The sequence below is a fragment of the uncultured Veillonella sp. genome, from assembly GCF_963522475.1.
Classification (GTDB): Bacteria; Bacillota; Negativicutes; order Veillonellales; family Veillonellaceae; genus Veillonella.
Window position 1 is genome coordinate 115,344 of sequence record NZ_CAUQYW010000001.1, and the last position, 57,671, is coordinate 173,014.

Here is a 57,671-nt window from a genome sequence, read left to right on the forward strand (position 1 = left end):
CCTGTAGCGACTTCATCAACAATGAGGAATACATCATGTTTTGCAGTTAATTCACGAACACGTTTCAAGTATCCATGAGGCATTACTAGCATACCCGCTGCCGCTTGCACTAATGGTTCCATAACGAGAGCTGTGATTTCATCACCCTCTTCATTGAGGATACGTTCTAATTCAGCCAAAGACTCTTCAAAAGCTTTATCTCGATCTGCTACATCGCGATATACTCCGGGGCTTGGCAAGGTCAACGGTTTAAATAATAAATTATGGAATACTTGGTGGAACAATTGGATACCGCCTACAGATACAGTCCCTAATGTATCACCATGATAGCCTGCGTTGAGGGCAATGAACTTAGTTTTCTTTGTTTGTCCCACTAGTTGGCGGTATTGGTACGCCATCTTGATAGCCACCTCAATAGCTGTACTGCCATCATCGGATAAAAATACTTTATTTAAACCTTCTGGAGCGAGCTCTACCAATTCTTTACACAATTGAGCCGATGGTGGGCTTACAAGTCCCAGTAATGTACTATGAGCAATTTTATCCACTTGTTCTTTCAACGCTTGGTTTAATACAGGATGATTATGTCCATGAATGTTAACCCATAATGAGGATACGCCGTCATAATACTTTTTACCGTTCTCATCAATGAGGTATACACCCTCACCACGTTCGATTACTACTGGTTCTTGTGCTAACCAATCTTGCATTTGTGTAAATGGATGCCATACAAACTCATGGTCCCATTTTGCTGCTTGTGAAAGCTGTTTATCTGCCATTTTGTTACCTCATACTTACAAATTTTACAAACTATAATACTCTACTACTATAACAATCTATTGATATAAATGATTAGCCTAGATCAAATAACAATATCTAATTATTATATGCCTAGTACCGTATTCCATACCTTCTTAGAATCAATAAAGAATCGAACCCAATTAAGTTGAACCTTTTGAATATTTGGGCCTTGGTATGGAGGTACAACAGCCACTACAGGAATACCTGTGTATCGTTCCATATCCTCTACATTTGTTTTCAACAAGAATGGATCCACTGCAGTTGTATCGTTGACAATGATAGCTTTCACCTCAATACCATGCCTCTTCGCATATTCACAAGTTAAAATAGCACGGTTAATAGAGCCTAATCGTCCATCAGCTACAACGATGGCTGGCAATTTAATATCTTTCATCAAATCCGTAAAAGTTTTATCTCCTGAGAGAGGTGTTGTGATGCCACCAGCACCTTCTACAAATGTTAAATCATAGCGATTAACAACATCCAGTGTATGAGTTACCACATTATTATAATCAATCTCTATACCTGATAATTCTGCAGCCAAACGAGGAGAAAAATCACCTGCAATAGCATAAGGATTAACCTCATGGCGTCGAGATTCTGGAATTCCTGTAGCACGCATTAAATGAGTAGCATCCTTACTTTCAAGCTCTGCATTATAATTATCCTCATCCATCGTTACACATTCAGCAAAAGGCACTGCACTAGAGGACACTGGTTTAACCATCCCGACAGCGAATCCATCATCTACAGCCATGGCCCCTAATAGACCCGTTACAAATGTCTTGCCTACATCTGTATCTGTACCAATTATAGAAATACCTAACTGCTTCATTCTCGGCTCCTCTCAAGCGAATACTTAGCATCGCATAGGTTAACTAATTTATATGAATAGGTTTACAATCCAACTACAATATACAGCTAAAAGGAATATATAGTCAACCTATTATTACCATTCAAGTTTACATTGTTATAACTCTATGGGGCCCGGATACATCGCTACATTTTAATTAAAAAGCAGTGTTCCTAACCTCCGTGCTCCAAAGCGAGCTAAGTCGCGCTTCGCTTAGGAACACTGCTTTTTATAACATTATCACCGTACTAGTCCCATAGAGTTATACCCCGCCACTTTGAATACGATAATAATAGGTTGGCTATATGAAGAAAAAGAAAAGGGAATGGCTAAGCCATTCCCTTTCTTCCCCTCTTAGTACTGCGAAATTACGCTAACTCGTTAATGGCATTCAGATTTGATGGGACTAATTCATAGGTATAGCAGGAAAAAGGGCGATAACTTTTTCCTCTTACTTATTTGATACAGTGAATTTCGTTTTATTGATTTATGAATAGACTCGATGGGACTAGTTCATAAATACAGTTATAAAAAGAGTGATGACTAACCGATTAGCGACTTAGCTCGCTTTGGAGCGTAGAGGTTAGTCATCACTCTTTTTTACCTAAATGTAGTTATGTAGAGGGGCCCCATCGAGGCCACCACTAAATCTCAATATAACGGAATTCGCCTGTATCAGGATCCATCATGCCACCATAGAATCCCATTCCTTTTGGGAATAGAGGATGATGACGTAAAAAGTTAACCGTATAAATTACATTGTCTTCAGAGATATGGAAACGATCCATCCAATCAATAAGGCCTGGCTCAATCATACGAACCGCATCTTCGCTAATACCTTTTTCTTTCATAGATTCCATGAATGTTGTAGCAGAAAAGTCAATCATACCACAGTTTTCATGGCCAATGACTAATACGTCTTCAATACCCATACCATAAGTAGCAACAAGCAAGCTTTGTACGATGTTATCGATAGGTTGTGTTACACTATTACCCGCTGTTTTTATGACAATAATTTCACCTCGGTTAAAACCTAATGCATCTTCTAACATACATACTAAACGCGTATCCATACATGTTACGATACCTAGTTTTTTTGTAGGGTGGCTTGTTAATCCAGCCTTTGGTAATTCAGGATGATTTTTCACATATTCTTTATTAGTTTCAATTATTTTTTTAATATCAATCATGGGGTACCTCATTTACTTTTCTATCTACAAAATAGATTCTATTCATTATATACAATATATTCACTGCAAAACAAGTGATTTTTATCACTCATTAATATTAATTATAATCTTTTCTTTCATCAAGACCCTATAAATTTCATATTAACTCTATATTTATAATTAATATTCATTTACTCTATTAAAAATTATTAAATATTTACAAAGATGAATATATTGTATATTTGTCTTATATTACTAGTAGATTTTAATTCCCCTAATGTGGTACTATTAAAACCATAGAAAAGAAACGCCACATGATACCACATATGACGTGAACTGTATGTACAGTAAGGAGGTTTTTATAATGGGTATCAATCAAAAAACACTGCCAGGCATTTTGCTCTGTGCGGTCCTCGCTATTCCTTGTTGGCTATTAGGCCTTGAATTTCATCTAATCGGTAGTCCAATCTTTGCTATTATCTTAGGTATAATTATTGGCTCTGTATTCACATCTTGGAAGCGCGAAAAAACTGGCGCCGGCATTGGATTTACATCCAAGAAGATTTTACAATGGGCTGTTATTTTATTGGGCTTTGGCTTAAATATTACGCAAATTTTACATGTAGGTTGGATTTCATTACCTGTCATTATTTCAACCATCGCTACATCTTTAATCGTGTCCTATATTATTTATCGCCTTACTCATATGGACTCTAATACAGCCGTACTTATTGGCGTAGGCTCCTCCATCTGTGGTGGTTCTGCCATCGCTGCAGCTGCACCAGTTATCAAAGCTGAGGATCAAGATATTGCACAAGCTATCTCTGTTGTATTCTTCTTCAACGTCGTAGCTGCCTTTGTATTCCCTCCATTTGGCGACGCTATTGGCCTTTCCAATATGGGCTTTGGTCTATTTGCCGGTACTGCAGTAAATGACACATCCTCTGTAACAGCTACTGCTGCTGTATGGGATAGCATGAAAGGCACTGGTACACAAGTTCTAGAATATGCAACAATCGTTAAATTAACACGTACTCTTGCTATTATTCCTATCTGTTTAGGTTTAGCTAGTTACCAAGTATATAAAGCAAAACAAAATGCTGCTCAAACTGATGGTGGTAGTGTTAGCATCGCTAAAATTTTCCCTAAGTTTGTTTTATACTTTGTAATTTGTTCTTTAATTACTACTGCATTATCCTATGCAAATATAGATATTCAATTCTTAAGCGTGTTCAAAACGATTTCCAAATACTTTATCACCATGGCTATGGTTGCTATCGGTCTTAACACAAACATCGTAAAATTGATTAAATCTGGTGGCTCTGCTCTTGCATTAGGTGCTTGTTGTTGGATTGCTATCACTGCAGTCAGCCTTGTGACACAACATATGATTGGTTTATGGTAAGAAATATACACACCTATTTTATTATGATATAATTGTATATAGTTAGAATAATAATAACCCCTCCAGTAATGGAGGGGTTTCGTGCTACTATTCACCTTATTAGTACTTTATCATACCATAGTTAGGAGGGTTAACATGTACTTCTTACAAGGACTTATTGTCGGTCTCGCAACATTTGCCCCTGTTGGCATGCAAAACCTCTTTATTATTAATACAGCGTTAGTACAACCCATACGCCGTATTATATTGACTCTTATCATACTAGCTCTCTTTGATATGAGTCTCAGCACAGCTGCTTTCTTTGGTATTGGGGCTATTCTTGAAATATGGCCTATTACCAAGCTAATTGTACTTCTCTTTGGAGGCCTACTGATTGTGTACATGGGATTTAATATCTTTAGGACCGACCCTGATATGCACAATGTAAATACAAATATTCCAATTCGTAAAATCATTGTATCTGCTATTGCTGTATCTTGGGGAAATCCGCAAGCAGTCCTCGATGCTACTATGATGCTAGGTGCTTTTCAAGCTAATATTCCTAAGGAGAGCATATATTATTTCTTTATTGGGTTTCTTGCAATGACACCAATATGGTTTGGAGCCTTAGCCGCTACTATGCATTTACTAGCTAAAAAAATCAAAATTACCCATATGGCTTGGATTAACCGCTTTTGTGGTGCAGTGCTTGTCATTTATGGTATCAAATTATTCATCGATGGTATGAAGATGTTAAAGGATGTATTATATTAGAACTCTGCTAAAACTTGTTTAAACAGATCTCTAAAAGCCTCTACATAGGTATTACTTTGATTTCGTTGCGATACAAAATAATAGTTACGCTCCATAGATTTCCCATGATTTGTCAGTACTTTCCGTTCAATGCCAGGCATAGAATCAGTTAAATATTTAAAACGGTCTAATAATAACAACCCTTGCTGGCCTGCCACCAAATAGCGAGCCTCTTCTAATGTACGAGCATAAGCAAAGGCACCAGCATAACCAACAGCCTTACGATAATGTTCTTCCTCTGCCAAAGTATATTTACCACGACATACTAAAATGAGAGGTAAATCATCAATAGTTTTAATTTCAACACTACCTTCAGTTGTATAGCCTTGAGGCACTTCTATAACTGTAGTGGCCTTATCAATCAAATGGCTTTCATAGTCCTCAGATAAAACCTGCCACTGATCATTAAAAATCACATCCACTCTGTGATCCTCTAACATGCCATACAATTCTTCATGGCTACCACTATACATACGAATATCTAGGTTTTTATATCGTTTCGCCATACGAATAACAGTCTGCTGCATAACCATTCCACTATAACGATTTAAATAACCAATGCGTAAACTGACACGTGCATCTGTACCAATGCGAGTTGTTTCTACCTTAATATCGTGAAAACGTTCTAATAACTTTTTCCCAGACCGATATAGATATTGTCCGGCTGGTGTTAAGTAAAAGCTTCGCTTTTCCCTTACCATTAGCTCTACACCAAGACTCGTTTCAAGAGCTTTGATTTGTTGTGAAATAGCAGATTGAGACACATATTGTTCAGTCGCAGCTTGAGTAAAACTATTATTATCTACTACACATACAAAATACTCTAATTGTTTTAATAACATAATGGTACACTCTCATCTCTCTATAGTTAGTAGTCCTACTCCACTAATCTACTTCACAACATATACCAACCCCTCTCATTGGCATTTCCTACACACAATATTTACAATTATTACTTTTTTTAGTAAAAATAAAGTCTCTATGATGATCTACTTTCACGAGATATAACTAAATTCCGATATATAAACCAGGAAGCAACAAAGAATATAGCTGCTGTAGACCAAAATACAGTACCGTACCCAAAGGCACGCGCAATACCACCACTAATAACAGGTCCTAATACATTTCCCATCATAGCTACACTGGATATAGCCCCAAAAACAATACCTCGACGTTCAATCGGAACTGCCTTAGATATCAATGTATTTGCTATTGGCGTAATAAATCCCATAAAGAAACCTGCCATAGCACGAAATATACCAAGCCCCCATATACTAGGCATCATGTATTGCAAAATAAATAAAGATCCTACCGCCCAAGTAGCAGTAAAAATAATACGAGGCATAGTCAATCGTTGCGTTACTTTACCAATTGAGATTGATGCTAAAGCACTAAACAAGCCGGCGCCAAAAATAATAACACCAACAATGGTTGCAACAAATTCATCACCTACAGCCATATAGTTTTTAATATATAATGGCAAAATCGGCCCAATACCGGTAATACCAAAATTACATAAAAACTGCATCGCCACTAATAGACGAACTCGGGGTATCATTAAAAATGATTTAATCAAAGAAATCTGGGATTCTTGAGCATCAACTTTATGTTTAAATTGTAGATTAGGCATTAAAAAATAAATCCCTAACAAACAAATACCAGTCAAACCGGAAAATACAAAAAATGGCGCTCTATAGCCTAATAGATCCGCTGCTAATCCCCCCATGAGAGGACCAAAGACAAGCCCCATAACCATAGAAGCTTGGTACAACCCCATTGCCCATGGTACTTTTTCTTCAGGTGTTATAAGCACAATAATAGCTAATCCAATGGGTACATAGCCACCTACTACACCTTGTAAAATTCTTAAAACTAATAGCTGTGTAGGAGTTTGAGTAAATGCACAAGCCCCCACTGTAACCATTAAAGTAAACAAAATAAACATCATTACCTTACGTGGACCAAGTTGATTTGCCTTACGTGACCAATACGGTGCACTGAGTGCTACCATACACGGAGTAACTCCAGCTACAATACCTGCCCACATAGCAGCTTCGCCAGGATTACGTAGGCCTAGCTCTACGAGGAATAACGGAAGGAATGATAATACCCCTATAATTGTTATGCCCCCACCAATTTGTATAATACAAATCAGATAGATAATTCGTTTCCAAGAAGAATCCATAATGACCTTCTTTCTTTGCTTTATATAGTCTGTATATTGCAATACAATTACACATTAAACTAATACTATATAAGCTTATGAATTTTAAGGATACACAGTATAATAACCATATATAAACCATTAGATAAATTATGTAATAGTATATACTAGAATGAATTATTAGCATATACTTACACAAAACTATAGAATATATACTAATAATATTATTGTATCGTAAACAATGAAAAAAGACCATCTCTATGCATCTAAAGTATAGAGATGGTCTTCTTATGTCTATGATTATACGACTTTTATAATAACAAAAAGAATATATACAACATATTATTTTTGCTTGAACATCCAATAGATGTAGTAAATAACAAGTGCATATGTTAATACGTCAAAAACAACAATGAATGGCATCATTTTGGACAAACGGCCAAAGCCATGAACATGAATATTTGCTGCAATGATAGCAATAAGGTTCAAACGATGAATCCAGATTGCTTTTTTACAAGATACAGATTCTGCCATATTCCCTACCCAAGGCGTTAAGTACAATACGGCAAAGATAAGAGCAATAAACATGGCTCCAAGGGAGATATAACCGCCCCAGAATCCTAAGAAGGACTTCAATGCTTTCAAGAAGTATACATACCAATGTGCACATACAAGAACAACACTAACGATACCTACGATGCGATGAACTTCAAACATTTCTTTTGGATTATATCGTTTGATAAACCATTTTGGTCTTGTTGCAATATATGTTAATACAAGCCATGCAACATAAGGAATAAGACCTAAGTGAACCTTCCAGTTACCAAATGATTTACCTCCTGTTACATAACCATATTCTACCATTCCCATAAATATTAGGGATAAAACCGCAATCCATATTAAAATATGGTATTTACTCTTAAACTGTTTTTTTACTACTTCTGCCATAATAAACCTCACTATTTCTTATACAAACTACCAGTATATATCTAGTTGGCCTAATGTAGCATGCTAATACAATACTCTCACCTTATAGCATTCTACTTAGAACTAATTATATTAACATCCAAGTCAATGTTTTCAAATTAGAATTTGAAGTTAAGATCTGCACGATAGAAGTCATTTACACGGTTACCATCTTGTGTTTTAGCATTAAAACCATAGTATGCATTAATACCAATATTTTTCTCTGGCGCATAGGATGCACCTAATTCCCAAGCTTTATAACCTTCAAAACGCGTTGTTTTTTGTAAATCATTAGATTCATATTTTTGTGTTTTGAAGATCGGTGCATTTTTAGCTTGATCGTAGTAATCTAAACTTACTTCCCAGGAGTTCTTTTTATCAATTTTGTAGTTGCCCCATTTAGCACCTACATTCCAAACATCAGAATCACTTAAGCCAGATGCTTTTACCCATTCACCATGAACACCTAGTTTACCTACATTGTATTTTGCATTAAAACCATATACATTATCAAAGTCATTATTTTTCAAGCCATTCCCCATACGTACATTCGCCGTACCAATATGAGCAAGCATACCACCAAAACTAAAGTGTTCATTTACAGCTACATTAGCATTCACGATACCCACATCGCCATTATTTTCTTTAGAAAGCTTCGCAAAACGGCCAGCAGTCATGTAACCATATCCACCATTTAATGTCACTTTTTTGCCAAGTTTAGCTGTAGCGCCGACACCATCAAAGTTAGAGCTATAAATCAAGCCACCACCAAACTTTTGAGTATAACGACCAGCATCAACGACTACATTTTTACCAAATTTGTGCTCTACATATGCCAAATCCCAGTTAGCTTGAGCTTCTTTAGAGCTATCACCTAGTTCAATAGAGCCTGTTGTAATACGCGCTTTTACAGATGTATTTTTATTAACCTTTGCATCAAGGCCTAAACGCACGCGGGCTGTGATTTTATCCTCATAATCATAACCATCGATTCCCTCTTTGCCGATATAATTAATACGAGCGTCACCAGTAACTTTAACATTGCCTACACGATCTTCTAATTTAGCTACACGTACACCAAGTGAATGCAACTCATTGGAGAACTCATCTGCCAAGCGATTCAACATAGCTTGTTGTTCTGCATTAGCACGATCTTGATTAGCCATGCCTTTCGCAATCATTTGAGCCATTTCGTAACGAGTAATGTTATTTTGTCCTTTAAAAGTACCATCCGGATAACCATTGATAATACCAGCTGTAGCCAATTGATCTACCGCTTGGTATGCCCAGCTATCGGACGGAACATCAGAAAATGGGTTAACAGCAAAAGCTGTAGTCACACTCATTACAGCTGCTACTGCAAAAACACTAGTCATTTTACGTTTAATCATAATAAACCTCACACACGAATAATAACAAAAAATAAAATGAATAGATAATGAATATATGACTCTAATTATCATTATCATATCTAATATCAAAATAATATCAATTTTCATTATATGAGTAAATAGAGAATGTATATCAATCTCACAATCATTTATGCGTCAAACTGATAATATAGAATATATTATTTCCTAAAGAATAAAAATATAACTAAAAAATCCCTTCTGCACTATACAGAAGGGATTTTATAAATTCATATTATTTCTTTTTAAACATCAAATAGATGCAGTAAATCACAAGACCATATGTAACGATATCAAAGACTTGAAGGAATGGTACCATTTTGGAAATTCGTGTAAAGCCATGAATATGTATATCTGCAGCAACTAATGCGACAAGATTTAAGCGGTGAAGCCAAATACCTGTTATTCGACCAGATGCAGTTACCTTTCTCAACTTTGGTGTTAAGAATGCAAGGCCAGAAATAGTGGCAATACTAAAAGAAGTAAGAGCTACATAACCACCCCACCAACCAAGGATTGATTTAGCAGCTTTACCAAAATAGAGGTATAAATGGAATGCAATAACAGCCATAGTTGATATACCTAATGCACGATGTACCTTATACATATCATCTAAATTATAGCGGCTTGTAAACCATTTAGGGCGAGTCGCTAAATAGGTCATAACAATCCATATACACCATGGCACAAGGCCTGTATAGACCTTGTAGTTACCAAAAGCACGACCGCCTGCAATGTAACCCCACTCTAATAAACCAATCATAATTAAAGAAAAGACAGCAATCCATATAAAGATATGGTAAATACTTTTTTGCTGTTTTGTTGTAACTTGATCCATCATATACCTCTCGAAAACAACATTTAAAAATTAATCTATACGATATAGTTTATCATTTAAATCGAATTTTGTAGATTACTTATATTCGATAGATGGTATTTATTATAAGAATAATTCTAAATTAAAAGCCCCTTGCAGTAGTGAGCATAAGCTTTCACCAATACAAGGGGCTAAGGATTAATTTGTCATATCATGAAGGGCATACAAATCAATCATCATCCTAATTATTTTTCGTCTCGTTTACGATATACGATAAACGGACGTGTTAAGTAGTTGAGTGGAACACTCAAGCAGTGTACCAAACGGCTGAATGGGAAGATAATAGCTACTACCATCCACGCTAACATATGGAATTTAAACATGAATGGTACGCCTTCCATCAAGGATGGATCAGGCATAAAGGATAGTAAGCTACGGAACCAAGGGCCAATAGATACGCGGTAATCAAAGAAACCAGATGCATTAAGCAATGTACCAGCCATACCGCTGAAAATAGCTAATGTTAAGAACAAATATAACCATTTATCAAGACCAGATGTGTTAACTTTCATAGCAGGCACAGTAAAGCGGCGTTTCATCAAGAGCAAGAAGCCTACGATGAAGATAATGCCAGCTACAGCACCCATGTATAACGCACCATCATGGTACATATGGTCATTAATACCGATTGCAGCAGTCCAAGTTTTAGGGATTAACACACCTACTATGTGACCACCGATAACGCAAAGCAAGCCAAAGTGGAATAATGGATTAGCAATGCGCAATTGTTTTTTCTCTAAAAATTCACTCGATTTTGTAGTCCAGTTTCTTTCAAAGTAGAAGAAACGAACCAAAGTACCTACGATTAAGAAGGTGAAAGCGATGTAAGGCAATGCGCCCCAAAGGAATAGATTCATCGTGCACCGTCCTCCAATCCATTTGCAACAGACAAGATAATATCAAACAAGAATGCATAAGGCAATTTAGCCTCAATGAAGCGTTCTCTAATGTATTCCAATTTTGGCTTACAATAGTCGTAAATTTCTTTTGCTTTTTCATCACTGATAACGGCACATAATTCAAGAAGTGCTGGAATATAGTCTGGCATTTCTTTTGGCAAATCATAGTCGTTTTCCAGGAAGAAAGCTTTAAATTTAACGAGTTCTTCCGCTTGTTCCCCAGTACCTTGTAATTCATAGGTCGACAAATACATAGTTGTATTTTGACTAAAATCAAAGGTACGAACATATTGGTCTTCAAATTCTTTTTTATTAGATTCCTCTACATAGTCGAAGAATTCTAATAAACCTTGACGAAGTTGAGGATGCCCAACGGATTGGGCGTCCTCTCTCCATTCAGGTAATTCGTTATACCATTGTTCATCAGGATAGCGTAGAAGAAATGACGCAATAAGAGCGATTTTCTGAGCATCCTTCATTATTGACATCCCCCTGTAGGGCAAGCAAAACCGCGATTTTGTTGCATTTCTAGGCGACCTTCGCGAGATACTTTTACATCAGATGGAATAACAAAGCGATCATTGTATTTGGACAATGCCAACAATTTGTACATACCGTACATTTGATCCTCTGTTAACTCCACATTGTGATCGATAGGACCGTCACCTGTTTCACGACGACGCATGTATTCACGCATGTCGAGAACACGTTGCAATGTACGAGCTAAAATTTCTGTATTACCTGCTGTAAACAAGTTAGCAAGGTATTGTACAGGTACGCGCATTTCATGCGCATCTGGCAAGTATACATCAGATGTTACACGTTGCAAGATTGGGCTGAGTGGTGGCACATACCAAACCATTGGCAATGTACGGTACTCTGGATGCAATGGCAATGCCACGCCCCATTCTTTAACAAGTTTGTATACAGGAGATTTTTGAGCTGCTTTAATCCATGCTTCGGAGATGCCTTCAGCACGAGCCGCTTTGATAACCTCTGGATCATGAGGATCCAAAATCAAATCTAATGTATTTTCGTAAATATCTTGTTCATTTTTTGTAGCTGCCATAGCTTCTACTTTGTCCATATCGTAGAATACAACGCCAACATAGCGCATACGACCTACACAAGTTTCAGCACAGATTTGAGGCAAGCCATTTTCTAAGCGTGGGTAACAGAATACGCATTTTTCAGCTTTATTAGTTTCCCAGTTATAGAAGATTTTTTTGTATGGACATGATGGAACACAATGTCTCCAACCGCGGCATACATCTTGAGATACGAGAACTACACCATCTTCGTCGCGTTTATAAATCGCGCCGGATGGACATGCAGCTACACATGCAGGGTTCAAGCAGTGGTTACAAAGACGTGGCAAGTAGCGCATGAATACTTCTTCGTAATCAAATACGATATCTTGACCCATCTTAGTCAAGTTCACATCAGAGCGAGCATGTTGACCGCCAGCCAAATCGTCATCCCAGTTAGGGCCCCAAGTAACTTCCATTTTTTGTTTCGTTACAAGAGAACGAGGACGTGCAACTGGTTGGTTATTTTTACGACCACCATGAATCAATGTTTCATAGTCGTAAGTCCAAGGTTCAAAATAATCCTTCAACTCTGGTTGTTCAGGATGGAAGAATAATTTCATCAAACGATTTGTTTTAGACCCTGTAGAAAGAGCTAATTTACCGGAGTTATCTAGCGTCCAGCCGCCCTTCCATTTTTCTTGGTCTTCCCAATTACGTGGATAGCCTACACCTGGGCGAGTTTCCACGTTATTAAAGTACATATATTCCGCGCCTTCGCGGTTCGTCCATGTATTTTTACAAGTGATAGAGCATGTGTGACAACCCAAACACTTATCCAAATTTAGGACCATAGATACTTGAGCCTTAATCTTCAAGCCAATCTACCTCCTTCATTTTACGAGCCACAATTGTCATATCACGTTGGTTACCAGTTGGGCCATAGTAGTTAAAGCCATAGCTCAATTGACCATAACCGCCAATCATGTGTGTCGGTTTCATGTGAATATGAGTTGGTGCATTGTGTGTACCACCGCGACGGTCTTTCTTAACTTGCGTACCAGGAACGTTGATGTGACGATCTTGAGAGTGATGCATATAGGAAATGCCACGAGGAATACGTGGAGATACAACTGCACGAGCTGCAACTACACCATTTTTATTGAAAGCTTCTACCCAGTCATTATCTTTAACGCCGATTTCTGCTGCATCATCTTCGTTGAGCCAAATAGTTTGACCACCACGGAACAATGTCAACATTTGTTGGCTATCGAAATACATACTGTGTGTAGACCACTTATTATGTGGTGTTAAGTATTTCAATGTAATTTCTGGAATACCTTCTTGTTTGTAGTCACCTTGTACTGGTTTATAGGACAATACAGGTTTATACAACGCCATAGCTTCACCGTAATCACGCATCATTTCATGATCACAATAGAAAGATTGACGACCTGTTACGGTACGGAATGGTACTTTATCCTCTGTAGATGTTGTGAATGGAGAATAACGACGGTTTTTATCGTTCTTACCAGTACTTGTTACAGAACTAATGATAAAGCGTGGTTGGCGAACCATGTCATCAAAGGTAATTTTTTCTTGTTCACGACCTTTTGCGTTCTTTTCAAGACCAGAAAGACCAGTTTTTTCTTCCATTGCCTTCCAAGAACGAACAGCCAATTTACCATTTGTACAAGAAGACAATGTCAATACAGCATTACAAGCTTCTTTACATTCGTAAATACTTGGACGGCCATGAGAAATGAATTCTGGATTATCGATTGTACCATTTTGTGCGTACAATGTTTGATATTCATCAGATACATCCCAAGCCAAACCATGAGCACCCATTTTGTTTTCGATATTAGGTCCCAAAGCAATGAATTTTTCAAAGATTTGGCTATAGTCGCGTTTTACATGAACGAGGTTAGGCATTGTTTTACCTGGAATTGGTTCACATTCACCTTTGCTCCAGTCGAGAACCTTACCTTCTGGTTGAGCCACTTCACCTGGGCTGTCATGACCAAGAGGCAATGCTACGATATCTTCGTATTCTGTGAAACCAGACTCTTTTGCTACGCGAGATACTGTTTCTGCAAGGGTACGGAATGTATCCCAGTCAGATTTAGTTTCCCATGCGCAATCAACAGCTGCTTGGAATACGTGTACATATGGATGCATATCTGTAGAAGACAAGTCTTCTTTTTCATACCATGTAGCTGCAGGGAACACAATATCAGAGTACAAGCCTGTAGAAGCCATACGGAAGTCGATGTCGATTAAGAGATCGAGTTTACCTGCTCCATCTGCTTCACGCCATTTAATTTCTTCCGGACGTGTAGGTGCATCGTCATCTTCTAATACTGCATTTTTAGTACCTAATAAATGCTTCAAGAAGTATTCGTGGCCTTTAGAGGAGGAACCGATAAGGTTCGCACGCCATACAAATAAGTTGCGTGGATGGTTTTCTTTAGCCGCAGGATCTTCTACGCAGAATTGTAATTCTTTGTTTTTCAACGCTTGCGCCACATATTGGTTAATTTCTGCTTCTGTACCAGCACCAGCTGCACGAGCATCATTAATCAAGTCTTGGCTACCTTTATTGAAAGTAGGATAGGATGGCAACCAACCTAAACGAGCTGCTAATACGTTATAATCGCCAGGGTGACGATAACGAGGCTTAGCTAATTTAGATACGCGGTCTGCCAAGTCGATGCAATCAGAACGATATTGTTCTGTAGCAAAGTAGAACCAAGATGTACCATTTTGTAAACGAGGAGCTTTACTCCAGTCGTTAGCTGTCATGATACCGCCCCAGCCTTCAACAGGACGAAGTTTTTCTTGACCTACGTAGTGAGCCCAGCCGCCACCGTTAACACCTTCTGTACCGCAGAACATGATAAGGTTCAAGATGGTACGGTAAATCACGTCAGCATGGTACCAGTGGTTGATACCACCGCCCATGATAATCATGGAACGACCTTTAGTTTTTTCTGCATTATCTGCAAATTCACGAGCTGTAGCAATAGCGATATCTGCTTTCACGCCAGTAATTTTTTCTTGCCATGTAGGTGTGTAAGGAGTGTCATCTGTATAAGATGTTGCCACTTCACCACCGATACCACGGTCGATACCATAGTTAGCAAGAATAAGGTCATATACAGTAGTTACTTTTACAGGACCATCTACAGTTTGAACTGTAATTGTAGGAATGGCACGTTCAATTACGCCTTCGTGCTCTTCATCGCCAAAGTATGGCAACTTAACAACAGTCACATCTTCACGTTGATCAAACACGGATAAGCGAGGATCGATTTTAGCCCCTGTATCGCGGTTTTCAAGGCGTAAATTCCATTTTTGTGGATTTGTGTGACGTTCGCCCATTGTACCATTAGGAATAACGATTTCATTTGTTGTTTCATCGATCAATACCATTTGGAAGTCAGCGCCTTCTTCTTGGCGACCTAAGTCCTTAGCATTCAAGAAACGACCAGGTTGAACTGTACCGTTGATGTCTTCAACGCGTACAAGGAATGGCATATCTGTGAACTCTTTTGCATACTCTTTGAAGTATGGAGTTTCTTTATCGATGTAGTATTCTTTTAAGATTACGTGGCCCATTGCCATAGCAAGAGCCGCATCAGTACCGGCTTTTACATTGAGCCAAGCATCGGAAGAAGTTGTAGATTCCGCATAGTCAGGGGATACGGATACTACTTTAGTACCTTTGTAACGAACCTCTGTTAAGAAGTGAGCATCTGGCGTACGAGTCAATGGTACGTTAGAACCCCAAGTCATGATATACCCAGCATTGTACCAGTCACCAGATTCAGGTGTATCAGTTTGTTCACCCCAAACTTGAGGGCTAGAAGGTGGTAAATCGGCATACCAGTCATAGAAGGACAATGGTGTACCACCCATTAAGTTAAGGAAACGAGCACCTGCTGCATAGGACAACATGGACATCGCTGGAATTACAGAGAAGCCCGCATTGCGGTCAGGGCCGTATGTTTTTGCTGTATATAATAAGGATGCGGCAGTAATTTCTGTTGCTTCATCCCATGTGGAGCGCACAAAGCCACCCATACCACGGGCAGATTTGTATTTTTTCGCTTTTTCAGGATCTTCTACGATAGATTTCCAAGCTTCGATTGGGTTCTTAGCATGCTTTTTAGCTTCTCTCCAAAGCTCAGCCAATTCGCCGCGCACATATGGATATTTTACGCGCAATGGGCTATAGAGATACCAAGAGAATGTTGCACCACGAGGGCACCCACGTGGTTCGTAATCCGGCATATCATCTGGTGTTTCAGGATAATCAGTAGCCTGATTTTCCCACGCTACAACACCATTCTTAACGTAGATATTCCAGCTACAAGAACCAGTACAGTTTACGCCATGCGTTGTGCGGACAACTTTATCGTAAGACCAACGGTCACGATAAAAATTTTCCCACTCGCGACCGCCATCTTCAGTTATTTGATGGCCGCTTGGAGATACGTTCTTCTTGCGAAGAAACTTAAACTTTTGAGACAACAAGCTCATCTCATGTCCTCCTTCAAAACTACAAAAAAATCCCTTGTGTTAACTGAGCTAACACAAGGGAGAAAATCCTCTTATTCGATATTACTAATATTAGGGTCTATATTATCGACCTCTAAATCAAGCAATCCGATTAAAGCGTCAAAATCACAGATTACTAGATGATGTTTGTCATAGGCTACATAGCCCAACTTACGCAACTCACTTAACATGCGATTTAAACTTTCTCTTGATGTGGCAGCAAATTCAGCCAACTCTTGATTTGTTAGGGCGATATCGATAAAGATACCATCCTCGCGCTCTACACCATAACTATTGGCTAAGCGCAACAAGGTAGAATAAAATGCTCCCTTCTTGCCATATAGTAGCAAGTCTCGGTATTTTGCCTGTTGACGTCGCATATGTAATGTGTAGATTTTCATCATCGCAATAGCCAATGAATGATCTTTTGCAATAGCTGGCTCTAACACATCATAACGAACGGAATAAACAGCGCAATCCTCCCGAGCAATGGCGTTGAACACATATGTTCTTGTGTTCTCCTCATACAACGGAACCTCACCAATCACATTATTCGGTCCTACTAGACGAAGTGCAAATATATGCCCGCTAGCTTCAAACTTCTTAATGCTCATTCTGCCTTTTACGACTACGTAAAAGTGTTCTGCCTTGTCCCCCTCGTGGAAGAGAAAATCACCTTTTTTAAGATGGAGTTCCTCACCTGGCAAAGCAAGCAATTGGTTAATTAAATTTTTATCCATACCCTCACCACTCCATTGTACTTTTAAATAAATTCCATTAGTTATACTAATCCATTTATAGTAAAAGTACATGTATTATATACTTTTTTGTATATATAAGATTATTATAACTTATTAATTTCAGAATATGTGTGTTTTACGTCACATTCACAAAAATTTTTACACTATATAATATATTTGTGATATAAGACATTGAAAATTTACTCGATACAATAATTATAACGCAGTTCCATAAATAAATTGAGTATTTTCTATAAACTCCATATAATGGATTTAATATTTATATAGATGGGACCCAAATTGTATCTATTATGTCTTCATTGCATGTATAGTTTTTCAGTAAGGAGAAGTTCAAAATGAGCGAACTAAAAATGCCTCAAGTAGGGGCAAGCCGTAGCGAAATTGTGGCTAATTGGCAACCAGAAAATCCGGAGTTTTGGGAGAAGTTTGGTAAAAAAATTGCTAAACAAAATTTGGTTATATCCACAATCGCATTAACCCTTTCATTCTGTGTATGGTACTTGTGGGCAACCATTGCAGCGCAACTCAACGGCGCAGGCTTTAATTTCACAACCGATCAATTATTTACATTAGCCGCATTACCAGGTCTTGTAGGTGCTACATTACGTTTTGTATATACCTACATGCCAGCCTTAATCGGTGGTAAAAACTGGACATTTATTTCCACACTTATTCTATTAGTTCCTGTTGTATGGCTCGGCTTTGCCGTTCAAGATACAACAACTTCTTATACGACATTCATGATCTTAACTGCCCTCATCGGTTTAGCGGGTGGCAACTTCTCGTCCTCCATGGCGTACATTGGCAACTTCTTCCCTAAATCCGAAAAAGGTACTGCTCTTGGTATCAACGGCGGTGTTGGTAACCTTGGTATTTCTGTAATCTACTTCTTGGCTCCATTCGCTATGGGTTCTGCTGCATTAGGTAGCGTATTTGGTGTAACACCAGCTATCATCAAAGGTAACGCAGTATACCTTGCCAATGCGGCTTTCATGTGGATTGTACCACTTGTTGTTATCCTTGCACTTATGACACGTTTCATGGATAACTTACCACTAGAAAAACCAAATCCTAAAAATCTTGTACAAATCTTTGGGAACAAACACACTTGGGCACTTACATTGCTATACACTTGTTCCTTCGGTGCTTTCTCTGGTTATGCGGCAGCACTTGGCTTATTAGTAGGTAAAGAATTCCCTGAAGTTCCATTTGCGTCTATCGCATTTGTTGGTCCTCTTGTATCAGGTGCCCTTCGTCCTGTAGGCGGTTGGTTAGCAGATAAAATCAATAGCGGTACAAAAGTTACCTTTGTAAGCCTTCTCGGTCTATGTGCAACAACAGCGCTAATTGCAGTTGGCGTAGATATGCACAACTTCCCATTCTTCTTTGCTATGTCCGTGTTGACCTTCGTAAGCTGTGGTTTCGCAACAGGTGCAACATTCCGTATGATTCCACACGTATTTGGCAATCCGCTATTATCCTCTTTAATCACTGGCTTCGCAGCTGCCGTAGCTGCATACGGTGCCTTTATTACACCTAAAATCTTCGGCTTTGTATATTCCACATTTGGTAATATCCATCCAGCCTTTGCTGTATTATTAGCCTTCAACATCGTAACTGTAGCAGTATGCTACTGGTTCTATGTGCGTAAAAGCGCAAATATGAACGTATAGGATGTAACAGAAACTATAATTTACAACCCAATAAGGTAATAAAAGACTCCCTCAACAATCCTCCATGCGATTTGGTTCTGCGGCCATAGGCCTTGAACCCGCAAGTCGGATTTTATGAGGGAGTTCTTTTATTAAAAATTAGACGTGTATTAGCATTTTAGGGAATGTAAATTATAGTTTCTGTTATCTGAGCACGCAGGGAGAACCTCGTAAGTCGGATCGATGCGGGGTTTTCTTTTATTATCCAAAGATTTCTTCTAGTAGTGCATCATCGATGATGGTACCAACGTAGAAGTCGCTAAAGATGCCGTATTTTGCACTGGCTACTTCAAAGCGCATATCGTATACGATTTTTTTGAATTGAATATCGTCGTTACTGAAGATGGTAATGCCCCATTCCCAGTCATCTAGGCCACATCCACCTGTTGTAAATTCGGATAAAACGTCTAAGTATGTTTTACCAAGTTCACCGTGAGATTTCATCAACATACCGCGTTCTTGAGGTGGTAACATGAACCAGTTATCATCACCTTCACGTTTTTTAGACATATTGTAGAAACAGATATATTTATCGCGAGGCACATGAGGGTACAGTTTTTGGTTAACTTCTTCCGTATCAAGTTTAGCCTTAACGTAAGCACTTACTTCTGTTACAGATGTGTAGGAATAAGTTTGTACCAATACGCTTGCTATTGTTAGTCGGCGGAACTTGCGTTCTACTTGCGCCAGGTATTCAAGGGATGGACCAAGGATCCATAGGATTAAATCCCCTTTCGCACCATTACAATCATAGAATGCGTAGCTACCTTCTTTAGCTTGATGTCTCGCTTCAAGGTCTGCTAAAAATGCTTTTAATTCGTTGCGTGCTTCTGCTTTTTCTTCAGCTGTAAAGCAGTTCCATGCGCTGAAATCCATGGCAAACACCATGTGTTGGCTATGCCAACCTTCTACTGTAGGGATTGCTTTTCCCATCATTATCACTCCTATCTATGGTGATTATATTAAAATAATATATTTCTAATACTATAAGAATCGAAAAGACTCCATATACTATTATAGCATATGGAGTCTTTTCTTATAATTATTTATTAATATTAATTTTCATTACTATCCACAATAGACTGTACTAATTCTTTTGCTTGCTTCACACCATCAGGAATACCAATGCCATCAAATGGTGTACCAATGAGATGTAAATTTGGATAGTGTTTCGCCACATGTGCACGCACTGCTGTAATCCCTGCGCGATGGCCCACATTATATTGGGGCATGCAGTGAATGAGACGATTAATGCGCACCCATTCAGGTTGCTTGGAGAATCCTATAATGCGTTGAATTTCCTTTACTGCTAATTCTGAAAGTTCCTTATCATTGAGATGTTCTACCACATCATTGCCAGGTTTACCGATAAAAACGCGCAGTACAATCTTATCATTTGGCGTTGTTTGAGGCCACTTTTGATTGAGGATTGTACATGCAGTAAGCGGGGTATCTGTATTACGGGTAATTAAAAGTCCAGATCCTTTTAAGTCACCATCAAAGGTAGCTTTATCAAATGCCATAATAGCAATAGCACAGCTAGATTGTTCCATAGATCGCAAGAAATCAAAGCCTTCGTCATCCTTAAACCATTGATTATATGTTGCCGGTGGTGTACAGATAATAACTTGATCCGCATGAGTAGTGACCTCATCGCTAGCAACTCTGATATTAAGGCTTGCGCCTACATCAAAATTTTCACGGCTTATGGATTGAGCATTACAATTACAGCTATCTAAATGCTGTCTTACAATATCTAATACATATTGACCATCAGTATAACGAATATCAGATACTAATGCACTGGTATGAAGTGTTACATTACTAGGCATGGCTTCAACGATGGCAGTAATAACACTTTCAAGACCACCGGTCAATTGACGGAACATACCAGATTGAGCAGCTGTACCCTTCCGACTCGCCATATCTGCTTGAGATTTAGTAGTTTGTTGATGTAGGCTAGACTTTGCTTCATGACTTTCAAATTGACGGTCTGTCATAGTGCCTTTACCAGCACGCGGAACATCACCTTCAGCAATAGCAACTTTAGCCGCTTTAGTAACCCCCGCTTTAGAGTGGCCCATTTTAGCCGCCATCATGCCTTTTACCATGTTTCCATATTTTTGTTCTACTTGAATAAAATGCGGGAATGTAGACAACAAACTAATCTTATAGATATCACCACCATAAATCCCAGCTAAGAGTGGTTCAATAAGCTTATCCATCATTTCTTGTCCCAAATGGTATTTAAAGAAATGACCAATAGATACATCGCCATTTTTATCGAGTTGGAACGGCTTCTTGAAATAATCTAAACCAGCGCGCAATTTTCCAGGCCATGAAATGAGCGTAGCTTTCACGAAGGGCATCATTTCCGTAGGAATACCCATGATAGAGCCACCAGGAATAGGATGAATAGAACCCTTATCATACACAAAAGCTTGTCCTGTTTCATTTGATACAAGGGTATCCCCTAAACCAAGATCATAGATTAGGTCCGTCATTTCCGTTTTCCGACTTAAATAAGAGTCAGGCCCTAGTTCAACTACAAAATCATCAACTCGTTGTGTTTGTATTTTCCCACCAAATCGTGGTGCTTGTTCGTAAAGAGTGATGTTCCAGTCCGGCTTTGCATGGCCTAAATAATAAGCCGCTGTCAGTCCTGTTAGGCCACCGCCCACAATTGTTACATTCACGAATGAATCCTTTCTATTATTGCACTCGCCATAGCTTGTAAGAATGTTTCATTGCAATTCGGCATCTGTGCACGCATATATACAGCGCCGCCAGCATCAACGAGTTCTTTACACTCAACATCATTATCGTACAATACCTCGACATGATTGCTAACAAATCCAAATGGCACAAAGGCTATATGTATCGCACCGTTACGTAGAGCGTGATCAATAGCTTCTTCCACTGTAGGACCTAACCATTGACCATGTGGCGCTGCACTCTGCCAAGCCACAGACCACTGTTCTAATCCGCAACACTGGGCGATTTCTTTTGCACTTTCCTCTAAGGCCAAAGTATAGGAATCACCATTGTGGCTATTAATAAGCGGTATACTATGGGCACTAAAGATAACAAATACATCTTTAGTCTTATTAATGCAGTCTAACACTGCTTTCACCCAATATTCCATAAATGATGGTTGATCCCACCAAGAACGAATAAAATCAAATGTTACACCTTCATATTTACCGATCTCTGTTTGCACTTGTTTCTCATAAGCACCGGTCCCCAAAGATGTAAAAAATGGAGCCGTTACGATAGCGATAATATGCTCTACGCCTTGTTCCGCTAATACATCCACCGCATCAGCAATAGATGGTTTCATATGAAGATAGCCAATAGCTGATGGCATAGATGGCAGCAAAGTAAGAAGGGTTTCATATTGACGATCTGCCATTGTTTGTAAGTCCACATTGGACCATTGACCAATTGCATCATAGCGATGTGTAAGATTTGACACTTCCACATCAGTCGGTATACGACCATGACGAATACTTGTCATGTATGGTACTAAATCATCCTTACTTGAAGGACTCCCATAGGATAGAAATAACAATCCTTTTTTCTCAACATTCACTTACTTACACCTCTTGAGCCCATAGCTGACGACTACGTTCATGCACATAATCTGTAAGCCAATGAAGTTTCTTAGGATCCGCCTCCGGAAATACACCATGACCTAAGTTGAAGATATGACGACCATAACGAACACCCTCAAGTAAAATACGATCTACTTCGTGAGCTAATATTTTTTCATCGGCGAATAGATACGCTGGATCAAGATTACCTTGTACCGTTTGTGTTACGCCTCGTTCATTAGCCATAACGATGGAACTACGCCAATCAAGAGCGATTACATCCAACGGCAAATGAGACCAAATAGATACGAGATGATCGGTACCAACACCATTCATGGCCATAGGCAAGTGAGGGTATCGCTCCTTTACGGTCTTAATAATGCGTTCCATATGAGGATAAATACCTTGTTTATATTGGTCCGCATTCACTGCACCAACCCAAGAGTCGAAGATTTGTAATGCATTCGCACCGGCTTCGGCTTGCATAGACAAATATTCAATGGACATATCTGCTAACTTTGTCATCAATGCATTCCACACATCCGGTGCACCGATTAACATACCACGAGTTTTGTTGTAGTTCTTCGTTGGACCACCTTCGATAAGGTATGACGCAATCGTAAATGGTGCGCCACAGAACCCAATAAGAGGTACATCGAGCATGCCAGACGTTAACAGTGTAATTGTTTTGCTAATATAATCTACCTTTGTAGGATCAAAGGTATCTAATGTATCTACATCAGCCATGGAGCGAATCGGTGTATTAAACACAGGGCCCACACCAGCCTTGAGCTCTACTTTTACATTCATCCCCACCATAGGGCTCATAATATCCTTGTAAAGGATGGCTGCATCTACGCCGTATTCTTTTACAGGTAGCTCTGTAACACGAGCACACAACTCAGGCTCTTTTGTAATTTCAAAGAGCGTATATTTTTCTTTAATTTTGCGATATTCCGCTTGGCTACGACCAGCTTGGCGCATATACCACACAGGTGTTACACCAGGGTTCTTACCTTGGATCATATCTAAATATGCTGTATTCAAGTACTCAACCCCTTTCTTTCTAATCAATACTAACACACTATGATAACTAAAACAGTTACTTTAGTTACATCATTTGTAACGTTACTATTACTATTCCCTGTGAAAGTTATTTACCTTCACAGGGGTTACATTTAATTGCGACTTAATCTATGCCGATCAATACCTGTAACGGATTGAGCCATATCAAATACAGAGCGTTGGCATGTAAATAACCAAATTTGTTGGTTCTTGCCTATTTCTGCTAATAATTCTAAGGCACTACGTTGACGGTTTTCATCAAAGCGCACAAGAATATCGTCTAGGATAATTGGCAAGGATTCAACTTGGTAAGAGAATACCTTAGCTAATGCTAGGCGTAATGCCAAGTATACTTGATCGGCTAAGCCACTAGACCAGAACTTAAGTTCTAAGCGTTCTCCATTACCATTAACCAGTGCTACGCCTTCGTTGACCCCGAGGACATCAAAGGTATAGATACCGCCAGTCAAACGCTCTATATAAGAAGATGCAAGCTCTAACATATGAGGCTGTTTTTCTTGCTCATAGGACTGTTGAGCCTTATCCATGCAGTGGCTCATCAGCACTTGAGTAGCCCAATCTTCGAGAGCAGATTCTAATTCATTTTGCAACGCTTCCCGTTCTTGAAGCATTTGGTGTTGCTCTTGGTCAGAACCTAGGGCACGCATAGATTCTACAATTTGACCACGACGTTCATACAAGATAGCCAACTTATCTTCAATGGAAGCTATTTCTCGTTCAGAATGAGCTAGCTCATCTAACCAATTATCCTTATTGCCTTCACGCAAGCGGCGATAGAATAAATCTTTATTCTCCGCATCAGGAGCTAATAAATCTAACTGTACCTGACTTTGCTTGTAAATGGTTTGCCATTGCTTGTATTGGTCTTCATCAATAAGATGTTGACGATACTCGTTAGAGCTTTCCATGCCAGCCTTGTGCAATAATTCTTGTTGACGAAGTAGCAATTCTTTTTCTTTGCGGTGCCAATTATCGTATTCATTGCGGAAGCTTTTACGTTGTGCTTCTTTTTGTTCCCACACTATTTTATTTTGTTGGAAGTTTTTATATTGGTTATAAATACGTTTTAACTCTGTAGGAGATACAGGAGCCTCAACACCAAGGTTATACCACAAGGTCATGGCTTGGTCTTCAATAACACGTAGGCCTTCTTTGTGCTCTGCTAAGCGCTTTTCATAACCTTCAATAGTACGCATTTGTTCATGATATTGATCATATTCTTGTTTGAGTCCAAAGAAATCATCTTCATTAAGACTCTTCGCCGCACCTTGAGGCAACCAATTCTGCCAAGCAGCAAGAGCTTCATCATAAATAGCTTGCAACGTATGTCCTTCTTGAATCCAACGATCAAGATGTGCGGCGCCTTCTATGGATGGAATTGGGCTCACCACAGGTGTTGCGGCTTTCACAAGTATCTCTAGCTGATGTTCTACATCAGATTTACGAGATGACAAAATTTGTAACTCATAGTTTAGTTTAGATACATCAGAATGACCATTATGCCGTCTCCACGTAGCATACCAGAACAATGCCATAGATAGGATTAATAATATAAAGCCGCCAATCGTATAGAGTACAGACTCTAATACTAATAAGCCTGCTAATACGAGTAAAACGCCAATCACTGCAGCTACGCCACTAATGCGTTGCAACCACTTTGGCAAATTGCTCGGTTGTGCATCAGGACCATAGCTATCGCGTTTTTCTGTAACTCGATCAATATCCATCAGGATAAGCTCTAATTCACGCTCAAGATGTTCTTTTTTGGCTAAATCCGCTTCACTATAATTTGGCAAAGATGCGCCGTCTAGATTGGCTGTTGGTAAATCATCAGATGCTTCTGCAGGTTTGCGATCTTGCCAATGTAACAATTGATCTTTAGCAGTGCGTAAGCGGCTTGCTAAGCGCTCTCCTTCAAACCAATTCACATCGTCAGCCATCGGCTCATCATCACGCCATGCAGAATGCATAGAACGAGAAAACTCTAATTGTTCTCGTACCTTAAAAATATATGCATCCCCTTCTTCACACTCCCGGCGCAATTGCTCCCACTTGGCACCTTGTTGAATAAGGTCTTCAATATCTTGACCATAGGTACCAAACGGACTATCAGGACTAAAGTTAGCTGGCATCAACGATGCTTCTTTTTCCTGCCATAGTTGCATATTATCTCTAGCGCGTTTAATTTCCTCATCGATGCGAAGGAACTCATCACGACTCAAGGCAAGCTCACTATTATACTGCTGCATGTGCATACGCGCTTCTTCACTACGGCGATACGTATCCCAAGCACGCAATACAACATCTATGCCATCACGGTATTCCTTCCACTCTTGCAACTGACCTTGTAATTCGCCCTCAGTCTGCTCCGTACTGTGAAAGGCTTTTTGCAATTCTACATATTGCGTTTCATACTCTGCTAAATGACTTAATTTTTGTCGATTTTCTTTAAGCTCATCCATCAAAACATTAATGCGGCGTTTACCGTTGGAGGATGCTACTAATAAGTCAGTCGCACCTTTTTCAACATCTTTTACGACAGAGCCTAAATGCTCACCCCCTTCAGCACCGAAGAAGCGAGATCGAACCTCTACCTCTTGCAATACATCGAGGCCTTGTAAGTCATCGAGTGTTAGTCCAAATATGCGGTTATATGTCTTTTTATCGATACCATGCCACCAATGTTGAGCAGGCTCTTCATGAATGGCAGGATTCCCGGGACTGTAAAAGTCTAACTGTTTACCCTTACGACCAATGTAGTAGCTTTCACCATTACGATCTACATCGAGGGCACCAGTCATAGGACCATAAGCCTTATGAGTACCGCCAAATAAAAGTGTACGCATTCCTTCGAGTAAGGAAGTTTTGCCACTTTCATTAGGGCCATACATAAGCTGAACCCCATGGTTACCCGTAGTGAAAGACCAGTCGCGATATGGGCCAAATTCATCAAATCGTATGCGTTTAATGTTCATCGTTAGCCCCCATCAATACAGTAACACCTTCAATTTCACAGCGTTTCAAAGCGCGAAGCAATAATTCATCACTTAACAAATCGGAATATACACCCAATCGCTTAAACTCAGGCCGTTCTGCCAAAATTTGACGTACCGTCTGCATCGCATTGCCATCAACCATATCGTCATAGGCACGCAAATAATCACCTACCACATCAGATAACAATCTACGCTCTGCTAAATTAATGCTAGGCCGTGTATTGGAAATAATGCTATAAGGTATAACGAATATAGACTTACTCTTCTCTTCGCTTTGGGACTCTTGTAGCCATAACTTACGCACACCTTCTTGTGTACATAAGCGATGCAATGGACCTGTACCTACGAGAACAATAGAAAGCAAAATATTTTTCTTATATTGTTTACGCAGATTCTCTTTTTTATGACGTAAAATTGCTAAGAATTCTGCTTCAGTTTTCATGCCTGCAATATCAATTTTGATTTCTTCAAAACGAATAGCACTAGTCTCAACAAAACGAGGTTCACAATGACCATTATGAGATACAGAAACAAGATAGCATCCCTTAGGGCCTATTTCTTTGCGGTGCAAACCTTGTGGATTGCCAGCATATACAACGAGAGGTTCTTCACTAAGGACTTGAGATTTATGAATATGTCCTAACGCCCAATAATCCATAGCCGCTTCTGCAAGATCGGTTAAACTGCATGGACCTGTTACATTATGGTTTTCGGAGCCCACACTAGAGCCAACTGTACCATGCATAACAGCCAGAGAAAACTCATCTCGTTCAAAGGCACGATATTGGCACGCATAATTATCGCCTTCATTACCACGACCACAGCTAATGCCATAAACACCACCAATTTCGATGTTGTTAACAATCAATGGAAAACGTTGTACTTGTTCGCTAGAGAATACATGCACATTGTCAGGCATCTGTAATTGAGCCTTCCAACTTTCAGCAGGGTCATGATTACCTTGCACCATATAAACTGCAATGCGATGCTCCGCCAAGCGATACATGGCGCGCACAAAGCGCACCTGCGCCTCTAGATTATGGTCTTCGCTATTATAAATATCACCAGCTATGACAACAGCATGAACATGCTCATCAATAGCAGTATCAATAATTGTATCAAAGGCTACATAGGTAGCTTCACTCACGGCACGATCAACGGCGCGGCTAATACCTGTAGCATATTGGAAGGGTGCCCCTAAATGCAGGTCACCACAGTGTATAAATCGAAATGGCTGCATCTATATCCCTCCTTGTATTAGTACTTTTATTATAGTTATATATAGTAATTACAATATTTTATTATACTACAAAACCATAAAGTTGACTTAAAAATAAGTATCAATTAATTTTGTTAACCAACCAATACATTAAGTTGACAATTTATACATCAGCGTTTACAATCAAATTGTCAATATATTATCTGTTTATTAAGTTAACAATTAGGAGGCTAGTATGGCTTTACCTGCAGATCAACAACCATCCCAAGTGGGAACATACGAAAAAATTATTACTATAGCCAACCGAATTATGCATGGCGGTGAAATTACGAAAGAGGAAGCAATTGAGCTAATTCACACTTCTGATGATGATACGATGATTTTACTTGCTATGGCAGACAAAATTCGTCAGCATTTCAATGATAGTACAGTAGATATATGTGCCATTGTAAATGCACGATCTGGCAAATGTCCTGAAAACTGTAAATTCTGTGCTCAATCTGCACATCACGATACAGGCGTTCAAGAATATCCATTCATGGATGATGAAAGCATTCTTGATGCAGCTCGAAAAGCTAAAGAAGCAGGTGCTATTCGCTTTTCTATCGTAACGAGTGGTCGTAATACTAACAACCCAAACGAGTTTGATCAAATTATTCACGTATTGGATCGCATCAAAAATGAAACCGGCCTTGAAATTTGCTGTTCTCTTGGCTTATTAACTTATGAACAAGCCCTTAAATTGAAAGAAGTTGGTGTAACTCGATACCACTCTAATATCGAAACAGCACCTAGTCACTTCTCAGATATTTGTACAACCCATTCCTACGAAGATAAAATGTCTACTATCGACAATGCTCAAAAAGCCGGCATTCGTGTTTGCTCTGGTGGTATTATCGGTCTAAACGAAACATTAGAACAACGTGTAGAAATGGCATTCGAACTTAAACGCTTACATATTGACTCTGTACCAATCAATATTTTGAATCCTGTTAAAGGTACACCATTTGAAAACAATAAAGCATTACGTCCATTAGATATTTTACGTACCTTCGCTGTATTCCGTTTCATCTTGCCAAATGCATTGATTCGTACAGCTGGTGGCCGTGAAGTAAATCTTCGAGACTTACAAGCGTATGCATTAAAAGGTGGTCTTAACGGTATCATGGTTGGTGGCTACTTAACAACTGGTGGTCGTTCTCCACAAGATGATCTTCAAATGATTCAAGACTTGGAATTAGAACGCAACGCTGCCCAAGTTTAAATTTCTGTATATACCACTCTCTTTTGAGAGTGTCGTATATAAATAACACTCCTAAAATTTATAAATTTTTACACATATAAAAAAAGAACCATCTAGTTTGCTGTGCTAGATGGTTCTTTTAATGCCATAACAAATTATAAATGGCTTGACCATTTGTATTACCTTCAATAGGCTCAGGGTTTTCTGTGAATTCTACATTTTCATACGGTGTACCGTCTGCCATGTATGCATCAACCTTTAATGTTTCCATGGTACGATTATATCTACTTATATACACTTTATATCGCAATTCGTCGCCACCCAGTTCATTGACTCGCAGCCACAAAAGTGCATCATAATCACTTTTTTGAACACTGTCATTGTCAATAAATAATTGGTTCCCTGACGCATCTGGTCCAACATAGTACCAGTCCGTTGCGTTAGCAGTCCCCCCTATACTGAGTAGCCACAAAAGAGACAATATGGTTAATATTTTTCTCATATGACTGCTCCTCTCATGCTCTAGAGCTGTATACTTTATAAAAGTCTAATAGCTATTAAACCTTTATAAAATATACAACTTCTCCTTTATATATAATACCAAAATTGTCCTATATTTATCAACAATAATTAAACTTAATTATTATCTTTTTTAGAATTTCAAGAAATTAAAAGAAATTTCTTAAAAAAATTCATTTTTATCTCATTTATTACTCTTATAATAACAATGTCAAATGATAAATAGAGGTAACAATTCCCTGGTTACCATACGTGTATTTATCTCCCGACAAGTATTACTAACCCCAAACCTACTACTTGTTTAAATACATGGTTCATTTGATATTAATACTAACACTCCCCTTACATGAAAAAAGGACTCCATTTGGAGTCCTTTTTTCGTTGTCCAAAAACTTCATGGAATACTAACATAAGAGAGCGTGAATACTATTTACTTTGTAAACCACGATAAACGAGTTTAAAAATAACTTTCTGAGCTTCTAACCACTCATCACTCTGAGACCACTTATATTGTTTATTAACAGCATATAGACCGTGTACTAAAAATACAAAAACAGATACTCCAACATCAAACGAAACTCCAAGCGATTCTGCCATAACGAGTCCTTGTCGATCTTTTTCACGTCCTATAATGCGTTGTAATACATATTCTGAAATTTGTTCATCTAAAAATAAAGGTAAATACTTTTTATGTCGTATAATACGCTGACATAAAGGCAATCTATCAAAAATAGAATCATATGCTTCTCTCAATAAAACAGAATTAGAAGCAGCTGATAAGGTATTAGCTATAATTTGTAAATTGTTGCTATCTACCATTCCTGGCTTTGAATAAGCGATTGCATCATCCACTAAATCATCAACAATTTCCATGATATTACTATAATGTAAATAAAAAGTAGAACGAGTTATACCCGAAGCTTTACACAACGATGTTACTGTTACAGACTCAAAAGAATTGTTTGCTAAACAACTAAGCAAGCCTTCTTTTAACAACATACGTGTCATTTCTTTTCGAGTTATCATATAACCTCCAACATAGACACTTTTATACAATGTGTCTATTAATAAACATAGTGTTAATTATTGTTGAGACTAGTATAACAAAACAAGGTACACTAGTTCTAGAGATTACAAATAATAATCTATTCAATTAAATCGACAATAATTTAATTAAGGAGATAACTATGACACAATATACTCACATTCGAAATACCACAGGAAAATTAACAATAAAAAATACAACATTCCTTATTGATCCATTTTTAGCACCAAAAGATACTTATCCTGGCTTTGAAGGAACATTTAACTATCAACAAAGAATGCCTATGGTTGATTTACCTCTATCAATGGACAATCTATTAAGCAATGTAACTGCAGTGGTAGTCACACACACACATCTTGACCATTGGGATGATACGGCAATCAAATCTATTCCAAAATCACTTCCTATTTTTGTACAAAATACAGCGGACAAAGAACTGATTACTTCACAAGGCTTTAATGATGTACGCACCATTTTTGAGAGTCTGGACTTTAATGGTATCACATTAAGAAAAACAGGTGGCTCCCACGGTACGGTAGAAATGTATGCAAATCCAGTTCTCGCACCATTAGCAGGCGATGCGATGGGCGTTATTTTTGAAGCAGCAGACGAACCAACTGTGTACCTTGTAGGCGATACAGTTTGGACAAGTGATGTAGAGAAGGCCCTCCTTCGCTTCGACCCTAACGTTATTATTATGAACACTGGATATGCTCAAATTTTAGGCTTTGAAGATAGTATTATTATGGGTACAAAAGATATTGGCCGCATGGTGGTACGCAAACCAGAGGCTAAAATCATTGCGGTTCACATGGATACAGTTAATCATACTGCAACAAGTCGTAAGGATGTGCACAAATTTATCAAAGGCACCAACATTGAAAGCCATGTAGCAGTGCCTGAAGACGGAGAGACCATCGCACTTTAATAGCCCCAAAACAATTAGTATACTAGGCTACAACTAATACAACACTACAAAAAATCTATTTACCAATAATAAAAAACACCCTCTAAAGTCTAATAGTTATAATAACTACAAGATCTATAGAGGGTGTTTTTATACGTAACTACAAATTATAATCTATCAAAAGATAAACTATTTTACTTCAGCCCAACCTAAAGCAGCACGTTTAGCATCAATATCAGCTAAGATTTTTTCAGCTACTTTAGCAGGATCTGTATTGACATACATAACAGAACCTAAGATGTCCTTAGTGTCTTCTTTAAGCCATTTTGTAACAGCATCAGAACCTTGTGTAGGTGGCTCAACGCAGTGGTAAGAGTTGATACCCATCAAGCGGAAGCCAAGAGATGCATCGATACCTTTTTCGTTAGACCATTCAGGACTAGACATTGCAAATGGCATTTGTGGTAAGTTAAGACCTAATTCACCTGCAATACCAGCAAAGATACCGGAAGAACGAGCATTATCTACACATTCACCAACATGCCATACTGGTGGTTGATCATCGCCCAAGAATTCTTGCAATGCAGGACTACATTTCTTAATAGCATCAGTATTACAGTAACCAAGTTTCATCAATGGGAAGGATGCACAACCGTTTGTTAAGATAATACAGCCATTTTTGATAAGTGTATCAACGATATCTACAGTAGCTTTTTCATAGATAACGCGAGGGTTAGAACAACCTACTACGTTAACGATACCACGAACTTTACCAGATTTTAAAGCCTCTGCCAATGGTTTGAAGGAACCATAATGTTTAACAGTGGATTCTGGAGAGAAACCAACTTCTGCAGTGATTTCATATGGTGGAATGAATACAGGCATACCTTTACGCAATTCATGCGCTTCAAGAGCACGATCCAAGATTTTGCGAGCCAAGTCTTTTGTCTCAGACAAGTTAGTATGGTGATGATCGTAACCGATATGCTCAGCACCTGGCAAACGAGCTGCATCAGATGTAGTAATAACTTTTGTGTTGAAGCAACGTGCTACGTCCATGATAGCAGGATATACGTCTTGAACGTCAGCTACCCAGCAGTCAAGAGCGCCTGTACCAAGTACAAGTTCAGCACCGATAGCATTACACAATGGAATTACATTTTCATAACGGTACATACTGGATAAACCAGAGCAGCAAATACCATAGAATTGAATACCTTTAGCGCCGATAGCTTTTGCTTTTTCCAAATACTCTTCGGATGCACCGATTTTACAAATTTGAGAAACCAATGTTGGTAAGTGGCCATGAACAGCGATGTTAACATAACCTTTCTTCAAGGCACCGATGTTAACTTTGGATGTACGGCGACCACCTTGTCCGAACAATGCATCTGTAGCGATGTCTGCTGCCACTACGCCTGTGAATGTGAAAGCAAGACCACAACGCAAGAATTGTTTCATGTTGCTTTCCCAATCGCCATCTGTACCTACACATGTACGATGGTATGCATCGAATGCTTCATTGTACGCGGAAACAGGCAAGATATCCAAGTTTTTCCAAACTTCGCGACGTTCAGCAGGAGCCATTGCTGTAATTGTTTTATATTCGCCAGGCAATGCACGGCTCAAATCTTCTAATAGAACGTCCGCTAAATCATTAGCTACTTCTTTCAAAGAACGACCTTCTTCAGGGATGTTGAAAGCCTTACATACAGTACGGATTTTTTCTTCCCCTAAAATTGGAATATCCAATTGATCATTAGCGGCAGCTTTCAAAGAAATCAAAATTTCACGAGCATGTGCACCATGTTGAGTCAAGCCACCTGCAGCAGCACGTGTCATATTACGAGCTACAATAAGGTCAGCATCAGCACCACAGACACCACGAGGGCTCTTAGGTGTAATTTTACATGGACCCATGAAGCAGATACGACAACATACGCCTGCAATACCGAAAGTACATTGTGGTTGTTGTTTATCGAAACGGTCAAATACTGTATCACAACCAATTTGCTCCATGCGAAGAATCATTTCACGTACAGCTGGATCTGGTGTTTGTTCGATAACATCTTGTTTTGTAGGCCATGTTTTACGGTATTCTGCAACAGCTTTCATATAATCATTGACACCATGTTCATGAGGCACCCCTGGTTCATGAGTGTGTGGCACCCATTTATCCGTTGGTAATGCTTTGCCATGACTATGGTCATGGTCATGGTCGTGATGGTGACCACCACAATGGCAATGGTCATGGTCATGATGATGGTCATGATCATGATGGTGATGATGTTCGCCATGGTTATGTTCATGGGTATTTTTGTTTTCCACATCTTTACTCATAATAAACCTCCTATGGGCCTACGTAGGCCAACCAATACTAATAAGAAAACATATTCTATTTCTCAAGTTAATTCCACCACAATAACGGGTTTTAAATCCTATCTTCTAAATATGTTTTAAACTACTATAAGTATATTTTCTGAAAGGACATTTGTCAATTACATTTTGAGAAATTTTTGACCCATTTATACCTATAAATCATTATACTAACAACATTTATCAAATTCAGTGACTTCAGATTTCTTTCACAAAGCAAAAAGGGGTTAATCCCTATTTTTATAGGAATTAACCCCTCCAATCTATATATCAACATAACTATATATCTATATATTTTTAATTACATCAAGGTTTTTAGTACATCCAATACTTCTTGAGGTAATTCATTTTTATGACCAATAAGTTTTTCTACATAGTCATAGCGGAACTCAAAAGCTTTGTGTAATTGATGATGATATTCACGTACTTGGAATGGTGGTTCAAAACCAGGAACCTCAACATAAGAGAGGTTTTCATATTTATAGAATGGTTTGAAGTCCAATGTGCCTTCTACCAAACGTTCCAATAAATCAAGAGTTACCTCTTTAGGAATTTTATTTTCCAAGAAGAAACCTGTGTTCATGATGTAACATTGTACGCCACATTCAGAGAACAATTTTTTGTAGCTTTCATAGTCACGAACCAATGGATATGTACGGAATGGATTTGCATATGGTTCGATAACAAGTGCATTTGGATCAACGTGAGCATCCAGCTTTTCCGCAGTAGAACGACGTGTAGCTAGAGTAGCGCCCATGGTAGACGCCAATACAGGATTATTAATTTTGAGAATTGGTGGCAATGTTTTATCTTTCATTAGCCATACAATGGCATTAACTGGTTGATCTACGTAGTTTACACGATTATCTGTCCAGAATTGAGATTTAATAGCGCGACCATTATTATTACGCACATCTTCTGCCAACACAACCTTACGGCCATCCTCATCCATAGTTACGCCAACATTTTGTAATGTTAACAAGAATTCATTAGCAGGATGTTCCACAGGATAGTCTTGCATTTTGTCGAAATATGTAGGTTCAAGAGCAATAGAACTCAAATCATTAGTATTGATGATATACGCATCGTCATGCAAGATAGAAATATCATAACGACCATCATGCTTTTCATGAGTTAATGTAGATTTACCAGAACCGGACAAGCCAAATACACCGATTGTGTACGTTTTACCACCTTCAAGATTATAACGTTTCATACCGCCATGGCATGCCACATAGTCGAAGCGGTTCGCCAAGGACCATGCCAATGTAAGGGTACCTTTTTTGTGCTCACCAAAGTAGCGCATACCAAGAATCATAGCGCAGTTATGAGCTGGATCAAAAATAGCTAACCCACCTGGATGACCTGGCACAACATAGTCAGGATCAGAATAGATATAAATATCGCCTTCTGGAATATCTACACTATCATTGTAAAATTCTTTTACTGCTGCATCAAAGAACTTAAAGTTCATGATCCAAGAATACAAAATAGATGCGTGATCTTTTGGAATCATCAAATGAGCACGAGCAGTAAATTTTTTATCTAAACCAACAATAGCTTGAGCAGCAATCCACTCTTTATCGCGGCTATCATAGACTGCATCACGAGCAATATTAGCAAGTTCCACTTCGTCAATGCCTTCATCGCCAATAATACGACGAGCTTTTGCATAACGACCTGTAGTCTTACCATCATTAGTAACAAGTACTTTTGCATCCGCAGGCAAGCCTTGTTCTAATGGTTTATATACAGGCATATCGAGGACGATAACACCAGGTTCTTCAGTGGCAAACTGATATGCTTGTGCCACAGATGTTATTGGTGTTACATTGTTTCCATAAAATGCAGTTTCAATAGTACTGCGCATCTTAGAAAATAATGGGTTTGTTTTAATTTCACTTTGCTTCCAAACGCGTCTTGTCGACATAGTATCTAGATCCTCACCTTTAATATGTACATAATTTCTCTTGTAAAAGTAGTTTAAGATACGAAAATACTGCCTCGGCAAATACTTTCATTATTTTCTATTTTACCTTTTTCAAACAAATTTGTATACACAAAATAGACGAATTATAAGAAATTAATGCATGCTTATCTGGAATTAGTGCAACATATTTATTTTCTAGCTTTATTAATGAAGGCATCGATTTTGCCGACTAGCTCATCTACATTAAAATCACCGCGCTCTGCAATCATCTTTATAGTAGCTACCTTTGCCATCACTTTTACCATCGGCGTTTTCAATTTCTCAAATTTAGGATTTAAGGAAATCAAATAATCTACCACTTCAGGGCTCTGTTTAATCAAGTTAGATAGAGTTGTCTTTGCATCAATATGGAAACGACCGTCAGCATCGGTAGTAAGTGGTTCCTCATCGACCTCTTCTGCGGCCTCTTGAGCTAGGGATTTATCATTACTATTACTATTGTCTGTGTTTCCTACAAAATCAGTCTTATCCCAAGTCAACAATGTACGAGAGCCTTCAAGTTCACGAATATGAGTACAATCTTGCATCATTTCCAAGACACCGCGGAATTTACCATTTTCATCACGTACTGCTGTATAAATAACGTAGATAAACAATCCCGGTTTATTAATCCAGAATTCAGCTTGGCTTTGCTCACCAGAACGGAATTTCTCTACGATTTCCTCTACAACGTGAACGGACTTCGCAGGGTGACAATTCTTTACCTCACGGCCAATGACATTGGCACTGCGAGGGAAAATTCGATGTGGCGTATCGCTGTAAAATTTAACAAGTTCATTTTCGTCAACATAAGACAAATCTACAGGAAGATGTCGGAACAATAAATTAAGTTGATCTAATGTCAATTTGCCAGTTGCCACGTCGAGGACCGTATCCTTACCAACTTGACCGCCACCTATAGGGCCTACATATTTAGATAACAACCCAGCTAAATCATTAAGGAATTCATTAGATACACCGCCACCTTGAGTTGAATTGTTAACATTCAATTGTGCTGCAGAATCATTAATACCTGGTACAACGTATAATCCTGGTTGATTAATAATAGCATAACCAATTTCATGATCATTTTTACTCATGCGCACAAACTCTTCATCGCTTAATAATTTGTACGATGTAGGTAATAATACTTCTAGCTCTTTAGAGTTCAAATCGCGTAATTTCTCTAGCGTTTCTGGTACAGATGCTATGAATTCTTCGTATTTATCCTCCCGTAACAATGCATAGGATGCAGAAATAGCATCGCGTACGCCGTCATCAAAGGTCCACATAATGCGTGTAGGACGGTCAAAACCATGATCCTCTAGCATTGGATACAATTGATTTTGCTTACGAGATAGATGGATACGCCATTCTGCTAAGAAATCAAATACGCCGAGCCAAGGATTTTTAATAAACTTATCTTGTTTTAACAATTCATCCGCTTCAAGGGCTACCTTTTCAACTGCATTGATTTCTTCTAAATAGGCCCACAACGGATGATTTTCAGGGTATTTATTTTCAGCACGTACTAATACACCATCAAATAGATTTAAAAGATCATCCATCTTATCTAGAATTTCTTCATCCTTATAGACGCCTTTTAAACTTTGCTCTGCATAGGCAAACTCATCAGGTGTGCACGTACCTAATTTTTCTTTCAAAATACGATTACCCTCTTCTAAAGACAATTTGCCATCTAAATAGTCCTCTTTAACGGATACAATAATTCTGTATCGGTCATTATTAATATCTAGCTTTTGCTGTAATGGATTCATAAGCTTATACCTCCAAGGGGCACATACTATTACTCTGTGCAATAAATGTTTACAATATACAATAATTATTTACTATGTTAACTATATTGTTATTGTATTATTTTTGAAAATAATTTTCAGTTGCTATAGTCACAATTTTACATTTTATTATCAAATTAATAGTCTGACCATTACACAGCTTTCAGCACAGAAAAAGGCACCCATACAATGCATGAGTGCCTTTCATTAGTTTCCAAAATTAATATATTCAGTTTTAGAAGATGCAACAGGATTACCATTAGAATCTGTAGCAGGATTAAATCGCCATGTAGAGATTTTTTCAACAAGTGCTTCATCAAGAGCACTAACACCACTGGACTTTACGACTTCTATATCTCCTACGGAGCCATCTTCATTAATAGTAAAACGTACATCAGCACTATGAGCTGCACCACCATAACTAGCAATATTAATTTGATCTAAGGACGGTGTAGATATCGCTACAGGAAGTTGAAACGGAGCCGCCAATACAGAGGCTACCATACTAATTACAAACAACGCACTCAACAAAGTACAACGCAACACTTTATTCATCATATTCTCCTTATTTAGCTGTTACAGCATTTTTAGGTAGAGTAATTGTCATCCCAATAATAGATTCATGAGCTTTTTGATCCACCCCAATAGCAGGTGTAAATTTCCATTTAAGAATTGCTTTCTTCACAGCTTCATCAACTGGAGCATAACCAGAGGAACGTTCCACAAATACATTTTTAACATTCCCTTTTTTATCAATCAAAAAGCGTACGCGCATATTAGGCGCTACCGTAGCTGTTTGAGGAACCTTAGGTAACTCAGGTTTTACAATTTCTACTTCTCGTGGAGATTCTAAAAACTTAGCCGCATCAGCCGTATAATTACATAACACGCCAAAAGATGCAACAAGCAAAGCCGCCGCAGTGAATCTGAATAATTTATTCATAATAAGCCTCCTTATTAACTTGTATCTATGCATAATATCATACTAAATAAAGATGAATATTTAAAGGATATTTTCTTATTGATAAATTTTCTCATTTATGATATATTAAACACAAGATAACTGTTCGGACTTACATATCAGGTTGATATGACAAAAAATTACACAAAGGAGGTTCATCATGAGACGTAGAAAGCGTATTCAAATGAAGGTCATGATGGTACTTGGTCTCGTTGCCCTCGTTGGGCCTAACCATCTACAAGCTCTTATTCACTAAATGATCGTGACCCAAGCAGAAGAACTTATAACTGCCAATAGCCGCTACGTTAGTAGCGGCTATTTTTCTGTTTAAATTTAGGGAAATATTATCCATCTTCAAATGATTTCATCATTAAGACAGTACAGTTTCCTCAAACAAGATTATTAAAGTTTTTAAAATTAGTATCTATAAAAAGGAGGTTTATTATGAAGTTCAACCGAGTCGTATTAGTCGTTATATCATTAGCACTTATGTTACTAGCCCTTGCAGGCTGTGGTAAGGATGCAACACAGGACAGTCAAAAGAAACTAAACGTCGTCGCCACTACGACGATGCTGACCGATTTAGTAAAAGAAATCGGCGGTGACCATGTGTCTGTTCAAGGTCTTATGGGGCCTGGCGTAGACCCTCATCTCTATCAAGCGAGCGCCGGTGATGTAACTGCTATGTCTAAGGCAGATGTTGTAGTGTACAACGGCATTCACTTAGAAGGTAAAATGGGTTCCATTTTCGATAATTTAACAAAACAAAATAAAGCTACTATCCGCGTGTCCGACGCTATTGATCCAGCTACTCTACTCGACTTTGACGAAGAAAATGGCGTGAAAACTAAAGACCCTCATATTTGGTTCGACGTAGCTAACTGGAAACTAGCAGCAAAAGCTGTATACGAAGGACTTTCAAAAGCAGATCCAGCTCACAAAGAGGATTTCAAAAAACGCTATGATGCATACCTCACTAAATTAGATGAAACAGATGCATACATCAAAGCTCAAGCAGAATCAATTCCTAAAGAATCTCGCGTTCTCGTAACAGCACACGATGCCTTCCAATACTTCGCTCGCGCGTATGGCTTTGAAGTAAAAGGTTTGCAAGGCGTTAGTACTGCCACAGAAGCAGGCACACAAGATGTAAATGAACTTGTGCAATTCATCGTAGATCATAAAATTAAAGCGATCTTCGTAGAATCTTCTGTACCACACAAAACAATTGAAGCCGTTCAAGAAGCAGCTAAGGCTAAAGGTTGGAACGTTGCTATCGGTGGCGAATTATACTCCGACTCCCTCGGTTCTGAAGGCACTGAAGGCGGCACATATATTGGCATGGTAAAAGCCAATATCGATACCATCGCTAAAGCACTTAAATAAAGGAGGTCTCTATGGAATGGGCCGTTGAAGTTGAAGATATGACCGTAGCCTATACGACAAAACCCGTATTATGGGACGTAGATATGAAGGTACCCATCGGTTCCTTAGCAGCCATCGTCGGCCCTAATGGAGCCGGTAAATCTACATTATTAAAGGCCATGTTAGGCCTATTAACAGTTATCTCAGGTAGTGTTAAATTTTATATCGACCACCACTTAGCGATGGACAAACATGATTACAAAAAAATTGCCTATGTACCCCAAAGCGGTAGCGTAGACTGGGACTTCCCTACTACCGTATTAGACGTTGTACTTATGGGCCGCTATGGTCATCTAGGTTGGTTCAAGCGACCAAGTAAAAAAGATAAGGAACTTGCCCTCTCCATGATTGAAAAAATGGGCATGAGCGACTATGTAAACAGGCAAATTCGTCAACTTTCAGGGGGGCAACAACAGCGTGTATTCCTCGCGAGAGCCCTCGTACAAGAGGCAGATATTTACCTCATGGACGAGCCCTTCAAGGGCGTCGATAAAACGACGGAGCACGCCATTATTTCCCTATTGCAAGAAATGAAAGCACGCGGCAAAACGGTTATCGTCGTACATCATGATTTAAATACGGTGCCCCAATATTTCGACTGGGTAACGATGGTCAATAAGCAAACTGTTGCCTATGGTCCCGTAGCAGAGACCTTTACCGATGAGGCCATCGAGCGCACCTACGGCAAGGGGAGGATTGTATGACTATACTCCAATCCTACACGACACAGATGGTATTGCTCGGCACAGCTCTCTTGGGCCTTGCTAGTGGTATTGCAGGAACCTTCGCAGTACTGCGCAAGGAAAGCCTCATCGGTGACGGCCTCTCCCACGCGGCACTGCCTGGTGTGGTCATCGCATTCTTGCTGACCGGTATAAAAGACATTGAGGTACTCATTATAGGTGCTGCCCTGTCCTCTATCACTGCGGCGTGGCTCATTACCATCACCGTAGAAAACAGTAAAATCAAATTCGATGGCGCTCTAGCTACTATACTATCTGCTTTCTTTGGTCTTGGTATGGTTCTACTCACCTACCTTCAAAGTCTGAACAATGCAGGTCAGGCGGGGCTTTCAAAATTTATATTTGGACAGGCCGCCACCATATTAGCCCGCGATGTGTACATTACATCGGCGGCAGCACTCATCATTATCATTTTAACAGCCTTATTTTGGAAAGAGCTAAAGCTCATTTCCTTTGACGTAGAATACGCTAAAACATTGCAAATTCCCGTTACTTTTACACTCATTTTATATCGATCCCTATTGATCATGACCATCATCATCGGCATTCAATCAGTAGGTGCTATCTTAATCAGTTCCCTACTCATTGCACCAGCCGTAGGGGCCCGTCAATGGACGAACAAGCTAGGTACCATGTGTATACTAGCAGGATGTTTCGGCATGGTATCTGCTATGGGCGGTACTATTTGGAGTACAACAGTACAAAAACTACCTACAGGTCCTGCAATCATCGTCATTCTGTCGGTTATTGTACTGTTGAGCCTCATATTTGCACCTAATAGAGGCATCTTGTGGCAATTCCGGAAAAGAGGTACCCCATGACAGTACATACAGAGATTTTACTCATCGCCATCGCAGTATCCATCGCGTGCGCTATCCCTGGTGTATTCCTTGTGCTACGCCGCATGTCCATGATGGCCGACGCCATTACGCACACCGTATTCCTCGGTATCGTGCTCGCTTTTTTTGTAACGGAAGACTTAAACTCTCCCTTACTTCTAGTAGGGGCAACACTAGTCGGCGTAGGCACTGTATGGCTTACAGAAATGCTCCATAACACGGGGCTCGTCAACGAAGATGCATCCATTGGTATCATCTTCCCCCTTCTATTCTCCATTGCCATCATCCTCGTCAGTCTCTATAGCGGCAACGCACACCTTGACGTAGATACGGCATTACTGGGAGAAATCGCGTTCGCTCCCTTTGATAGATGGATTGTATACGGCACTGACTTAGGCCCTGTATCTCTATGGATTTCTCTAGGCGTGGCACTTATCAATCTCGTATTAGTCGTGCTCTTCTACAAGGAATTACAGCTATCCACCTTTGATTCACTATTAGCAGGACTCTTCGGCTTTATGCCAGCCCTCATCCATTACGTGCTCATGACCATGGTATCCCTTACTGTGGTGGCTTCATTCCAAGCAGTAGGCGCCATCCTCGTTATCGGCCTCATGATTGGACCTGCGGTTATCGCTTATTTATGGACAGACTCTGTGAAAGCCATGCTCACGAGCAGTATCATCATCGGCATTATCTGTGCCGTCATCGGTACAGAAGTCGCTTTCACCCTAGACGTATCTATTGCAGGCGCTATTGCAACGACAATTGGTTTCGCCTTATTAATTGCCGTTATTTGCACGCCAAAAACAGGCTATATCGCAACCTATCTTCGCCAACGCCACTTGCGTCGTCACTATCGAGAAACGATGATGCTCTGCCACATCTATACCCATATGAATACACCTGTGGCAGCCATTGAAAACGGTATCGGTACCATTCACGAACACTTGAACTGGAAGCCAGACTATACACACCAAGCCGCATCACATCTTAAGAAACAAGGCTTGTTGTATGTAACAAATGGGTACTATATGCTGACCGATAAAGGCGTGGCGCAAGTTAAAGAGATTATTTAATTAACCATATGAATTTTGGTATACACAATAATAGGCAAATCCGTATAGTCTAATTATATTAATGGTAAAAACTTAATTTGTTTCCCAACAAAAAAGAAGCTGAAATCAATGTACTGCAAAGATTTCAGCTTCTTTTATATTAGTTAATCGCTTCTAATGGAATGACATGAGGCATACCTTTGTCATCCATATAGATTTTAGTTTTAATGCGATATACGTCTTCCATCATAGATTCTGTAAAAATATCTTGTGGTGTCCCTTGAGCATATACTCTACCCTCTTTTAGGACAATAATTTCGTCAGCAAACATAGCCGCTAGATCTAGATGATGCAATGTGACAAGTGTTGTAAAATCATGTTCTTGAGTTAAATTTTTTAACAATGTTAATAAATCAAATTGCTTATGCAAATCTAATGCGCTGGTAGGTTCATCAAGAATTAAGATTTTAGGTTCTTTCACAAGGACCTGTGCCATGAATACAAGTTGTCGTTGGCCACCACTAAGTTCCATGATACTACGAGATGCAAATCGCTGTAAATTTAGCCGCTCCAACACTTCTTGTGTTGCTTGAATATCTTCATCACTTACACGGAAAGACATGGAGCCCATGCGTCCTAACATAACAACTTCAAAAACAGTTAAATTAACTTTACAATCATTATCTTGAGACAAATAACTAACGGTACTACTGAAATCTTTATTAGAATAGTCAGCTACCGATTTGCCATTAATAGCAACGTCACCTTTGCCTTTCAAAATTCCCATAATTGTTTTTAAAAGAGTCGATTTACCAGCACCATTAGTACCAATAAGAACCGTTAACTTGCCTGTTTTTGCAGTAAAATCAACGCCTTTTAATATCTGTCCGTCTTCATGAGCGGAATAACCAAATGTGAGATTACGAACTTCAATCATTTGAAATAGCTCCTTTTCCTAGTTAATACCAACGAGAAGAAGAAAGGTACCCCGATGATCGCCGTCACAATACCAATTGGGAACATCGCCCCAGGAATTAGCATTTTACTAGCTATAGAAGCTAGTGATAAAATCGCCATACCACATACGGCAGATAGTGGCAAGAAATAACGTTGATCTTCTCCCACGAGCATACGTGCAATATGAGGTCCTACGATACCAATAAAACCAATAGTCCCTACAAAGGAAACAGCTACAGCTGTAATAATAGAAATAAATACGAATACTTTTACCCGTAATTGTTCTACATCAACGCCTAAACCAGATGCCTTTTCATCACCTAGTTTTAAGGCCGTTAACTTCCATGATTCACGCATCATAAGCGGAAGCATAATTACCAATACGATAAGTACGATAGAAATGTTCACCCAGTTTGCTTTTGCAAGACTCCCCATAGTCCAGAATACAATGTTTTGAAGTGCTTCAGGAGAGGCCATATATTGCATCAAGGATTGAAGTGCTTGAAATAAGAACATCATGCCGATACCAGCAAGAATCATCGTTTCAGAGGAGAAATTTTTAATCTTATTAATAGAATAGATAAAGAAACTCGTCAAGCCAGCAAATATGAAGGCGCCAAATGGCACCATAAATGCGCCTAAAAAATCTAACGCACTAGCCCCTACTACAACCATAAGAGAAGCTCCAAACCCAGCCCCAGCAGATATACCAAGAGTATACGGACTAGATAATGGGTTGTCCAATATGGTCTGCATGCCGGCACCTGCGATACCGAGTGAAGCACCTACCATTAACGCCATAATAGCTGTTGGAAGGCGAAGTGACCAGATAATAACATACGCATTTTTAGAGACCTCTGATGGATCTACTAATGCTAACCATACATCACTTAACGTCAATGATGCAGGACCTACAATTATATCAGTAACAAAACTAACAGCACAAATTAACAGCCCAATCAAGATAAATATAAGCTTTCGATAACTGTGCTTTTTATAGTCATACTGATGTTTTACCTCTTCCACTATACCAAGACCTTTCTTAGTTTAAATGCATAAACCAAATACCACCATAGGAGAATGGTAAGAATTTATCATAGAACTCCTTAAGTGTATTTTCTGGATTTACATCAGCAAATTCTTCAGGATAGAATACTTTTGCTAAATATTCAAATACAGCTACATCGTATACCTCACGTGGTAATCCATGATGTGTAGAATACACATGCTTAGATTGAACCGCTTTTAACTGAGGCCAGCCTTGGCGTTCTGTTGTAAACGCTTTTAACAAGGCTTGTGATTGCTCTTCATTGGCATCAAAACCAAGACGCATAGATGTAGATTTTTTAGGCCAATAGGAACCAATAATCATGATGATATCTGGATTTCTTTCCAAAATAAATTCTGGATTAACAGGGCCAGCAGATTTAACAACATCTTTTGTAATTAAATCACCACGAACCTTTGTTGCTAAAGCTCCCCAAGCCACTTTATCGTTGTAAGCATAGCCTAAACCTTCAGGTCCTTCATTACCAGTTTCAATATAAACGGTAGGCTTTGGTTTAGTAATCTTGCTCAACCGGTCCATCACATTATTGTAGTGATCAGTATAGAATTTTTTAATTTCTTCCGCACGGTCTTCTTTACCTAGTGCTTTACCAATAATTTCGATAGATTTTTGATGGTTTTCGAGTTTTTCTTCATGATAGTCAATATAAATTGTTGGAATACCTGCTGCATCCATTTTAGGTTTGTAATCCGCTTCATATTGATCTTTTATATACATTGGAATAAAGATAACATCTGGATTCATAGAAATAACTTTTTCCACATCAAATGTTTTATCATTAACAGAACCAATAAGTGGAATTTTCCCTAATTCAGGAACATCTGCTTTATAGTGATCCCACATATCTGTACGGAATTTAGGCATATATGGATCCATACCCACAATAGTTTTTGCTACATCTTTACCTTCTAATGCAGCTATAGTCATAAACGCACCGCCTGTTGCACTTAATTGAACAACCACACGTTCCGCTGGTTTTTTCAATGTAACCTTTTGACCCGTTACATCCGTAATTTCAATAGGCTTACCATTTTGCGCCCCATCATTTTTCGCACTTCCGGGACCTCCACAAGCAGTCATCAGCACGCTCATAATCAGTAAAAAAACGGTGGCAATATACGCCATATAGCTCTTTTTCTGCATCATACCATTACCTCACTTCTCCAACTAAACCAAATAAAAATCACACAAAAACCCGTTTCCCCACGAAGAGGAAACGGGCTCGGATCATAATTAGACGAAATAACTTGTCTAATATGCTCAAATACAATACGTAAAAACTAGATGCGTATCACGTATACAAATTTCCATTCCTGTCACTCGCAGGTCTATCGGCAATTGTTAATTAGGTAGTTCTCCTGGCTCCAGTTCATAGTTTCTTTGCGCCTTCCCAACATACATTAGTGACCAAGATTATATAACTTTCTTATACAAAGATTCTCCCTGTTACAGTGGCGTGACCGATTTGGCTTGCACCAAATTCTCTATTAAGTCTAACGACACCTAATCCAATTATATGTGATTTTTCTTACATCGTAGCATGCAAAATATACAGTGTCAACAAACGCATAGAGGTATAACTATAGCACAATCCGCATTTGATACCACTTAGAGTCGCCATGATTAGAAACTGATTCGCCTTCATTTACAAAACCAAATTTTGCATAATAATGAAGCTTTTCTTTTTTACAAGTTAAAATAACACCCTTTCTATGTTCCTCTTTTGCAAGCTTTATGAAAGCCTCAATCAACTGACCACCTACGCCTCTATTTCTGTATGCTAGCATGGTATTTAGGCCAAATATCATCTGCCATGCCCCATGGGGATTATGTAATGAAGCATCGGCGAACATCTCATCCGTCAAGATTTCATCATCCGTTACAAAACCATCGATAAAACCAATAGGTGTATCGCCGTCAAAGGCAATTAAAAACTGACCTGCATAATGATCTAATCGCTCCTTAAAAGACTCGCGAGGTGCCGCCTCAGAAGGAGGGAAACAAGTTGCTTCTATATGTGTCACTAAATCTAAATCTGCGGTTGTCGCTTTTCGTATTAAAATATCCATATCCTTCTCCATCGTATCTACATATCGGTTTTAGTATATACCGTTTTACATAACAAATGCTACACGTAACGCTATGTACGTGTAGCCTTTTATTAACAATTTAACCAGTTACTTACTATACAGATTATCCCACCAATCAGCTTTTCGTATATTTCGGCACATTCCGATATTGCATTGGCAAGGAATTTTCTTTTATTTTAAAGCCATGCTTCTCGTAAAATGGTGCATTCTTGCGATCATCCATGATACGGATAAGACCTACTAAACGATCTCCATCCCACGCAGAAATCACACGAAATGAATTCATAAGAGCCTTATGTAATTGGTCAGGATACTTGCCTACCACCCAACGAACAGATAGAAATAAATCTGCTGCTTATTGAGGGGTGGAGTTCTCCTCTTCTTGCTGAAAAAAGTAACCGTGCAGCAAATAGTAAAATCTAAATCGCTCATTTCAAGCCTCATCTATTACATATACCATATCACCTGTAAAGTATATGTTCATTATACAATGTACGGGATTCCCTTCGCTCCATAACCACCCTTGGAATACTGCTCGGCCCCAGTTATAAGTCTCTGTAATGACCTCGAACTCACTTCCACTATATTTCTGCTGATACTGAGGTAACTCAATCCTTTTACCTGTGAAAGTATCTAATATTGTACTATTAAAGACAAGAATTTCTAGATCATCAACATCACATTTCTCAAATACAATCTTGGCCTTATGAGTTTGTTCACCACTATTATCATAAGAGAAAATATAATCAAAGGTAAAAATTAAATTACCATCTACGTATTCTATTTTCTGCGCTCTTGCATCATGGAGAGAATACTTAAAATACTCTCCGAAAGATCTTGTGATTTTCATAAGGCCTTTTTACACAATTAACAATACTTTAGTCTAAAGATTAAACTAAATATCAAATATACAATTTCTTATATCCGATTTAATAAAGCTTATATCATCGTGTTTCATAGATTGCCATTCTCCAGATAAATTTCCAAAAGTCAAGGCCTCATAACAAAATAACCAGTAACGATTCATATCGCTCCGCTTCAATTCTTTTGCCAAATTATTTAAACGCCTTAATTGTGTTGCTCGTCTTCTACCTCTATTCTGCTTCATAAAATACAGCCAGGTTATAACAAGCAATAGACAATCTTGACTTTCAATTACATAATCTTGAGCACGAGACCAATCTTCATCAAATACTTCTAACACAAAATCAAAATGTATTGCAAAATAGATCGCATAATACAAACTTGTATAATCATTTACTTTCATTGCTTCTCGATAAATTGTATCTGAAAAACCTTTAATAGTATTTATATCTACTTGATATGGATCAAAAACATATTCTTCCATTAATGGTAAAAGATATGGATAAATCACAGCCATATGCATAAGTCGTTTTGCAGCCAAAATTTTTGCAGGAGTAGAAAGTCTCAAACTTTTTAATTTTTTAATTGCGTAATTTAAAATTGCCATATTTCCCGTATTTGTTGCTAATTTCAAAGCAGCATCTATATATGTATTAACCTGTGGATATTTAACTTTCTCAGATACATTAACATAAGGTAAATCACGCAAAATATTTTTCCAATCATTATCCACTCCTATGGGTAAACTTATCACCTGTGTTTTTTTATGATTTAACAGTAAATCAAATTTATTAAGAGCAGATTCTAGGTCTCGTAAAAATGTTTGAGCTGCATCATAACTATCAAGATAACACTCATAGTCATCTATATGTCTAATATAGCGATATCCCTTATTATATAGTTCTTTGTCAACCACAACCAAAATAATTTCTGAAAGTAAATTCGATGCATGTGGCCCTATGAGAAGACCATGTGTTTCACCATTCTTCATAACAGAACATACTTCATCTATTCTATTATACCAACACGCTCTACCAATATTTTGTTTTGCTACATCCTTTCCTACCAACGCCCAAGGGATTGAATGTGTATAAATACTAGGAAAACATGTTGAAATATCAGCCTTAACCATAATTCGACTCAGGCCTTTATCGTGTATGAGTAAATCTAATTCAGGATTCCCATCAACTTTCCAGTCTTTATAATTCATCTCAAATATACGACCAGTTTCACGTTCTTTACGAATATGAATTCGACTAATTCTATAGTTCTGATTCTCAGTTTGTTCACGAAAATGTAATTTTAGATATTGCCAGTCATCTCTAAGCTCTGCACACATTCTTTCATATTGGAAAGGATTTGGAATCCCCATAATCCGTGGAATACCAATATTACGAGTCACCCGAAAAGTTATATATTCACTCCATTCAGCATTAAACGAATTGGATTTAGTTTTACAATAATTCAAAAATTGAATCGATGTAAATATGGGTGGAAGCTTATCAGGCCAAAACCCATGACCAAGAAGTCCTTCATAAAGTTCGTCTGGAGATATTTCATCGATAAACTCAATATATTTTTTATCCATTTAAGCATTTACCCCTAACGTTTATAATATATCTTCTAAAACCCCAAATACTATTTTCAAATGTATAATAAAACTTTTCTTTATCAATTCAAGTAATTGAAGCAGCAGATAAAACATTTTCTTCACCAAAAAATTCTTTGGCTTTTTCTAATATTTCGGGATCTTGAGTAGTCAAATATATTATTAAATTTCTTTTTGCTCTTGTTATACATACATAAAATAATTTTTTCGTTCTTATCTGAACAGTAGACTTTGATGATCCTTTTCCAAATAATGTATTAAAGTCGTATTTATTCCAATCAGACTCTAATATAAGAAGCACATTATCATATTCACTCCCCTTAACACTATGTTGAGTACAAATTGGTGAAAATTCTTTTAAGTATGATACACTTTTTCTATATTCTTGAAATTTTATCTTTTTAATTCTTTCCCATAAATAAAACCCTGTATTTGAAATATACTCGCTAAACAACTCATCTTCATCGAGCAATCTATTTTCTTTTGCAAACACTAAAACATCTTCTATTCTTTTATCATCATCTTTCACAAGATACTCAATTGCTTGTTTAAGATAAAGCTTATCATCTCTATTAAGAATAGAAAATTTTGTTATTCGTAGTAAATCATTAAGTTTATTTTCCTCATATAATTCAATAACCTCCTCTAATAGATCCAATCTACGTAAAATTCTATCTCTATAAGTGTTAGCTTCATACTTTCCACTTATTCCATTTAATTTATACGACATAAGAGATTCCTTATTGACTTTACATTTTTTATAAGCGTTTTTCCATGTCATATCTTTTAAAACACTATATATTGAATGATAAGTATCATTTCTATTAATTTCATCCAGCAAATCAATATTTTTAAATTTCGGCTTTATCTCTACCGCTAATTCTTCCAAAGTCTTATCATCATCTAAATTGCTTTTCTCTATTTTTTCCTTTATTTTACTTATAAGTGTAATGATTAAATCAGCATTATATAAATTATATAAGTCTTTAAATCCAGCCATTTCAGCATTATATTTATGTGTTAACCTTAACTCTTTTGTTTGTTTTCCATCAAAAAAATCCCAAGATTCAAAAATTTCTTTGCCCCTTAACCATATAAAGTCATCTGTATCATTACCATATATAAACTTTATACTCCCTTCTCTAATAGTTCCGTTCTCCATATTGGGCGCATTTATATCTTCGGAAGGTATTTGCTCGATACCATCATCTCTAAATTTGTTAGCTACTTCTATTACAACTCTTGGATTCCTTCGATTTTGAATCTTAACTATTTTAGTTAAACTATATTGAGTTAAATTACCAACTCCATTGTCATATATAGACTGCATTGAATCCCCAAAAAAGCCAATTACATTTTTTTTGCTACTTCCCTTTAAATGTTTCAATAAAATATCAGCTACTAAAGGACTCGTATCCTGATATTCATCAACAAAAATACAATCTGCAATATCCTTTAAAATATCTGCTAGCTTCTTGTATCGCTCAAACATTTTTTCTGCAATAGTTATAATATGATCATGACTAATTTTAACTATTTTTTTATCATTTGGCGTTATAGCGTAATACTCGTCATAATCCACATAAAGGTCTTTGAAATATTCTTCACAAATTAAATCTTCACCATAATCTTTTGGTTTTTTAAAACTTTTCTCACCTTCATCATTAATAAGATCAATTAAAACATTTTTTATTTCATTCTGATATTTCCCAATAAGACTCCATATAAAGTCATGAATTGTTGATACCCTAAGATTCTTATTTTCTATTCTTGATAAAATTTCTGCAACTGCATTATTTGTATATGTAATGCAAACTATCCTGATATTTGGTAATTCCTCAGTAAGTGCATTTATCAAAGAAATTAACGAGTATGTTTTTCCACTTCCAGCTCCACCTTCTATAATAAAATTTTCACCATTTTTTATACATTGAAGAGCTTCTAAGACTTCTTTTTCTAAATTAATTGAAGCCATAATAATCCCTCCTCAATATAATGCGGAACTAGCCACGTTTCATCATTTGTACCAGCTTCATTATCAAAATATAATAAGCTTGATGCAAATACCGATTTTTTTGCTATCTTATTCAAAGCAAAATTATAATAATCACTTAAAATATCATCATCCTTAAAATTTTTTAAAGCACCATATGCATTGAGACCCTTTTTATGCTTTAATATAAAGTTTTTGTTTAATGATATAAATGCGTCTTCAAAACTACTTGCTTGATACGTACCATCAGGTTCCGGTATTTGATATGCGATTCGAATATTATCTTTAATTTTATCATCTGGCAATTTCTCTACAAGTGATCTGAATGGATTATCCGTTCTATCAAAGCCTGTATCTTTAAAAAAATGTTTTATGGAAGCATTACTAGTGTGTGTACCCTCACGAGGGTGACAACTTTTATATACAGTTTTTTCTACTCCTTTTTCATCTATTTTCTTTTCCGCTTTAACTGAATCAATATCAGTAATAAGTAAAACCTTTGTCCCCAAAAACGAAAATAAAGGCATAAATAAATGTGAATATGCTCCGACTTCTATTATAGAAATATTTTGTGATAATAGTGGTATAACATCTCTTGATGAATGTACTTTCTGATCAATCTTATGCATCATCATTGGCATTAAAATTCTTTCTGTATCACCCTCTATACAAATAACTTTATCTGCAAAAAAAAGCTCACTTCTATTTATTGTTAAATATTTCTTTACAAATCTAAACCCTTCTTGTTCATCTCCATCATACTGAGTTTTTAATGAATTAAAACTCTTTGCTATAACCTCATTCTCATTTTTCTTTAAATATATAATGTCATCAAAGTTACATTCAGAAACTATGTGTGATGAATGCGAAGTAATTAATATCTGTAATCTCTTATTTTTTTCATCAAGAAACTTATCTCTATGTATCGCAATATGTGATTTAATATTCCTTATAAATACATACTGCAATTGAGGATGTGTATGTGCTTCAGGTTCTTCAATATATAAGAGGTTAATATCTGCTGATTGCTCAAATAATTCCTGTATTTTAGTTTCAATCTCAAACAATATACCAATTAAATTTAAATACCCCAATCCATTATAAGTTTCTGGAAGTGAACAATCGTCCCCTTGTCTATAACTTAAATTTGTATTATCTGACAATAAGTTTTTCTCTGAAAGAGATGACTCTATGGCTATATCAATTCCATTATCTGAACCACCATAAGTTTTTATAACACCTATAACATCACTAAAAATACCCTTAACAACTTCTCCACTTTCACTTTGTTCCCCATTATAAATCTTGTATAGTTCTTTATCGGCTTCCTCTAATTTTTGTTCAAGTTTTGTAAACACCAACTCACTTTCATTTTTGGCGGTTTTATAAGAACTAAAGTATTTACTTGTTAAGCCTGATAAAACATGATTACGATCATCATTAGAAACCGCTCTATCTGCTCTAATTCCAACTACTTTAATAACTTTTTGAATGTCCTTGTTATCAATTTCCTCTGATCGAACCGATGTGGTTTGATTAGATTCAATATCAAATCCCCTTGAATATTTTTTTATTTCAAAATAATCGGAAAAATTCTTACTAATAAATTTAGAAAAGGATACAAAATTCTCAATTTTCTTCTCTTTTATTATTTCTTTTAGTTTTATAATTTTACTTATAGTCATTAACGAAATAAATTCTAAAACTATAATATTATTATCCGGATTTAAATCCATCATAAATTTTTGTATATTTCTATACGAATCATTTTCATTGTACTCAATAAATAGTTTCAAATTAATAGCTTCTAATGATGCAACCGAATCCTGCTCAGATATAATTTTATTATATATATCTTTCTGACACTCTAAATTTATATCTTCCCACATTATTTTGGATGAATTCAGCATCTTATCTATAATAATTAATGCAGAAGTCTTTCCACAATTATTTTTACCCACAATTAACGATAACTCATCTTTAAACTCTAATTCAAAATTTTTTAGCAACCTAAAATTTCTAACTAACATTTTTTTTAAATACATTCAAAACACTCCCTTTTTATAAACAGTCATACCACTCAAATGACCATACAATTATTCAAGCATAATATTAGTTATAATAATTTGTTGATTTTTAATATACTTTTATTCTTAAATAGGCTGTACCAATCTCCCTTCATAATATACATATTAACACCTTTATATATTCAATCAGAATACTAAAAAGCCTCCCATCAGAATAATGGGAGGCTTTTATGCACTCTTTAAATCCAAAACTTCCCCTTTAAAACCTATTCTTTTACCTTTCAGTTAAAGTTAGTATTACTCAAAAGTTCAGTTAATGAATTTAAAATCAATATTTCTTATTATTCCCACTCAATTGTAGCAGGTGGTTTAGATGTAATATCGTACACGATACGGTTGATGTGTTGTACTTCGTTTACAATACGACGGGAGATTGTGTCCAATACGTCGTAAGGGATGCGCGCCCAGTCAGCAGTCATGAAGTCTGTTGTTGTTACGCCACGCAATGCCAATGTGTAATCGTATGTACGGAAGTCACCCATAACGCCTACAGTACGTGTAGATGTTAATACTGCAAAGTATTGGTTGATGCTGCGATCAAGACCAGCTTTTGCAATTTCATCACGGAAGATGTAGTCCGCATCACGCAAGATGTCGAGTTTGTCTTTCGTGATTTCACCCATTACGCGAATAGCAAGACCAGGACCTGGAAATGGTTGACGCCATACGAGGTAGTCAGCCAAGCCTAATTCAGAACCAAGTTCACGTACTTCGTCTTTGAAGAGATTACGCAATGGTTCGATAAGGCCTTTGAAGTCTACAACTGCAGGCAAGCCGCCTACATTGTGGTGAGATTTAATAACTTCTGCTTCGCCAGTACCGGACTCAATAACGTCAGGGTAGATTGTACCTTGCGCCAAGAAGTCAACGGAGCCGATTTTACGACCTTCGTCTTCGAATACGCGAATGAATTCTTCGCCGATAGCTTTACGTTTAGCTTCTGGATCTTCAAGACCAGCCAATTTATCTAAGAAACGTTTTTCAGCATCTACACGGATGAAATGCATGCCGGAATCTTTGAAAGCTGCTTCAACTTCGTCGCCTTCGTTTTTACGCATTAAACCATGGTCAACGAAGATACAAGTCAATTGGTCGCCAACAGCTTTAGAAATAAGAGCTGCCGCAACGGAGCTGTCTACACCGCCGGACAATGCTAACAATACTTTACCATCGCCTACAGTGTTACGGATTTCTTCAATAGCAGTTTTTGCATAGTTTGCCATTGTCCATGTGCCTGTGAAACCACATACTTCATACAAGAAGTTGTGAAGCATTTCTTTACCATGTTCAGTGTGCAATACTTCTGCATGATATTGCATAGCGTATAATTTGCGTTCTTTATTTTGCATAGATGCAACAGGGCAGTCTTTTGTATGCGCAATGATTTCGAACCCTTCAGGAACTTTTGCTACATAGTCAACGTGGGACATCCACACAACTTGGTCTTTGTCCAAGCCTTTGAACAATGGAGATGTAGTGTCCACTTTAGTAGGTGTTTTACCAAACTCACGATTGTCAGCAGATTTAACTTCGCCACCCAATGTATGCGCCATAAATTGCATACCATAGCACATGCCAAGAACTGGAATACCAAGTTCAAAAATCTCTTTTTCGATTTTTGGAGAGTTTTCTTCATACACGCTGTTAGGGCCACCTGTGAAGATGATACCTTGCGGTTTTAATTCTTTAATTTTGTCCAGCGCTTTGTTGTATGGATATACTTCGCAGTATACGTGATTTTCACGAACACGGCGCGCGATCAATTGATTATATTGACCACCAAAGTCAACAACAATAACAAATTCCTTGTTTTCCATGCCTTCCTCCATATGCATCTATTTGTGAAAGTATATTCACTATTTTTTAATACCCTTACATTTCTGTACTGGCGGTGCGTTTTCTCGAACAAAACGCTAAATTTCATTACATTTCATTATACCATACGAAGTATATGGACTCCATATATTCCGTATGAAATTTATGATTAATATTTTAATGTTCGGATTTTAGTTTTACTCTATACATAACTCAATACAATGAGATGACCTATAAGAGGCTCTACCCTTTCAAGAGACTATTCTTTATCAGTCTCACGTTTAGACATCTTTACAGCCCCTACGGGACAGATAGAATAACAGTCACCACATCCAATACACCCTTTACCTATGTTAAACCGAGTCTCTCCTTGGGTGATGCATTGAACAGGACAATCTACGGCACACGCACCGCACTTAACACAAGTATCATCTATATTAAACTTTAGATTTCCCATTCCACATCACCTCCTACGCTCTTGATAAAAACCGACAAACGAATGTGTATAGTTTTTTTCAGATACTACCAGTTAAAAGTATTTATTTTTAACTGGTAGTATCTCAAATTTACACATATCGAGCACAATCCAGATTAGAAAGATTTACTTTTAACTGGTAGTATCTCTAATTTGAGATATACTTACTGTTTTTTTAGTAATTCATTGTTATACGCAATAGCTGAATAGATTGCTTTAGCCACGCCATGATGGTTATTATCCGTCGTCACATAACGCGCTGCTTCTTTAATATTTGGCTTCCCATTGCCCATAGCTACGCTAGCACCTGCAAATCGCAGCATGGATAGGTCGTTTTCACTATCCCCTAAGGTCATAATTTCATCGGGACTAAATTTCCAGTGATTTGCCAGTGCTTCTACAGCGGTCCCCTTTGTGGTATGTGGTAGTACGAATTCGAGATTACCTTCACTAGAGAGCAGTACATCATAAAAGCGTTCACGACCTGTACCATCATGAGACATACCTTGATATTCATCACGCAAATCTTGTAAGATTCTTTGGCGCATAGGCTCATCGCCATAAAAGATTTGCATCTTCTCAGGGCCTTCGTCTAAGGCTTCCATATGAGCTAATAAATCAGGCACCATAGTTCGTGTTGCCAAGATAAATGGACGGATATTAGGTCTAAAGAAGAAATTAGACTGTTCTACTTCACATTCAGATAAGTTATCATTTGCTGCTTCATCACCTTCAGCTAAGGCATAGTGATCATGGGTTTCACCAGGTAGATGTTCCTCAGGTACACCAAGTTGAGGATGATTCATTAAGCTAGGTAGATGATTATCCATGAGTCCAACCGAACCTTTTGTATTAGGCGATTTACGCTCACTAGCACATGCGCTTAATCGTTCAGGCGTAATGCATCTAGACGGTGGATACATACCAAAGATTTTATCTTTCACATAAGCCTCTACATAGACACCATAGGTTAACAGTTTGCGCAACAAATAGAGTGCTTGTTCTTTATCAAAGGTTACATGGAACAAACTACGGTTTTCTTCCTTATCCATTACATAGGCCCCATTGGTACACATGAAATAGCGTAAACATGGTAGTTTCTCGATAACATCATTCATCTCATTCCAAGCGCGACCAGAAGCGATGGCTACGCGAATGCCACTTTCACGAGCGGCACGAATAGCCTCAATAGCCTCATCAGGAATTGCTTTTGCATCGTTAACTAATGTGCCATCAACATCAGAGGCTATGAATTTAATAGGCTTATCACCCTTGAGACCTATGTAGTTTTTAATTTGTAATGTTTCAGTTGAGGACATGAAGCCTCCTTTAATACAGTAGTATATAAATAGATAAAGAATTAAATAGATACACAGTTATCTAGACACATAGTTATCTAGATAAATAGTTGTATATATAAATAATTAAACAGATAGATTGGTTAGATTACATACAAATAAAATTATTTAGATGCATTAAATTCAGCTACAATTTCTTCTAATACTGCTGGGTTTTCTACCAAACTTAATAATGTACGA

At 37.9% G+C, this 57,671-nt stretch carries 47 protein-coding genes, 1 pseudogene and 1 riboswitch (2 of these 49 cut by a window edge); of the genes and pseudogenes, 9 read left to right on the top strand and 39 right to left on the bottom strand.

Annotated elements, in window-relative coordinates:
* The 3 genes from bioA to RWP19_RS00565 all read right to left on the bottom strand — a co-directional run.
* A protein-coding gene (gene bioA / locus RWP19_RS00555) for an adenosylmethionine--8-amino-7-oxononanoate transaminase (RefSeq protein WP_314356037.1) crosses the window boundary here: on the bottom strand, nucleotides 1–779 show its 5' portion. 610 nt of this gene lie to the left of the window's left edge; 779 of the gene's 1,389 nt are visible here — the first part of the coding sequence; the start codon lies at nucleotides 777–779; its stop codon lies beyond the left edge, outside the window.
* A 104-nt stretch (nucleotides 780–883) separates the two neighbouring features.
* A complete protein-coding gene (gene bioD / locus RWP19_RS00560; protein ID WP_314356039.1) occupies nucleotides 884–1,636 on the bottom strand; it encodes a dethiobiotin synthase in 753 nt (250 codons plus the stop codon).
* A 662-nt stretch (nucleotides 1,637–2,298) separates the two neighbouring features.
* Complete coding sequence (locus RWP19_RS00565; protein WP_295208756.1) at nucleotides 2,299–2,844, bottom strand: carbonic anhydrase; 546 nt, start codon at nucleotides 2,842–2,844, stop codon at nucleotides 2,299–2,301.
* A 343-nt stretch (nucleotides 2,845–3,187) separates the two neighbouring features.
* Here RWP19_RS00565 and RWP19_RS00570 point away from each other — a divergent pair, with 343 nt between their 5' ends.
* Together RWP19_RS00570 and RWP19_RS00575 are read left to right on the top strand one after the other, a co-directional pair.
* A complete protein-coding gene (locus tag RWP19_RS00570; RefSeq protein ID WP_314356040.1) occupies nucleotides 3,188–4,228 on the top strand; it encodes a YeiH family protein in 1,041 nt (346 codons plus the stop codon).
* 135 nt (nucleotides 4,229–4,363) lie between these two features.
* Nucleotides 4,364–4,981, top strand: a complete 618-nt coding sequence (locus RWP19_RS00575) for a LysE family transporter (RefSeq protein ID WP_314356042.1) — start codon at nucleotides 4,364–4,366, stop codon at nucleotides 4,979–4,981.
* Here RWP19_RS00575 and RWP19_RS00580 read toward each other — a convergent pair.
* From RWP19_RS00580 to RWP19_RS00625, 10 genes are all read right to left on the bottom strand, one after another.
* Nucleotides 4,978–5,862, bottom strand: a complete 885-nt coding sequence (locus tag RWP19_RS00580) for a LysR family transcriptional regulator (RefSeq protein ID WP_314356044.1) — start codon at nucleotides 5,860–5,862, stop codon at nucleotides 4,978–4,980. The genes RWP19_RS00575 and RWP19_RS00580 overlap by 4 nt on opposite strands.
* A 137-nt stretch (nucleotides 5,863–5,999) precedes the next feature.
* A complete protein-coding gene (locus RWP19_RS00585; RefSeq protein ID WP_314356046.1) occupies nucleotides 6,000–7,205 on the bottom strand; it encodes an MFS transporter in 1,206 nt (401 codons plus the stop codon).
* Between the two features lie 321 nt (nucleotides 7,206–7,526).
* The gene (locus RWP19_RS00590) at nucleotides 7,527–8,132 is read right to left on the bottom strand and encodes a hypothetical protein (protein ID WP_314356048.1); all 606 of its coding nucleotides are present in this window, start codon (nucleotides 8,130–8,132) and stop codon (nucleotides 7,527–7,529) included.
* Between the two features lie 137 nt (nucleotides 8,133–8,269).
* On the bottom strand, nucleotides 8,270–9,541 hold the full coding sequence (locus RWP19_RS00595) for a putative porin (RefSeq protein WP_314356049.1): 1,272 nt from the start codon (nucleotides 9,539–9,541) through the stop codon (nucleotides 8,270–8,272).
* Between the two features lie 253 nt (nucleotides 9,542–9,794).
* The gene (locus RWP19_RS00600; protein ID WP_314356180.1) at nucleotides 9,795–10,397 is read right to left on the bottom strand and encodes a hypothetical protein; all 603 of its coding nucleotides are present in this window, start codon (nucleotides 10,395–10,397) and stop codon (nucleotides 9,795–9,797) included.
* A gap of 224 nt (nucleotides 10,398–10,621) precedes the next feature.
* Entirely contained in the window at nucleotides 10,622–11,293 is a 672-nt protein-coding gene (gene narI / locus RWP19_RS00605) for a respiratory nitrate reductase subunit gamma (protein ID WP_314356051.1), read from the bottom strand.
* Nucleotides 11,290–11,814, bottom strand: a complete 525-nt coding sequence (gene narJ / locus RWP19_RS00610; protein WP_314356052.1) for a nitrate reductase molybdenum cofactor assembly chaperone — start codon at nucleotides 11,812–11,814, stop codon at nucleotides 11,290–11,292. The genes narI and narJ overlap by 4 nt, the downstream gene beginning before the upstream one ends.
* Nucleotides 11,814–13,241, bottom strand: coding sequence for a nitrate reductase subunit beta (gene narH, locus RWP19_RS00615; RefSeq protein WP_314356054.1), 1,428 nt, complete (start codon nucleotides 13,239–13,241; stop codon nucleotides 11,814–11,816). The genes narJ and narH overlap by 1 nt, the downstream gene beginning before the upstream one ends.
* Complete coding sequence (locus tag RWP19_RS00620; protein WP_314356055.1) at nucleotides 13,231–16,908, bottom strand: nitrate reductase subunit alpha; 3,678 nt, start codon at nucleotides 16,906–16,908, stop codon at nucleotides 13,231–13,233. Before RWP19_RS00620 ends, narH begins: the two co-directional genes overlap by 11 nt.
* 71 nt (nucleotides 16,909–16,979) lie before the next feature.
* Nucleotides 16,980–17,666, bottom strand: coding sequence for a Crp/Fnr family transcriptional regulator (locus RWP19_RS00625; RefSeq protein ID WP_314356056.1), 687 nt, complete (start codon nucleotides 17,664–17,666; stop codon nucleotides 16,980–16,982).
* A gap of 356 nt (nucleotides 17,667–18,022) precedes the next feature.
* On the opposite strand from RWP19_RS00625, the gene RWP19_RS00630 reads away from it, so the two are divergent.
* Nucleotides 18,023–19,360 carry an MFS transporter gene (locus tag RWP19_RS00630; RefSeq protein WP_314356057.1) on the top strand — a complete coding sequence of 446 codons (1,338 nt, stop codon included), beginning with the start codon at nucleotides 18,023–18,025 and terminating at the stop codon, nucleotides 19,358–19,360.
* Between the two features lie 240 nt (nucleotides 19,361–19,600).
* Here RWP19_RS00630 and hemQ read toward each other — a convergent pair whose 3' ends face one another.
* The 6 genes from hemQ to RWP19_RS00660 form a co-directional block, all read right to left on the bottom strand.
* Entirely contained in the window at nucleotides 19,601–20,332 is a 732-nt protein-coding gene (gene hemQ / locus RWP19_RS00635; protein WP_314356181.1) for a hydrogen peroxide-dependent heme synthase, read from the bottom strand.
* 122 nt (nucleotides 20,333–20,454) lie between these two features.
* The gene (gene hemG / locus RWP19_RS00640; protein ID WP_314356058.1) at nucleotides 20,455–22,095 is read right to left on the bottom strand and encodes a protoporphyrinogen oxidase; all 1,641 of its coding nucleotides are present in this window, start codon (nucleotides 22,093–22,095) and stop codon (nucleotides 20,455–20,457) included.
* Nucleotides 22,092–22,991, bottom strand: a complete 900-nt coding sequence (gene hemH / locus RWP19_RS00645; protein ID WP_314356059.1) for a ferrochelatase — start codon at nucleotides 22,989–22,991, stop codon at nucleotides 22,092–22,094. Before hemH ends, hemG begins: the two co-directional genes overlap by 4 nt.
* Before the next feature lie 4 nt (nucleotides 22,992–22,995).
* Nucleotides 22,996–24,039 (bottom strand): uroporphyrinogen decarboxylase, encoded by a 1,044-nt coding sequence (gene hemE, locus RWP19_RS00650; RefSeq protein ID WP_314356061.1) that lies wholly within the window; start codon nucleotides 24,037–24,039, stop codon nucleotides 22,996–22,998.
* Nucleotides 24,040–24,170: 131 nt separating this feature from the next.
* Nucleotides 24,171–27,053, bottom strand: a complete 2,883-nt coding sequence (locus RWP19_RS00655) for an AAA family ATPase (RefSeq protein WP_314356062.1) — start codon at nucleotides 27,051–27,053, stop codon at nucleotides 24,171–24,173.
* The gene (locus RWP19_RS00660) at nucleotides 27,043–28,314 is read right to left on the bottom strand and encodes an exonuclease SbcCD subunit D (protein ID WP_314356063.1); all 1,272 of its coding nucleotides are present in this window, start codon (nucleotides 28,312–28,314) and stop codon (nucleotides 27,043–27,045) included. The genes RWP19_RS00655 and RWP19_RS00660 overlap by 11 nt, the downstream gene beginning before the upstream one ends.
* Nucleotides 28,315–28,528: 214 nt before the next feature.
* On the opposite strand from RWP19_RS00660, the gene bioB reads away from it, so the two are divergent.
* The gene (gene bioB / locus RWP19_RS00665; protein WP_314356064.1) at nucleotides 28,529–29,557 is read left to right on the top strand and encodes a biotin synthase BioB; all 1,029 of its coding nucleotides are present in this window, start codon (nucleotides 28,529–28,531) and stop codon (nucleotides 29,555–29,557) included.
* A 118-nt stretch (nucleotides 29,558–29,675) separates the two neighbouring features.
* Here the strand turns inward: bioB and RWP19_RS00670 are convergent, their stop codons facing one another.
* Nucleotides 29,676–30,038, bottom strand: a complete 363-nt coding sequence (locus RWP19_RS00670) for a hypothetical protein (protein WP_314356065.1) — start codon at nucleotides 30,036–30,038, stop codon at nucleotides 29,676–29,678.
* Between the two features lie 443 nt (nucleotides 30,039–30,481).
* A complete protein-coding gene (locus tag RWP19_RS00675; RefSeq protein ID WP_314356066.1) occupies nucleotides 30,482–31,081 on the bottom strand; it encodes a TetR/AcrR family transcriptional regulator in 600 nt (199 codons plus the stop codon).
* Between the two features lie 161 nt (nucleotides 31,082–31,242).
* Here RWP19_RS00675 and RWP19_RS00680 point away from each other — a divergent pair, with 161 nt between their 5' ends.
* A complete protein-coding gene (locus tag RWP19_RS00680; RefSeq protein WP_314356067.1) occupies nucleotides 31,243–32,028 on the top strand; it encodes an MBL fold metallo-hydrolase in 786 nt (261 codons plus the stop codon).
* 168 nt (nucleotides 32,029–32,196) lie between these two features.
* Here the strand turns inward: RWP19_RS00680 and cooS are convergent, their stop codons facing one another.
* From cooS to RWP19_RS00705, 5 genes are all read right to left on the bottom strand, one after another.
* Entirely contained in the window at nucleotides 32,197–34,347 is a 2,151-nt protein-coding gene (gene cooS, locus RWP19_RS00685; RefSeq protein ID WP_314356068.1) for an anaerobic carbon-monoxide dehydrogenase catalytic subunit, read from the bottom strand.
* Between the two features lie 337 nt (nucleotides 34,348–34,684).
* On the bottom strand, nucleotides 34,685–36,313 hold the full coding sequence (locus RWP19_RS00690; RefSeq protein ID WP_314356069.1) for a phosphoenolpyruvate carboxykinase (ATP): 1,629 nt from the start codon (nucleotides 36,311–36,313) through the stop codon (nucleotides 34,685–34,687).
* A gap of 188 nt (nucleotides 36,314–36,501) precedes the next feature.
* Nucleotides 36,502–38,130 carry a PAS domain-containing protein gene (locus RWP19_RS00695; protein WP_314356070.1) on the bottom strand — a complete coding sequence of 543 codons (1,629 nt, stop codon included), beginning with the start codon at nucleotides 38,128–38,130 and terminating at the stop codon, nucleotides 36,502–36,504.
* A 225-nt stretch (nucleotides 38,131–38,355) separates the two neighbouring features.
* Nucleotides 38,356–38,703, bottom strand: a complete 348-nt coding sequence (locus tag RWP19_RS00700; RefSeq protein WP_295258465.1) for an energy transducer TonB — start codon at nucleotides 38,701–38,703, stop codon at nucleotides 38,356–38,358.
* Between the two features lie 10 nt (nucleotides 38,704–38,713).
* Nucleotides 38,714–39,091, bottom strand: a complete 378-nt coding sequence (locus RWP19_RS00705; protein WP_314356071.1) for an energy transducer TonB — start codon at nucleotides 39,089–39,091, stop codon at nucleotides 38,714–38,716.
* A 462-nt stretch (nucleotides 39,092–39,553) separates the two neighbouring features.
* On the opposite strand from RWP19_RS00705, the gene RWP19_RS00710 reads away from it, so the two are divergent.
* Genes RWP19_RS00710 through RWP19_RS00725 form a run of 4 tightly spaced genes read left to right on the top strand, consistent with a single transcriptional unit; the run spans nucleotide 39,554 to nucleotide 43,195 of the window.
* Nucleotides 39,554–40,495: a metal ABC transporter solute-binding protein, Zn/Mn family gene (locus tag RWP19_RS00710; protein WP_314356072.1), complete on the top strand. Its 942-nt coding sequence runs from the start codon at nucleotides 39,554–39,556 to the stop codon at nucleotides 40,493–40,495.
* 11 nt (nucleotides 40,496–40,506) lie between these two features.
* Nucleotides 40,507–41,238 carry a metal ABC transporter ATP-binding protein gene (locus tag RWP19_RS00715; RefSeq protein WP_314356073.1) on the top strand — a complete coding sequence of 244 codons (732 nt, stop codon included), beginning with the start codon at nucleotides 40,507–40,509 and terminating at the stop codon, nucleotides 41,236–41,238.
* On the top strand, nucleotides 41,235–42,098 hold the full coding sequence (locus RWP19_RS00720; protein ID WP_314356074.1) for a metal ABC transporter permease: 864 nt from the start codon (nucleotides 41,235–41,237) through the stop codon (nucleotides 42,096–42,098). Before RWP19_RS00715 ends, RWP19_RS00720 begins: the two co-directional genes overlap by 4 nt.
* Nucleotides 42,095–43,195: a metal ABC transporter permease gene (locus RWP19_RS00725; protein WP_295990223.1), complete on the top strand. Its 1,101-nt coding sequence runs from the start codon at nucleotides 42,095–42,097 to the stop codon at nucleotides 43,193–43,195. Before RWP19_RS00720 ends, RWP19_RS00725 begins: the two co-directional genes overlap by 4 nt.
* A 139-nt stretch (nucleotides 43,196–43,334) precedes the next feature.
* Here RWP19_RS00725 and RWP19_RS00730 read toward each other — a convergent pair whose 3' ends face one another.
* From RWP19_RS00730 to RWP19_RS00790, 13 genes and pseudogenes are all read right to left on the bottom strand, one after another.
* Entirely contained in the window at nucleotides 43,335–44,111 is a 777-nt protein-coding gene (locus tag RWP19_RS00730) for an ABC transporter ATP-binding protein (RefSeq protein WP_314356075.1), read from the bottom strand.
* Nucleotides 44,108–45,157 carry an iron ABC transporter permease gene (locus RWP19_RS00735; RefSeq protein WP_314356076.1) on the bottom strand — a complete coding sequence of 350 codons (1,050 nt, stop codon included), beginning with the start codon at nucleotides 45,155–45,157 and terminating at the stop codon, nucleotides 44,108–44,110. Before RWP19_RS00735 ends, RWP19_RS00730 begins: the two co-directional genes overlap by 4 nt.
* 16 nt (nucleotides 45,158–45,173) lie before the next feature.
* On the bottom strand, nucleotides 45,174–46,346 hold the full coding sequence (locus RWP19_RS00740; RefSeq protein ID WP_314356077.1) for an ABC transporter substrate-binding protein: 1,173 nt from the start codon (nucleotides 46,344–46,346) through the stop codon (nucleotides 45,174–45,176).
* Between the two features lie 184 nt (nucleotides 46,347–46,530).
* A riboswitch (cobalamin riboswitch) is annotated at nucleotides 46,531–46,722 on the bottom strand.
* Nucleotides 46,723–46,780: 58 nt separating this feature from the next.
* Nucleotides 46,781–47,269 (bottom strand): GNAT family N-acetyltransferase, encoded by a 489-nt coding sequence (locus RWP19_RS00745; RefSeq protein ID WP_314356078.1) that lies wholly within the window; start codon nucleotides 47,267–47,269, stop codon nucleotides 46,781–46,783.
* A gap of 136 nt (nucleotides 47,270–47,405) precedes the next feature.
* A pseudogene (locus RWP19_RS00750) lies at nucleotides 47,406–47,699 on the bottom strand (GNAT family N-acetyltransferase).
* A gap of 24 nt (nucleotides 47,700–47,723) precedes the next feature.
* Nucleotides 47,724–48,140: a hypothetical protein gene (locus RWP19_RS00755; protein ID WP_314356079.1), complete on the bottom strand. Its 417-nt coding sequence runs from the start codon at nucleotides 48,138–48,140 to the stop codon at nucleotides 47,724–47,726.
* 45 nt (nucleotides 48,141–48,185) lie between these two features.
* Complete coding sequence (locus tag RWP19_RS00760; RefSeq protein WP_314356080.1) at nucleotides 48,186–49,742, bottom strand: RNA-directed DNA polymerase; 1,557 nt, start codon at nucleotides 49,740–49,742, stop codon at nucleotides 48,186–48,188.
* Nucleotides 49,743–49,830: 88 nt separating this feature from the next.
* Nucleotides 49,831–51,738 carry a UvrD-helicase domain-containing protein gene (locus RWP19_RS00765; RefSeq protein ID WP_314356081.1) on the bottom strand — a complete coding sequence of 636 codons (1,908 nt, stop codon included), beginning with the start codon at nucleotides 51,736–51,738 and terminating at the stop codon, nucleotides 49,831–49,833.
* A complete protein-coding gene (locus RWP19_RS00770; RefSeq protein WP_314356082.1) occupies nucleotides 51,720–53,801 on the bottom strand; it encodes an ATP-dependent endonuclease in 2,082 nt (693 codons plus the stop codon). Before RWP19_RS00770 ends, RWP19_RS00765 begins: the two co-directional genes overlap by 19 nt.
* A gap of 323 nt (nucleotides 53,802–54,124) precedes the next feature.
* The gene (gene guaA, locus RWP19_RS00775) at nucleotides 54,125–55,660 is read right to left on the bottom strand and encodes a glutamine-hydrolyzing GMP synthase (RefSeq protein ID WP_314356083.1); all 1,536 of its coding nucleotides are present in this window, start codon (nucleotides 55,658–55,660) and stop codon (nucleotides 54,125–54,127) included.
* Between the two features lie 257 nt (nucleotides 55,661–55,917).
* Nucleotides 55,918–56,115, bottom strand: a complete 198-nt coding sequence (locus RWP19_RS00780; protein ID WP_178884269.1) for a DUF362 domain-containing protein — start codon at nucleotides 56,113–56,115, stop codon at nucleotides 55,918–55,920.
* Between the two features lie 182 nt (nucleotides 56,116–56,297).
* Nucleotides 56,298–57,452, bottom strand: coding sequence for an HAD family hydrolase (locus tag RWP19_RS00785; protein ID WP_314356085.1), 1,155 nt, complete (start codon nucleotides 57,450–57,452; stop codon nucleotides 56,298–56,300).
* Nucleotides 57,453–57,595: 143 nt separating this feature from the next.
* On the bottom strand, nucleotides 57,596–57,671 hold the final stretch of the coding sequence (locus tag RWP19_RS00790; protein ID WP_314356086.1) for an amidohydrolase. The gene runs 1,106 nt beyond the window's last position; 76 of the gene's 1,182 nt are visible here — the last part of the coding sequence; the start codon falls outside the window, past its right edge — the gene reads right to left on this strand; its stop codon occupies nucleotides 57,596–57,598.

Excerpts from the sequence above, each read along its gene's own strand:
- bioD (WP_314356039.1), bottom strand. The coding sequence starts at position 1,636 with ATGAAGCAGTTAGGTATTTCTATAATTGGTACAGATACAGATGTAGGC.
- RWP19_RS00565 (WP_295208756.1), bottom strand. The coding sequence starts at position 2,844 with ATGATTGATATTAAAAAAATAATTGAAACTAATAAAGAATATGTGAAA.
- RWP19_RS00570 (WP_314356040.1), top strand. The coding sequence starts at position 3,188 with ATGGGTATCAATCAAAAAACACTGCCAGGCATTTTGCTCTGTGCGGTC.
- RWP19_RS00575 (WP_314356042.1), top strand. The coding sequence starts at position 4,364 with ATGTACTTCTTACAAGGACTTATTGTCGGTCTCGCAACATTTGCCCCT.
- RWP19_RS00580 (WP_314356044.1), bottom strand. The coding sequence starts at position 5,862 with ATGTTATTAAAACAATTAGAGTATTTTGTATGTGTAGTAGATAATAAT.
- RWP19_RS00585 (WP_314356046.1), bottom strand. The coding sequence starts at position 7,205 with ATGGATTCTTCTTGGAAACGAATTATCTATCTGATTTGTATTATACAA.
- RWP19_RS00590 (WP_314356048.1), bottom strand. The coding sequence starts at position 8,132 with ATGGCAGAAGTAGTAAAAAAACAGTTTAAGAGTAAATACCATATTTTA.
- RWP19_RS00595 (WP_314356049.1), bottom strand. The coding sequence starts at position 9,541 with ATGATTAAACGTAAAATGACTAGTGTTTTTGCAGTAGCAGCTGTAATG.
- RWP19_RS00600 (WP_314356180.1), bottom strand. The coding sequence starts at position 10,397 with ATGGATCAAGTTACAACAAAACAGCAAAAAAGTATTTACCATATCTTT.
- narI (WP_314356051.1), bottom strand. The coding sequence starts at position 11,293 with ATGAATCTATTCCTTTGGGGCGCATTGCCTTACATCGCTTTCACCTTC.
- narJ (WP_314356052.1), bottom strand. The coding sequence starts at position 11,814 with ATGAAGGATGCTCAGAAAATCGCTCTTATTGCGTCATTTCTTCTACGC.
- RWP19_RS00620 (WP_314356055.1), bottom strand. The coding sequence starts at position 16,908 with ATGAGCTTGTTGTCTCAAAAGTTTAAGTTTCTTCGCAAGAAGAACGTA.
- RWP19_RS00625 (WP_314356056.1), bottom strand. The coding sequence starts at position 17,666 with ATGGATAAAAATTTAATTAACCAATTGCTTGCTTTGCCAGGTGAGGAA.
- RWP19_RS00630 (WP_314356057.1), top strand. The coding sequence starts at position 18,023 with ATGAGCGAACTAAAAATGCCTCAAGTAGGGGCAAGCCGTAGCGAAATT.
- hemQ (WP_314356181.1), bottom strand. The coding sequence starts at position 20,332 with ATGGGAAAAGCAATCCCTACAGTAGAAGGTTGGCATAGCCAACACATG.
- RWP19_RS00655 (WP_314356062.1), bottom strand. The coding sequence starts at position 27,053 with ATGAACATTAAACGCATACGATTTGATGAATTTGGCCCATATCGCGAC.
- RWP19_RS00660 (WP_314356063.1), bottom strand. The coding sequence starts at position 28,314 with ATGCAGCCATTTCGATTTATACACTGTGGTGACCTGCATTTAGGGGCA.
- bioB (WP_314356064.1), top strand. The coding sequence starts at position 28,529 with ATGGCTTTACCTGCAGATCAACAACCATCCCAAGTGGGAACATACGAA.
- RWP19_RS00670 (WP_314356065.1), bottom strand. The coding sequence starts at position 30,038 with ATGAGAAAAATATTAACCATATTGTCTCTTTTGTGGCTACTCAGTATA.
- RWP19_RS00675 (WP_314356066.1), bottom strand. The coding sequence starts at position 31,081 with ATGATAACTCGAAAAGAAATGACACGTATGTTGTTAAAAGAAGGCTTG.
- RWP19_RS00680 (WP_314356067.1), top strand. The coding sequence starts at position 31,243 with ATGACACAATATACTCACATTCGAAATACCACAGGAAAATTAACAATA.
- cooS (WP_314356068.1), bottom strand. The coding sequence starts at position 34,347 with ATGAGTAAAGATGTGGAAAACAAAAATACCCATGAACATAACCATGGC.
- RWP19_RS00690 (WP_314356069.1), bottom strand. The coding sequence starts at position 36,313 with ATGTCGACAAGACGCGTTTGGAAGCAAAGTGAAATTAAAACAAACCCA.
- RWP19_RS00695 (WP_314356070.1), bottom strand. The coding sequence starts at position 38,130 with ATGAATCCATTACAGCAAAAGCTAGATATTAATAATGACCGATACAGA.
- RWP19_RS00700 (WP_295258465.1), bottom strand. The coding sequence starts at position 38,703 with ATGAATAAAGTGTTGCGTTGTACTTTGTTGAGTGCGTTGTTTGTAATT.
- RWP19_RS00705 (WP_314356071.1), bottom strand. The coding sequence starts at position 39,091 with ATGAATAAATTATTCAGATTCACTGCGGCGGCTTTGCTTGTTGCATCT.
- RWP19_RS00710 (WP_314356072.1), top strand. The coding sequence starts at position 39,554 with ATGAAGTTCAACCGAGTCGTATTAGTCGTTATATCATTAGCACTTATG.
- RWP19_RS00715 (WP_314356073.1), top strand. The coding sequence starts at position 40,507 with ATGGAATGGGCCGTTGAAGTTGAAGATATGACCGTAGCCTATACGACA.
- RWP19_RS00720 (WP_314356074.1), top strand. The coding sequence starts at position 41,235 with ATGACTATACTCCAATCCTACACGACACAGATGGTATTGCTCGGCACA.
- RWP19_RS00725 (WP_295990223.1), top strand. The coding sequence starts at position 42,095 with ATGACAGTACATACAGAGATTTTACTCATCGCCATCGCAGTATCCATC.
- RWP19_RS00730 (WP_314356075.1), bottom strand. The coding sequence starts at position 44,111 with ATGATTGAAGTTCGTAATCTCACATTTGGTTATTCCGCTCATGAAGAC.
- RWP19_RS00740 (WP_314356077.1), bottom strand. The coding sequence starts at position 46,346 with ATGATGCAGAAAAAGAGCTATATGGCGTATATTGCCACCGTTTTTTTA.
- RWP19_RS00745 (WP_314356078.1), bottom strand. The coding sequence starts at position 47,269 with ATGGATATTTTAATACGAAAAGCGACAACCGCAGATTTAGATTTAGTG.
- RWP19_RS00755 (WP_314356079.1), bottom strand. The coding sequence starts at position 48,140 with ATGAAAATCACAAGATCTTTCGGAGAGTATTTTAAGTATTCTCTCCAT.
- RWP19_RS00760 (WP_314356080.1), bottom strand. The coding sequence starts at position 49,742 with ATGGATAAAAAATATATTGAGTTTATCGATGAAATATCTCCAGACGAA.
- RWP19_RS00765 (WP_314356081.1), bottom strand. The coding sequence starts at position 51,738 with ATGGCTTCAATTAATTTAGAAAAAGAAGTCTTAGAAGCTCTTCAATGT.
- RWP19_RS00770 (WP_314356082.1), bottom strand. The coding sequence starts at position 53,801 with ATGTATTTAAAAAAAATGTTAGTTAGAAATTTTAGGTTGCTAAAAAAT.
- guaA (WP_314356083.1), bottom strand. The coding sequence starts at position 55,660 with ATGGAAAACAAGGAATTTGTTATTGTTGTTGACTTTGGTGGTCAATAT.
- RWP19_RS00780 (WP_178884269.1), bottom strand. The coding sequence starts at position 56,115 with ATGGGAAATCTAAAGTTTAATATAGATGATACTTGTGTTAAGTGCGGT.
- RWP19_RS00785 (WP_314356085.1), bottom strand. The coding sequence starts at position 57,452 with ATGTCCTCAACTGAAACATTACAAATTAAAAACTACATAGGTCTCAAG.